This window comes from Halomonas denitrificans, assembly GCF_003056305.1.
Taxonomy (GTDB): Bacteria; Pseudomonadota; Gammaproteobacteria; order Pseudomonadales; family Halomonadaceae; genus Halomonas; species Halomonas denitrificans.
In genome coordinates this window covers 395,095-450,753 of record NZ_PYVX01000001.1, presented here as the reverse complement: position 1 = coordinate 450,753, position 55,659 = coordinate 395,095, and the positions used below count along the sequence as shown (strand labels likewise).

Genomic DNA, 55,659 nt, shown 5'->3' with positions numbered 1-55,659 from the left:
CGCCTCGAGCTGCGGATCCGGGTGCGGGGCGAGGGTCACCACGGCGAGCTCCAGTTCGCCGTCGAGCACCCCCTGGTAGGCCTGCTCGGAGTCCAGGAAGTGCAGGTCGAGGCGCACGTCCGGGTGCTGGCCGGTGTAGGCCTTGAGCAGCGGCGGCAGCCGATGCAGGCCGATATGGTGGCTGGTGGCCAGGGTGAGTCTTCCGGCCACGCTGTCTTCGAGGTTGCCCAGCGCCCGGCGGCTGTCGTCCACCATCACGAGTATCTGGCGGGCCCGGGGCAGCAGTACCCGGCCCGCTTCGGTTAGGCTCACGCGCCGGCCGATGCGATCGAAGAGCCGGGCATCGATCTGCCCCTCCAGCACCGCGATCCGCTTGCTGACCGCCGGCTGGGTGAGGTGCAGCTGTTCGGCGGCCCGCGAGAAGCTGCCGCTGTCCGCCACGGCGAGGAAGGCCTGCAGGCTCTGGGTATCCATGAGGGCTCCGTGAGGATCAATGGGATTCCTTTGTGGAATCCAATCCATAAATAACATGAATTGCTTTTATGGGCGATGGGCGGGAGACTGCTGGCATAGCACCGAACGCCAGCCGCCACGATCCATCGTCGAGGCATGAGCAAGTGGCGCCGGAAAAGCCACGTCGAGGTGCAATTCCGAGACCGGACAAGACATGAAGGGCCCACGCGCCCGGGAGAATGAGATGGCAGGCCAGACACTCTACGACAAGCTGTGGTCGCAGCACCTCGTCAAGGAGCGCGACGACGGCACCGCGCTGATCTACATCGACCGCCAGCTGCTCCACGAGGTGACCTCGCCCCAGGCCTTCGAGGGGCTGCGCCTGGCGGGTCGCCGGCCGTGGCGCATCGACGCCAACCTGGCCACCCCGGATCACAACGTGCCCACCACCGTGAAGGAGCGGGCCGAGGGGAACGCCGGCATCAAGGACCCGGTGTCGCTGATCCAGGTGCAGACCCTCGACGACAACTGCGTCGAGTTCGGCATCGAGGAGTTCAAGATCAACGACCCGCGCCAGGGCATCGTCCACGTGGTGGGCCCGGAGCAGGGCGCAACCCTGCCGGGCATGACCGTGGTCTGCGGCGACTCCCACACCGCCACCCACGGCGCCTTCGCGGCGCTGGCCCACGGCATCGGCACCTCCGAGGTGGAGCACGTGCTCGCCACCCAGTGCCTGCTGGCGCAGAAGATGAAGAACATGCAGGTGCGCGTCGAGGGTAGCCTCGGCACCGGCGTCACCGCCAAGGACGTCGTGCTGGCGATCATCGGCCGCATCGGCACCGCAGGCGGCACCGGCTACGCCATCGAGTTCGCCGGCAGCGCCATCCGCGAGCTCTCCATGGAAGGGCGCATGACCGTGTGCAACATGGCCATCGAGGCGGGCGCCCGCGTCGGCCTGATCGCCGTGGACGACACCACCATCGACTACCTGCGCGATCGCCACTACGCCCCGACGGGCGAGCAGTGGGAGGCCGCTGTGGCCGACTGGCGCGCGCTCGTCTCCGACGATGACGCCCGGTTCGACACCGTGGTGACCCTGGACGCCGCCGAGATCGAGCCGCAGGTCTCCTGGGGCACCAGCCCCGAGATGGTCACCGGCATCTCCGGCGAGGTGCCCGATCCCGCGGAGGCCGCCGACGAGACCACGCAGCGCGGCTACACCCGGGCGCTGGAGTACATGGGGCTCGCGCCGAAGCAGAAGATCACCGATATCCGCCTCGACAAGGTGTTCATCGGTTCCTGCACCAACTCGCGCATCGAGGATTTGCGCGAGGCGGCCAAGGTGGCGCGCGGCAAGAAGGTGGCCGACTCCATCAAGCTCGCGATGATCGTGCCGGGCTCTGGCCTCGTGAAGCGCCAGGCCGAGGCCGAGGGGCTCGACCGCGTGTTCATCGAGGCGGGCTTCGAGTGGCGCGAGCCCGGCTGCTCCATGTGCCTGGCCATGAACGCCGACAAGCTCGGCGCCGGCGAGCACTGCGCCTCCACCTCGAATCGGAACTTCGAGGGGCGCCAGGGCTTCGGCGGGCGCACCCACCTCGTCAGCCCGGCCATGGCGGCGGCCGCGGCGATCGCCGGTCACTTCGTCGACGTCCGCCAGGTCGACGTCTCACCCGCAGCCCAGGAGGCCTGAGCCATGAACAAGTTTGAACGCGCCGAGGGCCTCGTCGCCCCGCTCGATCGGGCCAACGTCGACACCGATCTGATCATCCCCAAGCAGTTCCTGAAGTCGATCAAGCGCACCGGCTTCGGCGTCAACCTCTTCGATGAGCTGCGCTACCTCGACGAGGGCCAGCCGGGTCAGGACGTCGCCAACCGCCCGCTCAACCCGGACTTCGTCCTCAACCAGCCGCGCTACCAGGGGGCGAGCGTGCTGCTGGCGCGGCGCAACTTCGGCTGCGGCAGCTCCCGCGAGCACGCGCCCTGGGCCCTCGAGGACTACGGCTTCCGGGTGGTGATCGCCCCGAGCTTCGCCGACATCTTCTACAACAACGCCTTCAAGAACGGCCTGCTGCTGGTGACCCTGCCGGAGGAGACCGTCGACCGCCTGTTCGCCGAGGTCGAGGCCAGCGAGGGCTACCGGCTCGACGTGGATCTAGAGCACCAGCGGGTGATCACCCCCGCCGGCGAGATCCTCGAGTTCGAGGTCGACGCGTTCCGCAAGCAGTGCCTGCTGGAAGGCCTGGACGATATCGGCATCACCCTGAAGGACGAGGACGCCATCCGCGCCTTCGAGGAGAAGCATCGCGCCGCTCGCCCCTGGCTGTTCCGCGATTCTGCGCAGGCCTGATCCTGACGAAAGAGTCACTAAGTATGGCGACGAAAGGGGCGCCGGGGGTAGGCCGTAGAGGAGGTCTTTTTCCATGGATGGAAAAAGTAGCGCCCAGGGATGGGTTCACAGCGCCTCCTCGAAGGCCTGCCACCGGATCAGCCCCCTTGTGCCAACAAGGATGAAGTAATGACACAGAAAATTCTGATTCTTCCCGGCGACGGCATCGGCCCCGAGATCACCGCCCAGGCCAGCCGCCTCCTGGCCGCCTGCCAGGCCCGCGGCCTCGACGTCAAGGTGGAGGAGGGGCTCCTGGGCGGCGCCGCCTATGATGCCCACGGCGAGCCGCTGCCCGCCGAGACCCTGGAGAAGGCCAAGGCGGCCCGGGCCATCCTGCTCGGCGCCGTGGGCGGCCCCAAGTGGGACAAGCTCGAGGACCTCGCCAAGCGCCCCGAGAAGGGCCTGCTCGGCGTGCGCAAGCAGCTCGGCCTGTTCGGCAACCTGCGCCCGGCCATCACCTATCCCCAGCTGGCCGCCGCCTCCAGCCTCAAGCCCGAGCTCGTTGCCGGCCTCGACATCATGATCGTGCGCGAGCTCACCGGCGGCATCTACTTCGGTCAGCCCCGCGGCATCGAGGAGCGCAACGGCGAGCGGGTGGGCTTCAACACCTACGTCTACAGCGAGAGCGAGATCGAGCGCATCGGCCGGGTGGCCTTCGAGATGGCCCAGAAGCGCGGCAAGCGGCTGTGCAGCGTCGACAAGGCCAACGTGCTGGAGGCCACCATCCTGTGGCGCGAGGTGATGGAGCGCCTGGCGCCGGAGTACCCGGACGTCGAGCTCTCCCACATGTACGTCGACAACGCCGCCATGCAGCTGGTGCGCGCGCCCAAGCAGTTCGACGTCGTGGTCACCGGTAACATGTTCGGCGACATCCTCTCCGACGCCGCCGCCATGCTCACCGGCTCCATCGGCATGCTGCCCTCCGCTTCCCTCAACGAGAGCGGCCAGGGCATGTACGAGCCCTGCCACGGCAGCGCGCCGGACATCGCCGGCCAGGGCATCGCCAACCCGCTGGCGACCATCCTCTCGGTCGCCATGATGCTGCGCTACTCCCTCGGCGCGCCGGAACTGGCCGCGCGCATCGAGACCGCCGTGGGCAAGGTGCTGGACGAGGGGCTGCGCACCGCCGACATCGCCGCCGAGGGGACTCGCACCGTCTCCACCGCCGAGATGGGCGACGCCGTGCTGGCCGCCTTCGAGGCCCTCTGACGCGCCGGGCCCCGCCACCGCCGGGCGGTCGCGGTGGCCCCACGACCCGAGCCGGCCCGCCTGCCAGGCGCGGCCGGCTCGTGTATAGTATTTCGCACATTCGATTGCTGGAGGACTTCACATGTTGAAAGTCGGTTTTGTCGGTTGGCGTGGCATGGTCGGTTCCGTGCTGATGCAGCGGATGCTCGATGACGGTGACTTCAAGGGCATCGAGCCGATCTTCTTCACCACCTCCCAGGTCGGCCAGGCCGGCCCCGACGTCGGCGTCGACGTGCCTCCGCTCAAGGACGCCTTCGACCTCGAGGCCCTCAAGGCGCTGGACGTGGTCGTGACCTGCCAGGGCGGCGAGTACACCGAGAAGGTCTACGGCGACCTGCGCCAGGGCGGCTGGAAGGGCTACTGGATCGACGCCGCCAGCACCCTGCGCATGACCGACGAGGCGACCATCGTCCTCGACCCGGTCAACCGCGGCGTGATCGACGCCCAGCTGGCCAAGGGCGCCCGGACCTTCGTCGGCGGCAACTGCACCGTCAGCCTGATGCTGATGGGCCTGGGCGGGCTCTTCGAGGCCGACCTGATCGAGTGGATGACCTCCATGACCTATCAGGCCGCGTCAGGCTCCGGCGCCAAGCACATGCGCGAGCTGCTCAACCAGATGGGCGGCCTGCGCGACAGCGTGGCCGATGAGCTCGCCGACCCGGCCAGCGCCATCCTGGATATCGATCGCAAGGTCACCGCGGCCATGCGCAGCGGCGACTTCCCCACCGACAACTTCGGTGCTCCGCTGGCCGGCAGCCTCTTGCCCTGGATCGACAAGCCCATGGAGAACGGCCAGAGCAAGGAGGAGTGGAAGGGCTCCGTGGAGACCAACAAGATCCTCGGCCTCCAGGACCACCCGATCCCCATCGACGGGCTCTGCGTGCGCATCGGTGCCATGCGCTCCCACAGCCAGGCCTTTACCATCAAGCTCAAGAAGGACGTGCCGATCGATGAGATCGAGGATCGTCTGGCGCGCCACAACGAGTGGGTCAAGGTCATCGCCAACGACAAGGACGCCACCATCGACGGCCTGACGCCGGCCGCCGCTACCGGCACCCTGACCGTGCCCGTCGGTCGCCTGCGCAAGCTGGCCATGGGCGGCGAGTACCTCTCCGCCTTCAGCGTCGGCGACCAGCTCCTGTGGGGCGCCGCCGAACCGCTCAAGCGCATGCTGAAGATCCTGCGCGAGCAGTAAGGCATGGCCTCAGCGGCGGGCGGCCGATCGCCACGCCGTCGATGCGCGGGGCGTCTCCTCAGGGAGGCGCCCCGCCTTTCGTTGGCGGCGAGGATTCGCGGCGCCCATGATCCATGTCGTATGTTGCAAAGTATGGGATTCGCTGAGGTTCCGTGATGGCGCGCCCTTGAGCGGAATGTGTTACATAGACATCGATACGACTAAGAATATATGACCAGTCCGTCGCCCGGCTCGAGGCGTCGGCAGCAATGACGCAAGGGACCCCCATGAAACGCAAGCTGACACTCGCCATGCTGCTTTCGCTCTCCGCCGCCAGTCCCCTGGCGCTGGCCCTCGGCCTGGGGGAGGCCGAGGTCAATTCGACGCTCAGCGCGCCGCTGCGAGCCAGCATCCCCTTGACCGACAGTGCCGGCCTGCAGCCCGGGCTGCTCAACGTCTCGGTGGCGGACGCCGAGGCCTTTGCGGCGGCGGGCCTCGCGCGCACGCCGCTGGCGGCCAGCGTGAAGATGGAGGTGACCCGGCGTCAGGGACGCCTGATGGTCGATTTGACCACCGAGCGTGCCGTGCGCGAACCCTGGGTCGACCTGCTGCTGCGCTTCGACTGGCCCGGCGGCCGTCAGCTGCGCGAGGTGACCCTGCTGCTCGATCCGCCGGACTACGATCGGCTGCCGGCCCTGGTCGCCGCCCCCTCGACGCCGCCGGCGGCGGTGTCGGGCGAGCGCTCGGTGGCGCGCGCGTCGGACGTTGCGCCGCGCCCCGTGGCCCGCACCGCGAGCGCGGCCGGCGCGGGCGATCCCGCCTGGGTGCGGCCCGGCGACACCCTCTGGGCCGTGGCGGGCCGGCTGCGCCCGGACAGCGGCATCAGCATGAACCAGATGATGGTCGCCCTGGTCGAGGCCAACCCGGAGGTCTTCCCCTCCGGCAACATCAACGCCATGCGCGCCGGCTTCACCCTGGTGGTGCCGCCCCGCGAGGCCATCGCGGCGCGCTCCGACGCCCGGGCCGGCGAGCTCGTCCAGGCCATGAACCAGGCCTGGGCCAATCGCGGCAGCGGCGCCCCCGCCCGGGTGCCCCTCGGCGGCGCCGAACCGGCGGCGGCCGTGGCCAGTGCCGGGTCCGAGTCGCCGGCGCCGACGGCGCCCGATGAGGAGGCCTCCGCCGAGCCGGCGACGGCCGATGCCGGCGAGTCCGGCGGGGAGGGCGGCCAGCGGCTGACGCTCTTGAGCGACGCCGAACTCGCCGCCGAAGACGGCCCCTCGGCGACGGAGGCGGCCGAGGGGGCGATGGAGGAAGCGACCGACGCGGGCGCCGGGGTGCGGGGAGCGGGCGACACACCCGCCCTCGCGCTCTCGCCGGCGGAGCGGGGGGAAGGAGAGGCCATCGACCCCGAGGTGCTGGCGATGATCCAGGGCGACGGCGAGCTCACCGAGGACGAGCGCCTGCTGCGCCTCGAGGCGCGCTGGCAGGAGAGTCAGGCGTCCCTGGAGGCGGTGCGCAGCGAGCGGGATGCGCTGCAGGCGGCGCTCGGCGATCTGCGCGAGGAGGTGGAGGTCATGCGCGAGCAGCTGGCGAGCCTCGCCGCGGGCGGCAGCGGCGCCGATGCCGCCGGGGCGGGTGGCGTGGTGGCCCCGGGCAGCGCGTCTGAGGCGCAGCCGGTCCCCTGGTGGGGTGCCCTCTACCAGGGCGCCGTCGATCGCCCCCTGATGCTGGGCGGTGCCGGCCTGGCGGCCCTGCTGGCGCTCTGGGCCCTGGTGCGCCGGCGGCGTCGCGAGGAAGAGGCGCCGGCACCGGTCTTCAACGAGGCCCGTGTGGTGGATCCCGCGGCCAGCGGGGTGGTGATGCCCGGTGCCGGCGACCGGACCGCCGACGAGGCGCCTGCCTCCGAGCGCGACGAGCCGCAGAGAACGCCGGTCAGCGCCTCCATGCCCGAGGCCGAGGCCATCAACGAGGCCGATATCTTCATCGCCTACGGGCGCTACGACCAGGCGCGCGAGCTGCTCGAGGCGAGCCTGGTCCGCGAGCCCGGTCGCGACGACCTGAGGCTCAAGCTTTTGCGGGTGCAGCTGAAGCAGGGCGATCGCAACGCCGCCGCGCGCCAGGCGGAGCGGCTGCGCGCCGACGGCGATCCCGACGTCCAGGCCGAGGTGGCCGAGCTCATGCAGCGCCACGCGCTGCACACCGCCTCCGCCGCACCCGAGCGTGCCGTCTTCCCCGTGCCCGACGAGCATCAGCCGCGTCGCTTCGATGAGCCCGACGCGCCGGACGAGGACGACGCGCCGGACGAGGTTACTGCGGCCGGCGAGGCGGAAGCCGCTCGACCGACGAGCGACGATGCAGCGCAGGAGACACCGCCGACTGCCCCTGCGGCGGCCGGCGATGAGCCATCCCCCGACGACCGGGCCGCCGATCTCCTGGCCGCCTATCGCCCCCCCGAGTCGGACGTCGTTGCCAAGCCCGCGGCTGCCGAGTCCAACGCTGCCGAGCCTGGCGCGGTTCACGGCGCCGACGAGGGTGACGGGGCGCATGAGGCGCAGCACGAGGGTTTGGGGTCCGAGCCCGCGCCGTCGCCTGCCGAGGCGCCGCTCGAGACCGTGCAGGCCGAGGACGGGCGCGACATCATCGACTATCGTCCCCCCACCCTGGAGGCCAACCCCGCGCCGCGGGAGGAGACGCCGATGCAGCCCAGCGTGGACTTCACGCCGTCCGGCCTCGGCGGGGGCGAGTCGCCATCGGCGGCCTCCGGGTCCCGCGAGGGACGCGAGCTGTCCGAGGAGTGGGACGTCGAGGAGGTGGCCTTCCCGCCGCTGTCGCGGGATAATGATGCCCTTTCCGCGGCGGCCTCCCCGACGTCGACGCTCGCCGAGGCACGACGCCTGCTCGAGGCCGGCGAGCGCGGCCAGGGCCGGGTGCTGCTCGAGCGCCTGATCGACGAGACCGACGATCCGGATGCCCGGCAGGAGGCCCGCGACCTGCTGGATCAACACCTGCCATGAGGCCGAATGACCCTTTTCAGATCCCTCGATGAACACCACCCCCTGAGCGGCCGCCTGGCCATGGGGGTGGAGTACGACGGCAGCGGCTACTGCGGCTGGCAGCGCCTCAAGCACTCCCCCTCGGTGCAGGGCGCCGTCGAGGCCGCGCTCTCGAAGGTGGCGGCCGGTCACCCGATCACCGTCCATTGCAGCGGCCGCACCGATTCCGGCGTCCACGCGACCCGCCAGATCGTCCACTTCGATCCCCCGGTCACCCGCTCCGAGAAGGCCTGGGTGTTCGGCGCCAATGCCAACCTGCCGCGCGACGTCGCGGTGCGCTGGGTGAAGCCGGTCCCCGACGACTTCCATGCCCGCTTCAAGGCCCTGGCCCGGCGCTACCGCTACGTGATCCTCAACCAGCCGAGCCGGCCGGTGCTGGAGCGCGCCAACGCCACCTGGTGTCGCGACCCCCTGGACGCCGAGGCCATGCACCGGGCCGCCCAGGCGCTGGTGGGCGAGCACGACTTCTCGAGCTTCCGCGCGGCCGGCTGCCAGTCGAAGACGCCCTGGCGCCACCTCCACTTCATCGAGGTGCATCGCCACGGCCCCCTGGTGGTCGTCGACGTCCAGGGCAACGCCTTCCTGCACCACATGATCCGCAACATCGTGGGGGCCCTGGTGACCGTGGGGCGGGGCGAGCGGGGCGATGATTACCTGAGCGAGCTCATGGCGCTGAAGGATCGCAGCCTGGGGGACGTGACCGCCCCCGCCTGCGGCCTGCACTTCGTCGACTCCCTCTACGACGAGGACTGGGGCCTGCCCCGCGAGCCGCTGGGGCCCAACCTGCTCGCCTTCCTCGGCGAGTGGACCGGCGAGCGAGCCCTGCCCGACTGCCCGATGGTGGCGTTCCGCCGTGGCCGTCCCGTGGCGGAGGGCGCCTAGCCGCCACGGCCCCCGAATCACTCGTGTGCCTTGCCGTGTGATGGCAGGCGTCACATCGCGATAGGCGCGCCCCCTGTGGCGTGCTTGCACATCCTAGCGCCGGAGACCCTTGCCCCCATGCCGATTTCGCTTCGCACCCGTATCAAGTTCTGTGGCCTGACCCGCGAGGAGGACGTCGACGCCGCCATGGCCGCCGGCGCCGACGCCCTGGGCTTCGTGCTCTGGCCGGGCAGCAAGCGCGCCATCGATGAGCGCCGGCTCGCCGAGCTGAGCGCGCGGGTGCCGGCCTTCGTCACCCGCGTGGGGCTCTTCGTCGACCCGGAGCCGTCCCTGGTCGCGCGCTGCGCGCCGCACCTGGACCTGCTGCAGTTCCACGGCGACGAGTCCCCGGAGGCCTGCGAGGCAGCCGGGCGGCCCTGGATCAAGGCCCTGCGCATGCGCGAGGGCCTCGACCTGCCCGCCGCCGCCGAGGCCTACGGCGGTGCCCGGGCGCTGCTGCTCGATGCCTATCGACCCGGCGTGCCGGGCGGCACGGGGGAGACCTTCGACTGGTCGCGAATCCCCGCAAGCCTGGCAAAACCTGTTATCCTCGCCGGAGGCCTGACGCCGGGCAATGTCGACGCGGCGATCGCGGCCGTTGGCCCCTTCGCGGTGGATGTCTCCGGTGGCATCGAGACCGCGCCCGGCGTCAAGGATGCCAGCCGCATGGCGGCCTTCCTGAACGCCGTGCGACGGGCCGACGAGCGGCGCGCGCACTGAGCCCTCGGCGTCTTCCTGTTCCCCCTACACCCCTTCTGGCGACCCTGTGAGGTGTCTTTCGTGAGCAAGTTCAGTGACCTGACCCGACTGCCGGATGCCCGCGGCCATTTTGGCGCCTACGGCGGCCGGTTCGTCTCGGAGACCCTGAGCTTCGCCCTGGATGAGCTGGAGAAGACCTACCTGAGTCTTCGTGATGACCCGGACTTCCAGGCGGAATTCGACTATGACCTGGCCCATTACGTGGGCCGCCCGTCACCGCTCTATCACGCCGAGCGATGGTCGAAGCAGCTGGGTGGGGCACAGATCTGGCTCAAGCGCGAGGACCTGAACCACACCGGCGCCCACAAGGTGAACAACACCATCGGCCAGGCGCTGCTGGCCAAGAAGAGCGGCAAGCCGCGGGTGATCGCCGAGACCGGCGCCGGCCAGCACGGCGTGGCCACCGCCACCGTGGCGGCGCGGCTGGGCCTGAAGTGCGACGTCTACATGGGCGCCGCGGACGTCGAGCGCCAGAAGCTCAACGTCTACCGCATGCGCCTGCTGGGAGCCAACGTCATCCCGGTGGAGTCCGGCACCCGCACCCTCAAGGACGCCATGAACGAGGCGCTGCGCGACTGGGTGACCAACGTCGACGACACCTTCTACATCATCGGCACCGTGGCGGGACCGCACCCCTATCCGATGCTGGTGCGCGACTTCAACGCCGTCGCCGGCCGCGAGGCGCGCCGCCAGTCGTTCGAGGAGTTCGGCAAGCTGCCCGATGCGCTGATCGCCTGCGTTGGCGGCGGCTCCAACGCCATGGGCCTCTTCTACCCGTTCGTCGAGGACGATGACGTCGTCATGTACGGCGTCGAGGCCGGCGGCGACGGCGTCGAGACCGGGCGCCATGCCGCGCCCCTGGCGTCGGGCGCCCCGCGTGGCGTGCTGCACGGCAACCGCACCTACCTGATGTCCGACGAGGGCGGCCAGGTCTCCGACACCCACTCGGTTTCGGCGGGGCTGGACTACCCGGGCGTCGGCCCCGAGCACGCGCTGTGGAAGGACGTCGGCCGGGTCAACTACGTGGCCGCCAACGACACCGAGGTGCTCGAGGCGTTTCGCGAGCTGACCCACGTCGAGGGCATCATGCCGGCGCTGGAGTCCGCCCACGCCCTGGCCTATGCCAAGGTGCTGGCGCCGACCATGCGTCCCGACCAGAACATCGTGATCAACCTCTCCGGCCGTGGTGACAAGGACATCATGACGGTGGCGAAGATCGACGGGATCGAATTCTAGATGACGGCCCAAACCATGAATCGTATCGACCAACGCTTCGCGGCGCTCAAGGCCGAGGGCCGGCGCGCGCTGATTCCCTACATCACCGCCGGCGATCCGGCGCCCCAGCACACCGTCGGCTTCATGCACGCCCTGGTGGCGGCGGGGGCCGATGTCATCGAGCTGGGCGTGCCGTTCTCGGACCCCATGGCCGACGGCCCGGTGATCCAGAAGGCCTGCGAGCGCGCCCTCAAGAAGGGCGTGCGGCTCAGTCATCTCTTCGAGATGGTCCGTGAGTTCCGCAGTACCGACACCGAGACCCCCGTAGTGCTGATGGGCTACCTCAACCCGGTGGAGCGCCTCGGCCTCGAGGCCTTCGCCGACCAGGCCGCCGAGGCCGGCGTCGACGGCGTGCTGATCGTCGACATGCCGCCGGAGGAGGCCGACGAGGTCGGCCCGCTGCTCAAGGCGCGCGGTCTGGCGTCGATCTTCCTGGTCGCCCCTACCACTTCGCGTGCCCGGGCCGCTACAATATGCGCCCACGGCGAGGGCTACCTCTACTATGTTTCGCTGAAGGGCGTGACCGGCTCGGCGACCCTCAATGCCGACGACGTGGCCGAGCATCTGGCGCCGCTGCGCGAGATGACCGACCTGCCGCTGTGCGTCGGCTTCGGGATCCGCGACGGGGCCTCGGCCGCCGAGGTGGGCAAGGTGGCCGACGGCGTGATCGTCGGCTCGGCGCTGGTCAATCGCATCGCCGAGAATGCCGAGCAGCCCGAGGCGATCCCCGCCGCCCTCGAGGCGGTCCTGGGAGAGATGCGCCAGGCGCTGGACGCCTGATCCTCCTCGCCAACGAATCGACCCTGCTCCCGGCGCCGCCGGGAGCATCAGCCTTTACGGAAGTGTTTCTGACATGAGCTGGCTAGACAAGATCGTGCCCTCGGTAGGCCGCATCCAGCGCAAGGATCGCCGCGCAAGCGTCCCCGACGGCCTGTGGCGCAAGTGCCCCAAGTGCGAAGCGGTGCTCTATCTCCCGGAGCTGGAAAAGCACCATAGCGTCTGCCCCAAGTGCGACCATCACCTGCGCCTGACCGCCCGCAAGCGGCTCGACTGGTTCCTGGACAAGGAGGGCCGCGAGGAGATCGCGCCCAAGCTGGAGCCGATCGATCGCCTCAAGTTCCGCGACTCCAAGAAGTACCGGGATCGCCTGGTGGCGGCCCAGAAGGCCACCGGCGAGAACGACGCGCTGATCGCCATGCGCGGCTCCCTCGAGGGGCTGCCGGTGGTCGCGGTGGCCTTCGAGTTCACCTTCATGGGCGGCTCCATGGGCGCCGTGGTGGGGGAGAAGTTCGTGCGTGCCGCCACTATCGCCCTCGAGGAGGGCATCCCGCTGGTCTGCTTCGCCGCCTCGGGCGGGGCGCGGATGCAGGAGGCGCTCTTCTCGCTGATGCAGATGGCCAAGACCTCGGCGGCCCTGGAGAAGCTCAAGCAGGCCGGCGTGCCCTACATCTCGGTGCTCACCGATCCGGTGTTCGGCGGTGTCACGGCGTCCCTGGCGATGCTCGGCGATCTCAACGTGGCCGAGCCCAACGCGCTGATCGGTTTCGCCGGGCCGCGGGTCATCGAGCAGACCGTGCGCGAGAAGCTCCCCGAGGGCTTCCAGCGCAGCGAGTTCCTGCTCGAGCACGGCACCGTGGACATGATCGTCCATCGCGGCGAGATCCGCTCGCGCCTCGGCGGCGTGCTGCGCAAGCTGACCCACCAGCCGGTGACCGGCCAGGAGCCCGTTGCGGAGGCGCCGGACCTGGTGCAGGCGGCCGAACAGGCCGAGCAGGAGGAGGCGCTCACCACGGCGCCCGAGGTCGACGCGGCGCAGGACGCGGAGCGCGACGCCGAGCCGAACGGCGAGCGTCCCGACGCGGCGCGCTGACCCCTCCCCATGAGCGAGCACGCCCTGCCCACGACGCTTTCGGCCTGGCTGGCCCGGCTGGAAGCGGCCCATCCGGTCGGCATCGACCTCGGCCTCGACCGCGTGGCCGAGGTCGCGCGCCGCATGGGCCTGCTCGAGGCGCCGCCGGCGTCTCGCGTCATCACCGTCGCCGGCACCAACGGCAAGGGGTCGACGGTGGCCATGCTCGAGGCCCTGGCCCGGGCCCACGGCCTCTCCACGGCGACCTACACCTCGCCCCACCTGCTGCACTACAACGAGCGCCTGCGCCTGGACGGCCGGCAGGCCGATGACGCCACCCTCATCGCCGGCTTCGAGGCGGTCGAGGCGGCGCGGCTTGCAGGCGAACCGATCAGCCTGACCTACTTCGAGGTGGGCACCCTCGGGGCGCTGTGGGCGATCGCCCGGCAGCGCCCGGCGCTGGCGATCCTCGAGGTGGGGCTGGGCGGCCGCCTGGATGCCGTCAACGTCATCGATCCCGACGTCGCGGTGATCACCACCGTGGCCCAGGATCATGCCGCCTTCCTGGGCACCGATCTCCAGGGCATCGGTCGCGAGAAGGCCGGCATCCTGCGTCCCGGCCGCCCCGCGGTGCTGGGCAGCACGACTCTGCCGGCGAGCGTCAGCGACGTCGCCCGCGAGCGCGGGGCGCGGCGGGTGGCGCTGGGCGAGGCCTTCCGCCGTGAGGGGGAGGGCGCCGGCTGGCGCTGGCTCGGTCAGGACGCCGAGGGGCATCCCCTCGGGGTTGCCGAGCTGCCCGATCCGGGGCTGCCGCTGGACAATGCCGCCAGCGCCCTGCAGGCCCTGGCGCTCGCCGGGGTGTCGCTGGAGGACGCGGCCTGCCGCCAGGCCCTGGCGAGCGTGCGGCTGCCCGGACGCATGCAGTGGCTCGGTTCCTGGTGCCTGGATGTCGGCCATAACCCCCACGCCGCCGACTACGTGGCGCGGCGGCTCGCGGCGCGTCCCTGCCAGGGGCGCACCGTCGTCCTGATCGGCATGCTCGCCGACAAGGATGCCGACGGGGTGATCGCCGCCCTGGCGCCGGTGGTGGATGCCTGGGTGCCGGCGAGCCTCGACGGCGAGCGGGCGCGCACGGCGGACGACCTGGCCGAACGCCTGGCCCGTCGGGGCGCCACGGTCTGGCATCGCGGCGCCTCGCCGGCCGAGGCCGCCGACTGGCTGTCGACGCACCTCGCGCCCGAGGATCGCGTGCTGGTCTGCGGCTCCTTCTTCACCGTCGCCGCCGTGCTGGCCTGGCATCACGCCGATGGCTCGGGCGTGGCGACGACGGCAGAGCATGCCACGCGCAGCGAGGAAGCGAGATGAAGTACGGAATGCGAGAGCGCCTCAGCGGGGCCGTGATCCTGATCGCCCTGGCGGTGATCTTCCTGCCCATGCTCTTCGACGACCCGGCCCCGCGGGGCGAGCGGCCCCAGCCGGTGATGACCATCGAGCAGCCGGTCGAGGTGTCGCGCCGCGAGCTGCCGGAGCCGCAGCCGCCGGAGAGTCTCGATCGGGCGGCCGAGTCCGAGGTCGCTGCGTCCCGCGAGGCCTCCGCCGCGCCGGAGGTGGCGCGACAGGACGTGCCCGAGGGCGAGTCGGCGTCCGAGCCGGCAGCGACGTCGCCCGAGCCCGCCGAGGCGCCGACCGTGGATCCCATCGCCGAGCTGGCCCGCGCCGCCGACGAGCGTTTGGCGAGTCAGCAGCAGGCCTCGGCCACCCCGGTCGAGGCCGTCCCCGAGGGGGAGTGGGCCGTGCAGGTGGGCAGCTTCGGCGAGGTCGCCAACGCCGAGCGCCTCGAGGCCAGGCTCGCCGAGCAGGGCCTGCCCGTCTATCGCCGCGCCCGCGACAACGGCCTGACCACCGTCTACGTCGGCCCCTTCGCCTCCTCCCGGGAGGGCGAGCGGGTGATGGGTGAGCTCAAGGCCCGGGACAACCTCCAGGGCCTGCTGGTGCGTGCGGACAGCGACTCATGACGCTGACCTGGATCGACTGGATCTTCGTCGCGGTGCTGGTGGTGACCGGGCTTGCCGGCTTCATGCGCGGGCTGGTCCGCGAGGCCCTGGGGCTCGCCGCCTGGATCATCGCGCTGCTGGCGGCCCGGCTGCTGGCCCCGCCGGTGGCCCAGCTGTTCACCGGGGTGATCGACAGCGCCGATGGCCGCCTGGTGCTGGCCTTCGTGCTGGTGATCTTCGCGGTGATCCTGCTCTGCGGCCTGGTCATCCGCATGGTGCATGCCGCCGTGGAGTGGGTGGGCATGGGCCTGTTGAACCGGGTGACCGGCACCGCCTTCGGCCTGGCCAAGGGCACGGCGATCCTCGTGCTGGCGACCCTGCTGATGGGCCTGACGCCGCTGGTCCAGCTCCAGGCCTGGCAGGAGGCAGCGCTGCGCCCGACCTTCGAACGGCTCCAGGACTGGGCGGTGAGCCATCTGGCGGCCTGGGAGGGCCGCCTGCCCGAGCCCTCCTCGCTGCGGGAGCTCCCCCTGCCGAAGGCGGCGCCGGCCCCGTCCGCCGAGGCCGAACCGGACGACGCCGATGAGGCGACGCCCCCCTGACACATGACACCGGGACGGCGCCATGCCCCGTCCCGACCCTTCACAGCAAGTACCCGGCAAGAGAGGTAAGGTAGAATGTGCGGTATCGTGGGCCTGATGGCCAAGCAGGCGGTGAATCAGGGCATCTATGACGCCCTGACCGTGCTCCAGCACCGCGGACAGGATGCCGCCGGCATGATGACCTGGGACGATGGCCGGTTCCTGTTGCGCAAGAGCAACGGCCTGGTGCGGGACGTCTTCCATACCCGCCACATGGCCCGACTCAAGGGCAACCTGGGCATCGGCCACGTGCGCTATCCCACCGCCGGCTCCTCCAGCGAGGCGGAATCGCAGCCGTTCTACGTCAATTCCCCCTACGGCATCACCCTGGCGCACAACGGCAACCTGACCAACTCCGATCAGCTCAAGCAGGAGCTGTTCTCCTCCGACCTGCGCCACATCAACACCAGCTCCGACTCCGAGGTGCTGCTCAACGTCTTCGCCCACGAGCTCGGCAAGCAGGGGCTGCACCTGGCGCCCGGCGACATCTTCGACGCGGTGCGCCGCGTGCATCGTCGCTGCCGGGGCGGCTATGCCGCGGTGGCGATTATCAACGGCGTCGGCCTGGTCGCCTTCCGCGACCCCCACGGCATCCGTCCGGTGGTCTTCGGCACCCGCGACGAGGGCGAGGGGCAGGAGGTGATGATCGCCTCGGAGTCCGTGGCACTCGACGTCGGCGGCTTCGAGCTCGATCGCGACCTGGCCCCTGGCGAGGCGATCTTCGTCGACATGACTGGCGCCATCCACACCCAGCAGTGTGCCGATGCCCCGCGGCTCGCCTCCTGCATCTTCGAGCACGTCTACCTGGCGCGCCCGGACTCCATCCTCGACGGCGCCTACGTCTACGGCACCCGCATGCAGATGGGACGCAAGCTTGGCGACCGTATCCGCAACGAGTGGCCCGAGCACGACATCGACGTGGTGATCCCGATCCCCGACACCTCGCGGACCTCGGCGCTGGAACTCGCCCAGCACCTCGGCGTGACCTATCGCGAAGGCTTCATGAAGAACCGCTATATCGGGCGGACCTTCATCATGCCGGGCCAGACCCAGCGCAAGAAGTCGGTGCGCCAGAAGCTCAACGCCATCGGCGTCGAGTTCCAGGGCAAGAACGTGCTGCTGGTGGACGACTCCATCGTGCGCGGCACCACCTGCAAGCAGATCATCCAGATGGCGCGCGAGGCCGGCGCCCGCAAGGTCTACTTCGCCTCCGCCGCGCCGCCGGTGCGCTACCCCAACGTCTACGGCATCGACATGCCGGCGGCCAACGAGCTGATCGCCCACGGGCGCAGCGAGGCCGAGGTGGGCGAACTGATCGGGGCCGACCGGATCTTCTACCAGGACCTCGACGACCTGAAGGCCGCCTGTCGCGAGGTGAACCCGGACCTCGAGAGCTTCGACTGCTCGGTGTTCGACGGCCACTACGTGACCGGTGACATCGACGACCGCTACCTGGCGGCGCTCGAGGCCTCGCGCAGCGACGATGCCAAGCAGCTCAGCGCCGGCGACCATGCGCTGGTGGGGATGCACAACCAGGAAGACGACATCGACGACTGAAGGGGCCCGTCATGCAGCAGGACCAGACACCCGCGCCGGAGTGGGAGCTCGAGACCCTGGCCATTCGCGCCGGCCATCAGCGCACCCACGAGCAGGAGCACGGCGAGCCGATCTTCCCGACCTCGAGCTTCGTCTACGGCAGCGCCGCCGAGGCGGCGGCCAAGTTCGGCGGCGAGGAGCCGGGCAACATCTACTCGCGCTTCACCAACCCCACCGTGCGCACCTTCGAGCAGCGCCTGGCGGCCCTGGAGGGCGGCGAGCGCTGCGTGGCCACCAGTTCCGGCATGGCGGCGATCATGGCCACGGCGCTGGCGCTGCTCTCCGCGGGCGACGAGATCGTCGCCTCGCGCTCGCTGTTCGGCTCCACCGTCAGCCTGTTCGACAAGTACCTGGGCAAGTTCGGCATCACCACCCGCTACGTGGAGCTGTCGAACCTCGAGGCGTGGGAGGCGGCCATCACCCCGGCGACCAAGCTGCTGTTCGCCGAGACGCCCTCGAACCCGCTCTCCGAGGTGGTGGACATCGCGGCCCTGGCCGAGATCGCCCACCGCCACGGAGCTTGGCTTGCCATCGACAACTGCTTTTTGACGCCGGCGCTGCAGCGGCCGCTGTCGCTGGGGGCGGACCTGGTGATCCACTCCGCCACCAAGTACCTGGATGGCCAGGGCAGGGCGATCGGCGGGGCCGTGGTCGGCCGCGACAAGGAGCTCGAGGAGGTGTTCGGGGTGGTACGCACCTGCGGGCCCTGCCTGAGCCCCTTCAATGCCTGGCTCTTCACCAAGGGCCTCGAGACCCTGAACCTGCGCATGCGCGCCCACTGCGAGAACGCCGGGCGGCTCGCCGAGTGGCTGGAGGGCCACCCGGCGGTGGCGCGGGTCCACTACAGCGGCCTGGCCAGCCATCCGCAGCATGAGCTCGCCGGTCGCCAGCAGCTGGGCTTCGGGGCGGTGGTCGGCGTCGAGGTGAAGGGCGGGCGCGAGGCGGCCTGGTCGGTGATCGATGCCACGCGCATGGTCTCGATCACCGGCAATCTCGGCGACGTCAAGACCACCATCACCCACCCCGCGACCACTACCCATGGCCGCCTCTCTGAGGCGCAGAAGGCCGCCGCCGGGATCAGCGAGGGCCTGATCCGCCTGGCGGTGGGGCTGGAGGCGCTGGAGGACATCCGCGACGACCTGGCCCGCGGGCTCGACGCCCTGGTCTGACGGCCCGTCGACGGTCCCTTGGCACCGAGCGCCTGCCCGTCGTGGCAGGCGCTTTCTTGTGGTTTTCTCGCCCCCTCCTTGAACTCCTCGCCCGCATCTCCATCTCATCTAGGCACGCATGCACCAACGCCCGAGGAGGGCCGCGATGAAGATCCTGATGGTACTGACCTCCCATGACCGCATGGGCGATACCGACCACAAGACCGGCTTCTGGCTCGAGGAGTTCGCCGCGCCCTACTACGTCTTCAAGGACGCCGGCGCCGAGGTCACCCTGGCCTCGCCCAAGGGCGGCCTGCCGCCGGTGGACCCCAACTCCCAGGCCGAGGAGGCCCTCACCGAGGAGACCCGGCGCTTCGAGGCGGATGACCAGGCCAAGGCGCAGCTCGCCAGCACCCGCAAGCTCGCCGAGGTCGAGGTCGATGACTTCGACGCGATCTTCTATCCCGGCGGACACGGCCCGCTGTGGGACCTGACCGGCGATGCCGATTCCCGCCGCCTGATCGAGGCCTTCCTGGCCGCCGAGCGGCCGGTGGCCGCCGTCTGCCACGCGCCCACGGTGCTGCTCGACGCACGGACCCCCGATGGCGAGCCGCTGATCCAGGGCCGCCGGGTCACCGGCTTCGCCAACAGCGAGGAGGAGGCGGTGGGGCTCACCGGCGTCGTGCCGCACCTGCTCGAGGATGCCCTCAAGGAGAAGGGGGGGCGGTACGAGCGCAGCGACGATGACTTCGCCCCCTTCCAGGTCCGCGACGGGCTGCTGGTGACCGGGCAGAACCCGGCCTCCAGCGCGCCCACGGCCCGCTTGCTGCTCGAGGTGCTGGCTGAGCGCCACTGATACCGCGCGGCCACAAGGATCGCCGCACCCCCCGCCATGCCGCCCGTCACGCCCGTCGTGTCGGCGGCATGCGGTTTTTTTGAATGGGACGTTCGGGTTTATTCGCGGATGTCGATCGAGCGCTAGGGTATGCTGGGCGCCGATCACCATGTGCAGGGAGGCAGTGAGACCATGTGGAAGAACACCCCTCGCGGCTGGGGGCTGACCAGCATCCTGCTGCACTGGATCAGTGCCCTGGCCGTCATCGGTCTGTTCGCCCTGGGCTGGTGGATGACGGAACTCGACTACTACGACCGCTGGTACAACCTCGGGCCCTGGTGGCACCGCTCGGTCGGCATGCTGCTGCTGCTGGCCACCCTGATCCGCCTGGGATGGCGGGCCGCCCAGCCCACGCCGGAGGAGAGGGGGCAGCGCCTCGAGCGTCTGGCCGTCCATCTCGGCCACGTCGGGCTCTACCTGCTGATGCTGGTGGTGCTGATCAGCGGCTATCTGATCTCCACCGCCGAGGGCGACGGGATCCAGGTGTTCGATCTCTTCGAGGTGCCGGCGCTGATCAGCGGCCTGCCGGACCAGGCCACCCTGGCCGGCCGCGTCCACTGGTACAGCGCCCTGGTGCTGATGCTGCTGTCCGCCGGCCACGCCCTGGCCGCCCTGAAACACCACTGGGTCGATCGCAGCGACGTCCTGACGCGGATGGTCGACCCGCGCCGTTCCGGTCGCCCCTGAGGCGACGATCCCCCCTGAAACGACTGCAAGGAGCCGTCATGATCAAGAAGACCGCCATCGCCGCCGCCCTGGCCGCCACCGCCCTGGTGCCGCTGAGCCAGGCCCAGGCCGCCGACTACGCCATCGACACCGAGGGCCAGCACGCCTTCATCCAGTTCAAGATCAGCCACCTGGGCTTCTCCTACATCCTCGGCAGCTTCGAGGAGTTCTCGGGCAGCTTCCACTACGATCCGGAGAACCTGGAGGCCTCGGCCGCCAATCTCGAAGTCGACGTGACCAGCCTCACCAGCAACCACGCCGAGCGCGACAAGCACATCAAGAGCGATGACTTCCTGGCGACCGGCGAGTACCCGACCGCGACCTTCACCTCCACCGGCTTCGCGCCCAGCGGCGACAACGAGGGCGTGCTGAGCGGCGAGCTGACGCTGCACGGCGAGACCAACGAGATCGAGATGCCGGTGACCCTGCTGGGTGAGGGCGAGGATCCCTGGGGCAACTATCGCGCCGGCTTCGAGGGCTCCACCACGCTGGTCCTGGCGGACTACGGCATCGACATGAGCAAGTTCCCCGAGTCGATGCACGAGCTCGAGCTCTACGTCACCTTCGAGGGCATCCGCCAGTAAGTCGCCTCGGGTTCCTGACCGATCCGGCAACGCAACGCCCCCCTGGGAGCTCCCAGGGGGGCGTTGCGTCGTTGGCCTGTGGCGTCGCAACGAGTCGAGGCCATCAGGTATGAAAATGTATGAGACGCCTCGGCGTCGTGCGACTAGGTTGCTGAAGAAAGAGCGGAGTGAACTACCCAGGCGACGGCGTCATGCAATGTAAGATAATTCTTACACAAGAGGGTAAAATGGGTCGGATCGATGCCGCTCACGGTCATGGGCGTTCAGCCAGCCGGACGGTATCGCCAGGCGATGACGAGGGAAGCAATGAGCGGTCGTGACACCCGTGTTCGGAAATGGCTGGCCGGTCGCTGGCGGCAGGTCAGGGCCGGGTGGTGCGCCCTCTGCGAGCGTGCCTCCCGGGACGACGCCGATCGCCTGCGTCGCCAGTACCTGGAGAGCGAGCAGCGCTTCCGGGCGCTGCTGGAGAGCCTGCCCAGGGTCGCCGTGCAGGGCTACGATCGCCACCGTCGGGTGATCTACTGGAACGATGCCAGCACCCGGCTCTACGGCTATGCCCCCGACGAGGTCCAGGGCCGGCTGCTCGAGGAGCTGATCATCCCGGACGCCATGCGCGAGCCCGTGATTCGGGCCCACCATGCCTGGGTGGAGCAGGGTGTCGAGATTCCCGCCGAGGAACTCGAGCTCCAGCACAAGAGCGGCGAGCGGGTGCCGGTCTTCTCCCATCACGTGATGCTCAACGAGCACACCGACGACCCCCTGATGTTCTGCATCGACGTGGACCTCTCGGACCAGAAGCGCGCCCATCGCGAACTGGACTTCGCCACACGCTTCGATGCCCTGACGCACCTGCCCAATCGCCAGACCTTCGAGGCCCAGCTCGACGAGCTCCTGGCCCACTGTCGCAGCCAGGACACCGTCCTGGCACTGCTCTATCTGGACATCGATCGCTTCGTGGAGATCAACGACGCCCTCGGCTACGAGCAGGGCGATCGCCTGCTGGTCGAGCTGAGCCGCCGCCTGCATCGCATCAAGGGCGGCGCCGATCCGATGGCGCGTCTCTCCGGCGACGAGTTCGTGATCGCCTTCCCGGGCGTGCGCCGCGAGGAGGTCGCGGTGCAGCTGGTGCAGAAGGTGCAGCAGGCCCTGCGCGCCCCCTTCGTGGTGGGCGGCGTGCGTCGCCAGGTCACGGCCTGCCTCGGGATCAGCTGCTATCCGGATAACGGCGCGTCGGCGCGGGAGCTGGTGCGCCATGCCGACGTGGCCAAGAATCGGGCCAAGCTCGACGGCCGCGGCAGCGTCTGGTTCTTCGATCAGCGGCTCCACGACGAGCTGCTGCACCAGCATCGTCTCGTCGAGCGCCTGGAGTGGGCGCTCGAGCGTGACGAGCTCGCCCTGCACTATCAGCCCCTGGTGTCGGTCGAGAGCGGGCGCATAGAGCATCTCGAGGCACTGCTGCGCTGGCAGTCGGCGGAGGGTGCGCCCATCTCGCCCACCGAGTTCATTCCCCTGGCCGAGCAGTCCGACCTGATCCATCGCCTCGGCGACTGGGTCATGGAAACCGCCTGTCGCCAGCGGGCCCGGTGGCGAGACCTCGGCCTGCCGATCGGGCGCATCGACATCAACCTCTCCGGGCGACAGGTGAGCCGCCCCGATCTCGTCGAGCGCTTCGAGGCGTGCCTGGCCCGTCACGGCCTGGGCGCGGGGCATATCGGCATCGAGCTCACCGAGCACGTGCTGATCGAGGCCGACGAACGCATCCTCGAGGGGCTGCGCCGGCTGCATCGCCAGGGCTATCACATCGCCATCGACGATTTCGGTACCGGCTATTCGTCGCTGAGCTACCTCAAGCACTTCCCGGTCAAGGCGCTGAAGATCGATCGCGCCTTCGTGCGGGACGCGCCGGAACTCTCCGACGATCGGGCCATCCTGGAGGCCGCGGTCTTCATCGGCCATCGGCTGGGGCTCGAGGTGGTGGCCGAGGGGGTCGAGACGCACGAGCAGCTGGCGCTGATCCAGGCGTTGCGCTGCGAGTGGGTGCAGGGCTTCCATTTCTTCCACCCCATGTCCGCCGCGGACATCGAGCGCCTGCTGGCCGGACGGGGGGCAGGGGAGGAGGGGAACTCGGGCTGAGCCCGGCGCCGCCATGGCGTAGAATGCGTCACCCCGACAGACCCCGGAGTCCGTGTGAATTCCCTCGACGCATCCCGTTCCTCCCTAGGCCTCACCCTGTGGCGCCAGACCTGGCCCATGGCGATCGGCGTGCTGGCGCTGCTCGGCTTCCAGCTGGTCGACAGCGCCTTCATCGCTCGCCTCGGCACGGCGCCGCTGGCCGCCCAGTCCTTCACCTTCCCGCTCTCCTTCCTGGTCATCGGCATCCAGGTGGGCATGGGCATCGCCATCGCGGCATTGATCTCACGGGCCCTCGGCGCGGGAGAAGCGGCGCGGGCCCGCCGGCTGGGCAGCCTGGTGCTGCTGGTCGGCACCGTCACCATCGCGCTCCTCGCCCTGCTGCTGTGGGCCGTCCAGGCGCCGCTCTTCGGCCTGCTGGGCGCCGACGCGGCGTCCCGGGCGCTGATTCGCGACTACTGGGGCCCCCAGCTGGTGGCCGCCTGGCTCGGGGCGGTGCTCTACTTCGGCTACAGCCTGTTCCGGGCCCACGGCGACACCTGGCTGCCGGGCAAGATGATGGTGATCACGAGCCTGCTGAACCTGCTGCTGGACCCGCTGCTGATCTTCGGGATCGGGCCCTGGGCGGGGCTGGGCCTGCCGGGCGCCGCCTGGGCCACCACCATCGCCTTCGCCATCGGCCTTGCGCTGCTGGCCCAGCGCCTGCGAGACAAGGCGTGGCTCGCCGTCGAGGGGCTGGCCGCGGAGCTTGGGCGCTCGCTCGCGCCCTTCCTCGGTATCGCCGGCCCGGCGATGATCAGCCAGCTGATGCCGCCCCTTGCCGCGATGCTGGCGATCTCGGTGGTGGCCTCCCTGGGCGAGCCCCAGGTGGCGGCCTGGGGACTGGCCAGCCGCCTGGAGACCCTGTCGCTGATGGTGGTGCTGGCCATGACGATGTCGTTGCCCCCCTGGCTCGGGCGCTGCTACGGGGCGGGCGACTGGGCGCAGGTGCATCGGCTGATGCGCCTGGCGCTGAGGGTGGTGGTGGCCTGGCAGCTGTCGCTGGGGGTGATCATGGCGCTGGCCTCCCCCTGGCTCGCCCTCGCGCTCTCCGGCAACCCCGAGGTGCGAGACGACCTGGCGATCCTGATCCGTTTCCTGCTGCCAAGCTATGCGGCGCTGGGGGTCTGCATGATCGTGGTCTCGGCCGGCAACGCCCTGGGCTGGCCACTGCGGGCCATGCTGATGTCGGGGGCGCGGCTCTTCCTCTTCTACCTGCCGTGCCTGTGGCTCGGGGCCTGGCTCGGCGACCTGGTGGGCCTGGCGGTGGGGGCGGCCATCGGCAATCTGCTGGCGGGCCTGGCGGCCTGGCAGGTGCTGAGACGGATCCTGGCGAGCCCGCGCCGCCAGCCCGCCGAAGCCTCCTAGAGGAATCCTCTGAAAAATTGTCTACAAAAATGCTTTCCTATTGTTTGTAAGAGAAAAAACGTTCCTTTCGTGCGTGAATGGTGGATGATTTGGGCAAATTCACTGGAAGTGTATCCCTATACTGCGTGGCTCGATGATCTCACCACCCGGCAGAAGGGGAAGCGCATGAAGGTACTGATTCTCGGCAGCGGCGTCGTCGGCGTCACCAGCGCCTATTACCTGGCTCGGCAGGGCCACGAGGTCACGGTGGTGGATCGCCAGCCGTCGCCGGCGCTGGAAACCAGCTACGGTAACGCTGGCCAGGTCTCCTTCGGCTTCTCCTCGCCCTGGGCGGCGCCGGGCATTCCCCAGAAGGCCGTCAAGTGGATGTTCCAGGAGCATGCGCCGCTCAAGATCCAGCCCAAGATGGACCCGAGCATGGCGCGCTTCATGATGCAGATGCTCGGCAACTGCGATCCCGAGCGCTACATGGTCAACAAGGAGCGCATGGTGCGCGTGGCCGAGCACAGCCGCGCCTGCATCGATGCCCTGCGCGACGAGACCGGCATCCGCTACGAGGATCGCCAGCGCGGCCTGATGCAGCTGTTTCGCCACGAGAGCCAGGTCGAGGCGGTGGCCAAGGACATGCGGGTCCTGGAGCAGTGCGGCGTGCGTCACAAGCTGCTGGGCGCCGACGAGATCGCCGGGGTCGAGCCGGCGCTTGGCCGGGTGCCGGGCAAGTTCGTCGGCGGGCTGCACCTGCCCGACGACCAGACCGGCGACTGCTACCTCTTCACCAATCGCCTGGCCGACTACTGCCGCGAGCGGCTGGGCGTCGAGTTCCGCTTCAACGTCGAGATCCAGCGCCTCAAGCGCAGCGCCGGGCGCATCGAGAGCGTGGTGACCAGCGAGGGCGAGCTGACCGCCGACGCCTACGTGGTCTGCCTGGGCAGCTACTCGCCGTTCCTGGTCAAGGACATGGACATCCGGTTGCCGATCTACCCGGTCAAGGGCTACAGCCTGACCGTCCCGGTCACCGACGACGGCGGCGCCCCCCAGTCCACGGTGATGGACGAGACCTTCAAGGTGGCGATCTCGCGCTTCGATGACCGCATCCGGGTGGGCGGCACCGCCGAGCTCGCCTCCTATGACCTGAGCCTGCTGGAGAAGCGCCGGGCCACCATCGCCATGGTGGTGCGCGACGTCTTCCCCGAGGGGGGGGACGTGGGCCGCGCGGAGTTCTGGACCGGGCTGCGCCCCATGACCCCGGACTCCACGCCGATCATCGGCGCCACCCGGGTCGACAACCTGTGGCTCAACACCGGCCACGGCACCCTGGGCTGGACCATGAGCTGCGGCAGCGCCCAGCTGCTGGCCGACCTGATGAGCGGCAAGTCGCCGGCCATCGATCCCCGCGGCCTGGACGTCTCGCGCTACGCGGCGTGATCGTCCCGCCGTAACGCACGACGCCCGGGCCATTGGCCCGGGCGTCGTCGCTTGGGGGAGGGCCGGGATCAGTTGACCGCGGCGATCGCCTTGGCGAGGTAGGGCAGGTTCTCGTGGGAGAAGCCGGCCACGTTGGCGCGACCGGAGCGCACCATGTAGATGCCGAACTCGTCACGCAGGCGGTCGACCTGGTCCGGCGTCAGGCCGGTGTAGGAGAACATGCCGCGCTGCTCGGCGACGCAGGCGTACTTCTGGTCCAGGCCGTAGGGCTTGAGAGCCTCGACGAAGTCGCGACGCAGGGTGTTGATGCGATCGCGCATCTCGGTGAGCTCCTCGCGCCACACGGCGGCCAGCTCGGCCGAGTGCAGGATCTCGCTGACGATGGCGCCGCCATGGGCCGGCGGGTTGGAGTAGTTCTCGCGGGCGACGATGGCCACCTGGGAGCGCACGTTCTCCATCTGCTCGGCATCCTTCGCCACCAGGATCAGGCAGCCGGTGCGCTCGCAGTAGATGCCGAAGTTCTTGGAGCAGGAGCTGGTGATGATCACCTCGTCGAGGTTCTCGGCCAGCAGGCGCACCCCGTAGGCGTCCTCGTCGAGGCCCTCGCCGAAGCCCTGGTAGGCGAAGTCGATCAGCGGCAGCAGGTTGCGCTCGCGGACCACTTCCAGCACCTGCTGCCACTGGTCCTGGGAGAGGTCGAAACCGGTGGGGTTGTGGCAGCAGGCGTGCAGCAGCACCACGTCGCCCTGCGGAATCTGCTTGAGCGCGCCGAGCATGCCGTCGAAGTCCAGGCGGTTCTCGGCGTCGACGTAGGGGTACTTGTGCAGGGTCAGGCCGGCGGCCGGGAAGATGCCCAAGTGGTTCGGCCAGGTCGGGTCGCTGACCCAGATGTCCTTGCCGGGCAGCTGCTTGGCGATGAAGTCCGCCGCCAGGCGCAGGGCGCCGGTGCCGCCGGGGGACTGGGTGGCGCTGGCGCGACCGGCCTCGAGCACCGGCGAGCCCTCGCCCAGCACCAGAGGCAGCACCGCCTGGCCATACGCCGGCGCACCGTGCGAGCCGATGTAGGTCTTGGTGGTCTCGTTCTTGAGCAGCAGGGCCTCGGCTTCCTTCACGGCGCGCATCACCGGGGTGTTGCCCTGGTCGTCCTTGTAGACGCCCACGCCGAGATCGACCTTCTGGGGATTGGTGTCCTTCTTGAAGGCCTCGATCAGACCGAGGATGGCGTCCCCGGGAACCCGCTCAATTTTCTCGAACATTTACGTCGCTACCTCGTCAGTTCTGGCGGCAAGAATGAAATCGTTCTTGTGCAGGCCCTTCATCTCGTGCGACCACCAGGTCACGGTGACCTTGCCCCATTCGGTCAACAGGGCCGGGTGATGGCCGGCCTGTTCGGCGATCTCGCCGACGCGATTGGTGAACTCGAGGGCCTGCTGGAAGTCGCGAAACGTGAAGCTTCGCTCGAGCTTCATGATGCCATCGCGCTCGACGATCCGCCACTCGGGGATCTCGGCGTGGTAGCGCTCGATCTCGGCCTGGGTCACCTGGGGAGCGTCCGCGCGACAGGCCTCGCACGTCTGTTCGGAAAGCTGGCTCATGGTCTCCTCCTGGTCGTCGACAGGGCTCGGCGCGTCGGCGCGCCGACCTCTGCCGAGAAAGGTCGTGCAGCGGCGCCGCCTCGTCAAGCCGATGCCGGGCCCGGCCTCGCGCCGGGCATCGTCGCTGCGCCGCCCTCCGGCATGCGCGGGTCAGGCCGCAGGTGGCGGCGTGGCCATCCCGGCGGCGACCCGCTCGCGCACCTCGCCGTAGGGCACGCCCTCGAGGGCGGCGAAGCCGGGCAGCTGGCGCGCCTTCAGCGGCGTGAAGAGCGGGGTGGCGATCCCGCAGAGAAAGCGTGTCAGCAGGTCCGGCGTGGCGGGGTGGCCCTCGCCGGCCTGGCCGAGTCGCTCGAGGAAGGGGGCGCACAGCGCGTCGAGGTCCTGTGGCGCCGGCGGCGCGGCCTTGGCGGCGGCGGGCAGCTTCGCCACCTGGCCACGGCAGGCCGAGCAGTGGCCGCAGCGCGCCGGTGCCCGGGCATCGCCGAACCAGTCGGCCAGGCGCCGGCTGAGGCAGCCGTCGCTCTCGAAGAGGGCCAGCATGGCCTCGAGTCGCGCGATCTCGGCGCGCTCCTTGTCGCGGAAATAGCGGGTCAGCTCCTCGGTGAGCGCCGCCGGGTCGGCCTCGCGGTCGAGCACCTCGTAGACCTCGGTCATCTGCTTGCTCTCGAGCGTCATCCAGCCCTTCTCGACGAAGTACTCCAGGGCGGTGATGACGCGTCCGCGCCGGGTATCGAGCCCGCGCTCGGCGCCCAGCGCCTCGAGGGCGGCGAAGTCGAGAGTGTACCAGGTGCGCGCCCGGGAGGCGGCATCGAGAATCGCCTGGACGAAGGCGCGGCGCTCCTCCTGGAAGCGGGCCACCAGCGTCTCCGGCTCCTCCGTCAGCCGGAAGCGGTAGTCGGCGAAGTAGCTGTAGCGCGGGGCGATGATGCCGCGCAGCTCGAGCTGTACCAGCAGGGTCTTGAGCGGCAGGGGGCGAATATTGCTGTGTCGCGACAGGGCGTTGAGCATCAGCTCCCATTCGCCTCCGGCGGCCTGCAGGGTGTCGATCACGCGCCGGATGCCGTGCTGCTCCGGCGTGTCGCCATAGACGAAGTTCTCCAGCACCTCGAGGTGGTCGCGCCCGGCCAGCATCAGGCAGCGCGAGGGCCGCCCATCCCGGCCGGCACGGCCGATCTCCTGGCTGTAGTTCTCGATGGACTTCGGCAAATCGAAGTGCACGACGTTGCGGATGTCGGCCTTGTCGATGCCCATGCCGAAGGCGATGGTGGCGACGATGCAGGGCGTCTGTCCCGCCATGAAGTCCCGCTGGATGGTGTCGCGTCGCTCGGCGTCGAGTCCCGCGTGGTAGGCCGTGGCGGGCAGGCCGACCTTCTGGAGGTAGGCGGCCAGGCGCTCGGCGGTCTGCTGCAGGGTGACGTAGACGATGGTGGGCTCGGGCGGGCCCGGCGTGAATTTCGGTCGCAGCCACTCCACCAGCCGGCGCGGGCGCTCATCGGCGGGCACCGGCGAGACCTCGAGGTCGAGGTTGGCGCGATAGAAGCCGGTGCCGGTGACGTCCTCCGGGGCGATGTCGAAGCGGTCGCGCATGTCGTCGATGACCCGCGGCGTGGCCGTGGCGGTGAGCAGCAGCACCTGCGGGATGTCGAACTCCCGGCGATAGGCGGGCAGCTTGAGGTAGTCCGGCCGGAAGTTGTGGCCCCATTCTGAGATGCAGTGCGCCTCGTCGACCACCATCAGCGAGATCGGCACGCGGCGGATGAAGGCCCGGAAGCGCTCGTTCTTGAGGCGCTCGACGGAGACCATCAGGATGCGGATGTCGCCGCGCTTGACGCCCTCCATCACCGCCGCCGCCTCCTCGCGGCTCTGGCCGGAATCGAGGCTGGCGGCGGCGATGCCGTGGCGCGCCAGGAAGGCCAGCTGGTCCTGCATCAGCGCCAGCAGGGGCGAGATCACCAGCGTCAGGTGCGGGAGGTGCAGGGCGGGCAGCTGGTAGCAGAGCGACTTGCCGGAGCCGGTGGGGAAGATGGCCGCCGCCGAGCGGCCGGCCACGATCGCCTCGATCACCGGCCGCTGGCCGGGGCGGAAGTCGTCGTAGCCGAAGACCTGTGCGAGCGTCTGCTGGATCATGGGGCTCTCCCTGCCGGGTCGTTGGAGGTTCACTGGGGATCCGTCCAGTATACCGGTCCCGGGCGACGCGCGTCCGCCGGTCGATGCAGTCACTATACTTCGGGTGTGCCCGTCGCGATCGGCGGGTCGGGGAGGTGGCATGGCCATGACCGAGCATGATCTCGAGATCCAGACCTCCGGGGTCGCCCTGGAGGCCACCCTGCTGATGCCCGAGGCTGCGGTCGGCATCGTGGTGTTCGCCCACGGCAGCGGCAGCAGCCGCTTCAGCGTTCGCAATCGCCGGGTGGCGCGCCACCTGGCCGAGCAGGGGCTGGCGACCCTGCTGTTCGATCTGCTGACGCCGGAGGAGAGCCTGATCGACGAGCGTACCCGGGCGCTGCGCTTCGATATCGCGCTGATCGGGGCGCGCATGAGCGGGGCGGTGGCCTGGGTCGCCGAGGCGCCGCCGTCGCGCCATCTCGGGATCGGCCTGTTCGGCGCCAGCACCGGGGCCGCGGCGGCGCTGATCGCGGCGGCCGATCAGCCCGGGTGGGTGAGGGCGGTGGTGTCCCGCGGCGGACGCCCCGATCTCGCCGGCGAGGCCCTGGCGCGGGTGAGGGCGCCGACCCTGCTGCTGGTCGGCGGGCATGATCCCGAGGTCATTCGGCTCAACGAGCAGGCCATGGCGCGACTCTGCAGTCCTCGGCAGCTGCTGATCGTGCCCGGCGCCAGCCATCTCTTCGAGGAGCCCGGCACCCTGGCGCGGGTCGAGGCCCACGCCGCCCGGTGGTTTCTCGACCACCTGAGGGAGGTCCCGCCCGAGGCCGGCTAGGCGTCGGCCATCACGCGATTGCGCCCGCCGTGCTTGGCGGCATAGAGGCTGTCGTCGACGCGCTGCATGAGGATCTCGCGGGAGTCGCCGACGCGGTGTTCGGCGATCCCGATGCTGATGGTGATCTGGCCGCGCCCGACGCCGAAGTCGTGCTCGGCGATCCGCCGACGCAGCCGCTCCGCCAGCTGCCGGCAGTGCGACTCGGGCGTCAGGGGCAGCAGGACCGCGAACTCCTCGCCGCCGAGGCGCGCCATCAGGTCCTCCTCGCGCAGGATGCCCTGGCAGAGGCTGGCGAGTTCGCGCAGCACCTGGTCGCCCTGCAGGTGGCCCCAGGTATCGTTGATCGACTTGAAGTGGTCGAGATCGAGCATCATCAGCGACAGCGGCAGGCCGTGGCGGTTGCTCAGCGAGAGCTCCTCGTCGAGGCGCGTCATCAGCTTGCGTCGATTGGCCAGGCCGGTGAGGTCGTCGGTGTCCGAGAGCCGTCGCAGGCGGTCCTCCTCGAGCATCTGCTCGCTGATGTCGATCATCAGACCGACCCAGAGGGTGCCGCTGTCGACCTGGCGGGGCTGGGCACGCACGGCGATCCAGTTCATGCGTTCCCCGTTCAGGCGCAGCCGAAAGGTGGTGGCGATGGGGGTCCCCGCGTGCGCCGAGCGTTCGATGATGGCCATCAGCCGCGGATAGTCCGGCTCGGCCAGTCGCTCCAGGGCGGGCTGGGCATTCCGGGCCAGGTCGTGTCGATCGAGACCGTTGAGTCCGGTGGCGCTGCCGGCCAGATAGGGAAAATGCAGGTGGCCTCGCGGTGAACGGTGCAGCTGGAAGATGACGCCGGGCAGCTGTTCCGTCAGCTCGAAGAGCCACTGTGAGGGTGAGGTTGTCGTACCCAGCAGGACATCGTTGGAGGGCATGCGGGTGTCCTTGTATCCCTGCTGCGCACAGAGAGTCGTTGTCGTCCTGTCCAGCGCAGGGCTGGGATCGATCGCGGGCGCTTGGGGCACGTCGCTTTTTGGTGGTCGGCAGTATGGCGCCTTTATTAGGGTACTGCCTATCCGCCTTGAGGTGTAGGCGATCGCCGACAATAAGGCTTGGTTAATATGCTACGTCGCCGGTTCAGGTCGGGGGCGACCGGGCATCAGCGCGGGGCATCGTAGCGTCGCGCCCGCCCGCGGGAGAACACCACCTGCCAGAGCTGGAGATGGCGGGCGCGGAAGGCGCCGGCACAGACCGACAGGTAGTAGCGGAACATCCGGCGGGTGCGCTCGTTGTAGCGCGGCGCGATCTCGTGCCAGTGGGCGTCGAAATTGGCCAGCCACGCCATCAGCGTCCGGTCATAGTCCGGGCCGAAGTTCTGCCAGTCCTCCATCAGCAGGTGATCCTCGCTCTCGCGCGCGATGTGCATGGCCGAGGGCAGGGTGCCGTTGGGGAAGATATAGCGATTGATCCAGGGATCGGCCGAGATCTCCGAGCGGTTGGCGCCGATGGTGTGCAGCAGGAAGAGCCCGTCCGACGGCATCAGGCGTCGGATGGTCTCGAAATAGGTAGCATAGTTGCGGTGCCCCACGTGCTCGAACATGCCGATGGAGACGATGCGGTCATACTGGCCGTCGAGGTCGCGATAGTCCTGCAGCAGGATCTCCACCGGCAGCTCGGCGCAGCGCTCCCGGGCCAGCGCCGCCTGCTCCCGGGAGATGGTGATGCCGGTGACCGACACGCCGTGATGCCGCGCGGCGTGCTCGGCGAAGCTGCCCCAGCCGCAGCCGATATCGAGGACCCTCATGCCCGGCTTCAGGTCGAGCTTTTGACATGCCAGCTCGAGCTTGGCCCGCTGGGCGGCGGCGAGATCCTCGGCCTCCTTCCAGTAGCCGCAGGAGTAGCACATGGTCTCATCGAGCATGCGCTCGAAGAGGTCGTTGCCCAGGTCGTAGTGCGCCTCGCCGACCATGTAGGCGCGGGTCCGGCTCTGCAGGTTGCGAAAGCCCGACTGCAGCCGGTACATGAGCTTTTCCGACGGCGTGCGCGCGTGCTGCCCCAGGCCGTGCAGCAGCATGAGGTGGGCCATCTGGTCGATGCGCTCGCACTCCCACCAGCCCTCCATGTAGGTCTCGCCGAGGCCCAGGGTGCCCTGGTGCAGGATGCGCGAGAAGACGTCGGGGTGGAGCACGCGAATGTCCTGGGGCGCCTCGCCGTTCAGGGTGACGCCCGATCCCGCCAGCAGGCGTTCGACGATGCGCCTGGATCGGGTGTCGGGCAGGGCGATCGGGCCGATAGGGGTGTCACTGGTCATGATGCCCTCCTGGTCGCGTGCCGGCTGACAGGCTGACGAACGCGGCGAGGCCGCGCCAATGCCACTTAGCCACCAGCATAGACCAGCGAGCCGGCGCCGTGTGCCAGACGCGACGACGACGCGGTGTCGCCGCTTCGCCGCCGCTGGGGGGAAAAGGCAGCATGATCGGCCGTGCATCTGCCCAATCACGCTAAAATCCGTCACAATAGGCGGCTGGTGGCGATGCCTCGCGGTGTCGGAAAGAACCCCGGTGATCCTGGTGTGATATGACAACGAACGCACAACCCCGAACCCAGTGGCTCGGCCGCTGGGGCTTCATCCTGGCGGCGACCGGCTCCGCCGTGGGCCTCGGCAACATCTGGAAGTTTCCCTACATCACCGGCGAGTTCGGCGGTGGTGCCTTCGTGCTGGTCTACCTGGCCTGCATCCTCGCCGTGGGCGTGCCGGTGATGATGACCGAGATCGCCCTGGGGCGTCGCGGCCGCGGCAGCCCCGTGGACGCGCTGCGCCGCGTCATCGCCGAGTCGGGCCGCGGCTCGGCCTGGTCGCTGCTCGGCTGGATGGCCATGCTGTGCGGCTTTCTGATCCTGTCGTTCTACGTGGTGGTGGCCGGCTGGTCCTTCGCCTACCTCTGGAAGATGCTGACCGGCGGTCTCGCGGGCTCGAGCGTCGACGAGATGGCGGCGATCTTCGCGGCCAACAACGCAAGCCCCCTGAACCTCGGCTTCTGGAGCACCCTGGTCACGGTGGCCACCATGGTGATCGTCGGCAAGGGCGTGCAGGCCGGTATCGAGAAGAGCGTCAGCTGGATGATGCCCGGCATGGTGCTGATGCTGCTGCTGCTGATCGGCTACGGGGTGTTCTCCGGCGGCTTTCCCGCGGCGGTCGACTTCCTGTTCTCCTTCGACGCCGGCCGCCTCTCCAGCGAGGGCATGCTGGCCGCCCTCGGCCACGCCTTCTTCACCCTGTCACTGGCCTCCGGGGCGATCCTCACCTACGGCAGCTACCTGCCCGCGACCACCTCGATCGCCCGCACCACGCTCTCCGTGGCGCTGGCCGATACCGTGGTGGCGCTGATGGCGGGACTGGCGATCTTCCCGGTGATCTTCGCCAACGGCATGAGTCCGAGCAGCGGCCCCGGCCTGATCTTCATGAGCCTGCCGCTGGCCTTCCAGGCGATCCCTATGGGTACCCTGTTCGGTGTCCTGTTCTTCGTGATGCTCTCCATGGCCGCGCTGACCTCGTCGATCTCCATGGTCGAGGCCACGGTCTCCTGGCTGACCGACAACAAGGGCATCTCGCGGCGCAGCGCCTCCTGGGGTACCGGCCTCGTGCTGTGGCTGATCAGCACCCTGGCGATGCTCTCCTTCAACGTCGGGGCCGACTGGACCCTGGCCGGCAAGCACTTCTTCGACTGGCTCGACTACCTGACCTCGCGCTGGATGATGCCGCTGGGCGGGCTCGGCATGGTGATGCTGGCCGGGTTCGTGCTGAAGAGCGAGACCTTCCGCGAGGAGCTCGGCCTGTCGCCGGCCTGCCATGCGCTCTGGCTGTTCATGGTGCGCTACGTCAGCCCGCTGGGGATCCTGATGATCTTCGTCGACGCCCTGGGCATCACCCGCGTCGAGTTCGGCCTGCACTGGCCCTGGCTGCTGGCGATCCTCGTGGCTGCGACCCTGGTCGGTGAACTCGCCAGCCCGCGCCTGAGGCGCATGCTCTGCTCCTGAGCCCGCCGCGTCGCGCCTTGCCCCATCGCCTCCGCCCCGTGCGGGGGCGATGTCGTTTCGGGCGGGCCGCCACCCATGAAACCAGCGGTTATAGCCTTGTGCCGAGGGAGTCGTGGTATCCGGGGCGACTGTTAATTACCATAACGAATAAATCGTCATTCATGATCGAGGTTATTGGAATATGAGAACCGGTTCCGTGCACGCGGCGGGGCGCGACGAGGCGGCGATGGGGCTGCCGCCGGGCTCGGCCTTCCCTCAGGGCTGTGTCAGCCTGGTCGGGGCCGGCCCGGGCGATCCGGAACTGCTCACCCTCAAGGCGTGGCGGCGCCTCCAGGCCGCCGAGGTGATCCTCCACGACCGGCTGGTCAGCGACGAGATCCTGGCGCTGGCGAGGCCCGAGGCCCTTCGCCTCTACGTCGGCAAGGAGCGCTCGCGGCACAGCGTGCCCCAGGACGGCATCAACCAGGCCCTGGTCGACTGGGCCCTGGCGGGCAGGCGGGTGGTGCGCCTCAAGGGCGGCGATCCCTTCATCTTCGGGCGCGGCGGGGAGGAGCTCGAGACGCTGGTCGAGGCGGGGATCATGGTGGAGGTGGTGCCCGGCATCACCGCGGCCTCGGGCTGTGCGGCCTACGCCGGCATCCCGCTGACCCACCGCGATCATGCCCAGTCGGTGCGCTTCGTCACCGGCCATCTGCGCAACGGCAGCAGCGACCTGGACTGGCCGACGCTGGCGGGCCCCGGCCAGACCCTGGTGTTCTACATGGGGCTGGGCAGCCTTGCGCTGATCGGCGAGCAGCTGTGCCGCCACGGCCTGGACCCCGAGACCCCGGTGGCGCTGATCGAGCAGGGCACCACGTCACGCCAGCGGGTGCACGTCGGCACCCTCCGGGCATTGCCGCCGACAGGCGAAGTGGTTACTATCCGACCGCCGACGCTGATCGTCGTCGGCGGTGTCGTGACACTCCACGACCGGCTGGCCTGGTTCGACCGGGCCCAGGCCAACAGCGCGGGTTGGCTGCAGGGCAAGCACCCGTCCACGTCGACCCTCGATCAAGGCGCCTGATCGCTCCCAGTGGGCCTTGGCGCGATCTGCTATGTCATAGGTGACTTCATGGATATTCGCTCCCGATCGATTCTGACCGCCTGCGTGGCGGTGTGGCTGATGTTCGGCCACGTTGCGATGAGTCAAGCCCACCAGACAGAGGCCAGGACCCAGGAGGGCATCGCCTCCTTCTACAGCGACCGCTTCCAGGGCCGTACCACGGCCAGCGGCGAGCCCTTCGACCAGCAGGCCCTCACGGCCGCCCATCCTACCCTGCCGTTCGGTACCCGGGTCACGGTGACCCGGGAGGACAACGGCCGCGAGGTCGAGGTGCTGATCAACGATCGCGGCCCCTATGCCAAGGGCCGCATCATCGATCTCTCCAAGCGCGCCGCCAAGGCGCTCGGCATGCTCAAGCGCGGCACCGTGCCGGTCGAGATCTCCTACGTTCGCTGAGCCGAGGGCCCGGCTCAGCGACGCTCCCGGCGCAGGAATTCGCGTCGCCAGCGCGTCAACAGCGCCTCGCGCTTGAGGTCGTCCAGGGTCGCCAGCAGCCCGGGACCGAGGGCGATGGGGCGCAGCGCCTCGCCGAGTCGCCGTCGTAGGGCGGCCGCCGTGCCCGGCCCCTCGAGCGCGGGATGAAGGGCGCCCAGCGGCGTCTCTCGCGCCAGTACCGACTGCCCCCTCTCGCCGAGCAGGAAGTCGACGAACCGCCGGGCCGCCGCCGGATGGGGGGCCTGGCGGGGTATCAGCGCCAGGCGCTGGGTGACCAGGGTGTAGTCCTCGGGCACCACGATCCTGAGCTGCGGCTGGTCGGCCAGGCGCTCCCGGGCGTAGCTGCCCAGCAGGTTGTAGCCCACCAGGTAGCGCCCCTCGATCAATCCCTCCAGCATCTCCCCGGTGGTCCCCGCCAGGGCGGCCTCGGCCTCGCCCAGCGCCGCCACCAGCTCCCAGTAGCGCGGCGAGAGCCGCGACTCCTCGATGGCATAGGTGTAGCCCGCCCCGCTGATCGCCGGGTCGTAGGTCACCACCCGGCCGCGCAGCGTCTCGTCCCGGCGTTCCAGCAGCGCCAGCAGGTCGGCGTGGCTGCGTACCTCCCCGAAGCGCGCGATGATCGCCTCGTTCACCACCATCACGATGGGCTCGAAGGTCACGGCGAAGAGCTCGCTGCGCCAGCGGGCCCAGGCCGGCCAGCGCCTAGCCGCGGGCGTCTCGAGCGGCTGGGCCCAGCCGTCGTTGGCCAGGCGGTACTGCCAGGGCATGGCCGAGGAGATCAGCACGTCGGCCTCGGCGGGCGCGCCGAGGAAGCGCTCGTGCAGGGCCAGGGTGGAGAGGTTGCGGTAGTGGATCGCGAACTGGGGATGGTCGCGATGGAAGGCGTCCAGCAGCGGTCGCACCTGGGGCAGGTCCAGGGCGCCGTGGATCACCAGCGGCGAGGCGGCGTCGCCACCGGCCGTGGCGGGGTAGTGCAGGCTCGGGGCGGCGTGCACGGCGCGGCTGGCGAGCGCCAGCGGTACCGCGAGCAGCAGCGCGAGCAGCCAGCATCCGGCGCAGCGGATCGGCGACGTCCTCGTGGGGCCTCGGCGGGTCATGGGGTCTCTCCGGGAAAGCGCAGCGTCACGCGCAGCCCGACGCCACCGGCGCCCTCGGACATCGCCAGGTGTGCGCCGTGGGTGCGGGCGATGCCGTCGACGATGGCGAGTCCCAGCCCGGAGCCCTCCAGGTCGTCGCGATCGCGATGGAAGGGGCGCAGCATCAAGGTGCGCCGCGCCACGGGAATGCCCGGGCCGTCGTCCTCGACGGCCAGGCTCGGCGGCGCCTCGCCGACCCGGATCGTGACGTGGCGCGCCCCGTAGCGACAGGCGTTGTCGATCAGGTTGCCGAGCGCCTCGGCGAGCTGCCAGTCGATGCCCCGGATCTCGACGTCGGCCGCGGCGCTCGCCACGCCGAGGTCGACCCCCGACCGGTGGCAGCTCGACCAGTGCTCGCGCACCGCTTCCCGGGCGAGGACGTTGAGCGACAGCGGGGCGAGCTCGGGGCGATATTCGGGGTTGGCCAGCCGGGTCAGCGACAGCAGCTGCATCGCCAGTCGCGCGGTGCGGGTGCTGGTGGCCTGCATGGCGACCAGGGCCTCCCGCCAGCGGGCCGGATCTTCCTGGCGCAGGGCGAGCTCGGCCCGGGCCGAGAGCCCCGCCAGCGGCGTGCGCAGCTGGTGGGAGGCGTCGCCGATGAAGCGCTCCTGGTTGGCGCGCACCCGGCGCATCCGGGCCAGCAGGTCGTTGACGGTATCGCGCAGCTCGGCGAGCTCGCGGGGCAGGCGCAGCTCTAGCGGGGCGAGGGTGCGCGGATCGCGACTTCGGATTGCGCGGCGCAGGCGGGTCAGCGGGGCCAGGGCGGTGCGGATCGACAGCAGCAGCGCGACGATCGCCAGCGCCGCCATGGCGAGGATCATCGCCAGGTTGGCCCGCCACAGCTCGGCGGCCAGGGCGTCGCGCCCCTCGCGGCTGTGGGCGACGCGTACCTCGAAGGGCTCGCGCAGCTGCCACTCCTCGAGACGCGTGCGCCGCACCCCCTGGCGCAGCGACAGACCCTGCCAGGCGATGTCGCGATAGAGCAGGGTGTCGTCGTCCGACGGCGCCTCGCGGGCATCTCCCGGCAGCTCGGCGTTGCCGGTGATCAGCCGGCCGCGATGGTCGACCAGGCTGTAGAACACCCGCTCCTCGGCGTCGGTGGCCAGCATCTCCAGCGCCGCCGGCGGCAGGTCGAGCCACAGGCGGTCGTCCTGCCACTGCACCTGCTCGGCGATGGCCAGGGAGGCGGCCTCGAGCAGGCGGTCGAAGGCGCGGTCGGCGGTGCGTCGCGCCTCGAACCAGGCCTGCAGCAGCATCAGGCTGCCCAGCACCAGCAGCGGCACCAGCAGCCAGGCCAGCAGGCGGCGCGAGAGGCTGTCGCCGCGCGTCACTCGGCCTCCAGCAGGTAGCCCAGGCCGCGCACCGTGCGCAGGGCCACGGCGCTGTCGGCCAGGCGCTTGCGCAGCCGGTGGACGTAGACCTCGATGGCGTTGTCGCCCATGGCGTCGCCCTGGAAGGCGTCCTCGGCGAGTTGGACCTTGTCCACCGGGGTGCCGGCATGGCGCATCAGGCACGCCAGCAGGCGCTGCTCCCGGGGCGGCAGGGTGAGCGGCGCGCCCTGGAGGGTGAAGCGCTGCTGTTGAGTGTCGAGGGTGAGGGGGCCCACGGTCAGCGTTGCCGCGGGGCTGCGACGCCGGAGCAGGGCGCGCACGCGCGCCTCCAGCTCGTCCAGGGCGAAGGGCTTGGCCAGGTAGTCGTCGGCGCCCAGGTCGAGGCCGCGTACCCGGTCCTCCACGGCGCCGCGGGCGGTGAGGATCAGGACCGGGGTGGCGCGGTCATGGGCGCGCAGGGCCTCGAGCACCTCGAGGCCGCTGCAGCCCGGCAGGTTGAGGTCGAGCAGCACCAGCGCGACGCCGTGGTCGGGCGTGGCCAGCCGCTCACGCGCCGCGCGGCCGTCATCGAGGTGGCAGACCTCGTGGCCCTCCAGGCGCAGGGTCTCGGCCAGGGTCTCGGCGAGCAGGGCGTCGTCCTCCACCAGCAGCAGCGTCATGATCCCGTCTCCTGTGCGTCCTGTCCCGGCCCGGCCGACAGCGTCGCCGCGGCGGCCTCCAGCGCGGCCCTGGCGCGCGTCGTGTCGAGGCGCCCGGCCGGGCCCGAGAGGGCCAGCCAGCGCGGCGGCTCGAGGGCGTCGCCGGGCAGCGGCTGGCAGACCATGGCGCCGCCGGGCAGCGCCGGGCGCGGGTCCCGGTCATCGCTGACCGCCCAGCGGTCGCCCGGGTGCAGGTCGTGGCGCAGGGCGCTCTCGGGCAGCGTGACCAGGCGACACTCCGCTACGCCGTCCTCCACCTCGAGCAGGGTCGCGGTCTCGCCGGACTCGGCCGCCAGGCGGGCGAGCAGCGGCTGGATGCGTCTCGCCAGCTGCCGGCCGGGCAGGTGGCGGCGTGCCAGGCGCACCGGGGCGTGGCCGAGGTGCCAGCGGCCGTGGGCGTCGCGCTGCACATAGTCGAAGCGGGAGAGCGAGCCCAGCAGGCGCAGCAGGGTGCTCTTGTAGAAGCCGGTGGCCTGGGCGAGCTCCGCCAGGCTGAAGTGCTCCTGCGGGGAGTCGAAGGCCTCGAGCACCGTCAGTGCGCGCTCCACCGCCTCGACGCGGTCCTGTGCCATGGGGGTTCGAGCCTCTCTGCAGTGAATGAGCCCGCGGGCTCCCTGTCTCGAGCGTCGCTCAGGCCTCTCGAGGGCGTGCCGCACCGCCCCTTGAACTTTGGTCGCAATCCGGCATCGCGGCGTTGACGCCCTCGGCGGGCGCGCCTAACTTTCCATCCTGAGGAACGATGTTCTGCCTTACAGAATTGTAAGGAAAGCCGACAGGTTCCGCAAGCCGACCATCACACAACGACTTCACAAGCCCGATGTCAGGAGGCACGCCCGCCATGAACCTCAAGCGCCCCGTCCAGCTGGTCGCGATCAGCATGCTCGCCACCACCGCCGTCACCGCCTTCGCCTTCGAGCCCGAGGGCAAGGTGGAGTGCCTGGCCCCCGCCGACCCGGGCGGCGGCTGGGACTTCACCTGCCGCAGCGTCGGCCAGGTCCTGCAGGACCTCGAGCTGGTGCCCGGCAACGTCCAGACCATCAACATGGCCGGCGCCGGCGGCGGGGTCGCCTATGCGCACACCGTCAGCAAGCGCGCCGGCGACGAGCAGCTGCTGGTGGCGGCCTCCACGGCGACCACCACCCGCCTGGCCCAGGGCCAGTTTCCGGGCATGACCGCCGACATGGTCAACTGGATCGGCGCGCTGGGCGCGGACTACGGCGTGATCGCCGTGGCCGACGACTCCGAGTACGACGACCTGCCCGAGCTCATGGAGGCCCTCGCTGAGGACCCGCGCAGCGTCAAGTTCGCCGGCGGCAGCGCCAAGGGCGGCTGGGATCACCTCAAGGTGCTGATCGCCGCCCAGGCGGCGGGCGTCGAGAACCTGCCGCGCATCGCCTACCTATCCTACAACAACGGCGGCGAGGCCATGACCCAGGTGGTCGGCGGCCATGTCGACGCCTTCACCGGCGACATCTCCGAGGCCCAGGGCTTCATGGAGTCCGGCGACCTGCGCGTGCTGGCCGTGCTCGCCGAGGAGCGCCTGCCCGGCGAGTTCGGTGACATCCCCACCGCCCGCGAGCAGGGCATCGACGCCCTCGGCCCCAACTGGCGCGGCTTCTACATGCCCGCCGACATCTCCGAGGACGCCAAGCAGTACTGGGTGGACGCCATGGACACCATCTACGCCAGCCAGGAGTGGCAGGACGTGATGACCAACAACGGCCTGATGCCCTTCCACATGAGCGCCGGCGAGTTCGAGACCTTCGTCACCGACCAGATCGATGACATCGAGCAGCTCTCCAAGGACATCGGACTGATTCAGTAATGACCTTCAACGACCGCATCTTCGGAGTGCTGATGATCGTCCTGGCCGTCGCGTACGGCTGGGGCGCCACGCAACTCCCCGAACCCTTCGGCGGCAGCGAGGCCGTGGGTCCCGAGACCTTCCCGCTGCTGCTCTCCGTGGTGCTGGCGCTCTCCAGCCTCTACCTGATCGTCAGGCCCGACCCCGATAACGCCTGGCCCTGGAGCCGCACCGGCATCGAGCTGATCATCGCGGTGGTGGTGCTGGTGCTCTACGCCATGCTGCTGCAGCCGCTCGGCTTCATCCTCAGCACGGCCCTGGCCGTCGGCACCCTGTGCTGGCGCATGGGGTCGCGGCCGCCGCGCGCCTACCTCGTCGGGGCGATCTCCGGCCTGGTGGTCTACCTGGTGTTCAACTTCGCCCTGGACCTCGCGCTGCCGCTGGGCCTGCTCTCGTTTCTGGAGGTGAGCTGATGGAGACCCTCGGCTATCTGATCGACGGCTTCGGCGTCGCCCTGGCGCCCCATAACCTGATGTTCGCCCTGATGGGCGCTTTCCTGGGCACCTTGATCGGCGCGCTGCCGGGGCTGGGGCCGGCCAACGGGGTGGCGATCCTGATCCCGCTGGCCTTCACCCTGGGGCTCGCCCCCGAGACCGCGCTGATCATGCTCACCGCGGTCTACGCCGGCGCCATGTACGGCGGGCGCATCTCGTCGATCCTGCTCAACATCCCCGGCGACGAGCCGGCCATGATGACCTGCCTCGACGGCTACCCCATGGCCCAGCAGGGCAAGGCGGCCGAGGCGCTGGCGATCTCGGCGGTGGCCTCGTTCATCGGCAGCCTGGTCGCCACCATCGGGCTGATCCTGCTGGCGCCGATCCTCGCCGACTTCGCCCTGACCTTCGGGCCGGCGGAGTACTTCGCGCTCTTCCTGCTGGCCTTCGCCACCCTGGGCGGCATCACCGGCAAGAACCCGATGAAGACCGTGGTGGCCGCGGCCATCGGCCTGATGATCGCCACCGTGGGCATCGACAACACCGGCGTGCAGCGCTTCACCTTCGGCACGCTGGAGCTCTACGAGGGGGTGGACTTCATCATCGCCATCGTCGGGCTGTTCGCCATCTCGGAGCTGCTGTTCTTCATCGAGGAGCGCGCCGGCGGCGGCAAGGAGAAGATGGTCGTCAACAAGCTCAAGCTCTCCTGGGCCGACATCCGCGCCATCCTGCCCTCGAGCCTGCGCGGCGGCGTGCTGGGCTTCATCGCCGGGGTCCTGCCGGGGGCCGGGGCGTCGCTCGGCAGCTTCATCGGCTACACCCTCGAGAAGAAGGTCGTGGGCAAGAAGGGCTACTTCGGCGAGGGCGACCCGCGCGGCGTGGCCGGCCCCGAGGCGGGCAACAACGGCGCCTCCTCCGGCGCGCTGGTGCCGATGCTGACCCTGGGCGTGCCGGGCAGCGGCACCACGGCGGTGCTGCTGGCGCTGTTGATCTCGCTCAACATCACGCCGGGCCCGCTGATGTTCACCCAGAACGCCGACATCGTCTGGGGAGTGATCGCGGCGCTGCTGATCGGCAACTTCCTGCTGCTGGTGCTCAACATCCCGCTGGTCGGCATCTTCGTCAGGCTGCTCTCGGTGCCGCCGATGTACCTGCTGCCGGTCGTCACCATGATCGCCTTCGTGGGCATCTACTCGATCAGCAACACCACCTTCGACCTCTACTTCATGGTCGCCTTCGGGGTGGGGGGCTACGTGCTGCGCAAGCTCGAGATCCCGCTGGTGCCGGTCATCCTCGGCCTGCTGCTGGGGCCGGAGATGGAGAAGAACCTGCGTCACGCCATGGACATCTCCGACGGCGACTGGACCATCCTGTGGGACAGCGGCCTGGCCATCGGCCTGTGGGTGTTCGCCGGCCTCGGGCTGATCCTGCCCTACATCGTCGGCCCGCTCCTGCGCCGGCGCATGAAGGTGACCGCCGGGACGGGGAACCCGGAGGGCGACTGAGCCCACCGCCACCTCCTGCACGTCCCACGGGGGCGCCGGCCTGGCCGGCGCCCCCGTGTCGTCTGTGGCCGCCGCGCGCCGCGATGGTGCGTTGCACCACGGGGGCGGGCGATGGTGGGGCGCCGCGGCTGGCGTCCGGGCTTCGACGGCCCGCGACGGCGCCCGCTGCGCCTCGTTGAGCATCTGCCAATTGACTGATTCGCGGAGCGAATCTCGCCACTCCGTCGAACTGGCACACCCCTTGCGATGACAGGCCAGAGGCATCGTGTGCGATGTCCTCCTGCGCTGGACAGACCGACAACAACATCGCCCGCAAGGAGTTCCCATGATCCCGTCATCCGCTTCCCGTTCCCCCCGCTGGCTGGCCGCGTCCCTCCTGAGCCTGGGGGTGGCCGCCCCCGCCCTGGCCCAGGAGGACCCGATCAAGGTCGGCATCCTGCACTCGCTCTCCGGCACCATGGCCATCAGCGAGACGGTGCTCAAGGAGACCGTCGAGATGCTCATCGCGCAGCAGAACGCCGAGGGCGGCCTGCTGGGGCGCCAGCTGGAGGCCGTGGTGGTGGACCCGGCCTCCGACTGGCCGCTGTTCGCCGAGAAGGCCCGCGAGCTGCTCGCCCAGCAGGAGGTCGACGTGATCTTCGGCAACTGGACCTCAGTGTCGCGCAAGTCGGTGCTGCCGGTGGTCGAGGAGCTCAACGGCCTACTCTTCTATCCGGTGCAGTACGAGGGTGAGGAGTCCTCCGAGAACGTCTTCTACACCGGGGCGGCGCCCAACCAGCAGGCGATCCCCGCGGTGGACTACCTGATGAACGAGGTGGGCGTCGAGCGCTGGGTGCTGGCCGGCACCGACTACGTCTATCCGCGCACCACCAACAAGATCCTCGAGGCCTATCTCAAGGGTCACGGCGTGGGGGAGGCGGACATCATGATCAACTACACCCCCTTCGGCCATTCCGACTGGCAGAACATCGTCTCCGAGATCAAGGCGTTCGGCAGCGAGGGCAAGAAGACCGCAGTGGTCTCGACCATCAACGGCGACGCCAACGTGCCCTTCTACCGGGAGCTGGGCAACCAGGGCCTCGACGCCGCCGACATCCCGGTGGTGGCCTTCTCGGTGGGCGAGCAGGAGCTCACCGGCATCGACACCGCGCCGCTGGTCGGCCATCTCGCCGCCTGGAACTACTTCATGAGCGTCGACACCGATGCCAACTACGACTTCATCGACGCCTGGATCGAGTACACCGGCGACGACATGGCGGTGACCAACGATCCCATGGAAGCCCACTACATCGGCTTCCACATGTGGGCCGAGGCGGTGCGCAAGGCCGGTACCACCGAGGTCGATGCGGTCAAGGAGGCCATCATCGGCGTCAGCGTCCCCAACCTCACCGGCGGCTACGCGGCGATGATGCCCAACCACCACATCACCAAGCCGGTGCTGATCGGCGAGATCCAGGACAACGGCCAGTTCTCCATCGTCTGGGAGACCCCCTCCACCGTGGCCGGGGACGCCTGGTCCGACTACCTGGAAGGCTCCAAGGACCTGATCAGCGACTGGCGCGCCCCGATGTCCTGCGGCAACTACAACGTCGTGACGGGGAGCTGCGGTGGCGGCGAGGCCGAGGTGGCCTCGGCTGAGTAAGCCACTCCCCGGGCCGCGTCCGCGGCCCGGGCTTTTCCCCCTTACCGACAGGACATGGTCATGAGGATGATCCGCTCCCTCGTGCGAGCGCTGTTCTGCCTGGTCGTCGTCGCGCTTGCCGCGCCGGCGGCCCTGGCCGCTGCCGACGACGACGGCCAGGCGCGGCTCGAGGCCCTCGACACCCGCGCCTACGCCGACAAGGGCGAGGCCATCGAGGCGCTCGCCGCCAGCGGCGACCCGCGCACCCGGCGCTGGCTCGAGGCGCTGATGGACGGCAAGCTGCAGCGTCACAAGGAGACCGGGCGCTTCGTCGTGGTGCTCGAGAACCGCGGCCGGCACTGGCCGGTGGCCGATGCCCTGACCGGCGAGGCACTCGGCGAGATGTCGCGCCGCGAGCTCGACCGCATCGGCATCAACAATGCGCTGCGCGGCCGGCTGCAGAGCACCCTGGCAGTGCTCGACCTGCGGGTGGAGGACGCGGGGGCCCGCCGCGAGGCGGCCCGCGACCTGCTGGGCCGGGTCGACGCGGCCATGGTGGCGCCGCTGGAGGACGTGCTCGAGGCCGAGGGCGACCCCGAGGTCCGCCGCCTGCTGGCCCAGGGGCTGGCGATTCACCGGCTCGAGCGGGGCGAGGCGGCGGCCGTCGAGGCGCTGGCCGGCAGCCTCAACCCCGAGGCCCGGGCGGCCCTCAGCGCCGCCGCGCGCAGCGAGGATCCCGACCTCGCCGAGGCCGCCAGCGGAGCGCTTGCTGACATCGAGCAGAAGCTCAGGCTCAACCGCGGCCTGGAGACCCTCTACTTCGGCCTGTCGCTCGGCTCGGTGCTGGTGCTGGCGGCCATTGGCCTCGCCATCACCTTCGGCGTGATGGGGGTGATCAACATGGCCCACGGCGAGCTGATGATGCTCGGCGCCTACACCACCTGGGCGATGCAGCAGCTGCTGCCCGGCCAGCCCGGGCTGGCGCTGCTGCTGGCGATTCCCGCCGGCTTCCTGGTCGCGGCGCTGGCCGGCGTCGCCATCGAGCGCGGGGTCATTCAGTTCCTCAAGGGCCGCCCGCTGGAGACCCTGCTCGCCACCTTCGGCGTCAGCCTGATCCTCCAGCAGCTGGTGCGCACCGTCATCTCGCCGCTCAATCGTACCGTGGTCACCCCGGAGTGGATGAGCGGCTCGCTGATGATCAACGAAGGGCTGTCGCTGACCCTGAATCGCCTCTACGTGCTGGGCTTCGCGCTGCTGGTCTTTGCCGGCCTGATGTTGGTGATGCGGCGCACCCGGCTGGGTCTGGAGGTGCGGGCGGTGACCCAGAACCGCGCCATGGCGCGCGCCATGGGCATCCGCGCGACCCGGGTCGACATCCTGACCTTCGCGCTCGGCTCCGGCGTGGCGGGGCTCGCCGGCGTGGCGCTCTCCCAGCTCACCAACGTCGGGCCCAACCTCGGCCAGAACTACATCATCGACTCCTTCATGGTGGTGGTCTTCGGCGGAGTCGGGAACCTCTGGGGCACCCTGGTGGCCGGGCTGTCGCTGGGCGTCATCAACCAGGTGCTCGAGCCCTGGGCAGGCGCCGTGCTGGCCAAGATCCTGGTGCTCGTCTTCATCATCCTGTTCATCCAGAAGCGCCCCCGCGGACTCTTTCCGCAGAAGGGCCGGGCGGCGGAGGGCTGATCCATGCCTGATTCGACCTCGTGGCTCAGCCGGCCATTCCGTGAACGCGCGACGCGGCTCTTTCTGGGCGTCCTGCTCACGGCCCTGGCCGTCGTGACGCTGCTCCACCTGGCGCTGCCGGCGGGGCATCCGCTGCACGTCTCCACCTATACCGTGACGCTGCTCGGCAAGTACCTGAGCTATGCGCTGCTGGCGGTGGCCGTGGACCTGGTGTGGGGGTATCTCGGCATCCTGAGCCTCGGCCACGGCGCCTTCTTCGCCCTGGGCGGCTATGCCATGGGGATGTACCTGATGCGCCAGATCGGTGATCGCGGCGTCTACGGCGACCCGCTGCTGCCGGACTTCATGGTATTTCTCGACTGGGACGAGCTGCCCTGGTACTGGCTGGGCTTCGACATGGCCGGCTTCGCCTTCGTGATGGTGCTGCTGGCGCCGGGGCTGCTGGCGCTGGTGTTCGGCTTCCTGGCGTTTCGCTCGCGGGTCACCGGGGTCTATCTCTCGATCATCACCCAGGCCCTGACCTTCGCCCTGATGCTGGCCTTCTTCCGCAACGAGATGGGCTTCGGCGGCAACAACGGCCTGACCGACTTCAAGGAGCTGCTGGGCTTCGACCTGCGAAGCGACGCCACCCGGCTCGGCCTGTTCCTGGCCACCGGCGTGGCCCTGGCCCTGGGGTACGTGCTGTGCCGGGCGATCGTCTCAAGCAAGCTCGGCCGGGTCTGCGTGGCGACTCGCGACGCCGAGGCCCGCACCCGCTTTCTCGGCTATCGGGTCGAGCGCTTCCAGCTCTTCGTCTTCGTGGTCTCGGCGATGCTGGCCGGGGTGGCAGGTGCCCTCTACGTGCCCCAGGTGGGCATCATCAATCCCGGCGAGTTCTCGCCGATCTTCTCCATCGAGATCGTGCTCTGGGTGGCGCTGGGCGGACGCGGCACCCTCTACGGCGCGGTGATCGGCGCGCTGCTGGTCAACTACGCCAAGACGGTGTTCACCGGCGCCATGCCGGATGCCTGGCTGTTCGCCCTGGGCGGCATGTTCGTGCTGGTCACGGTGCTGCTGCCCAAGGGCATCGCCGGCCTGCTGGCCTATCGCCTTCGTCGTCGCCCCTCGGCACGCCCGTCATCCCCCGACCCCGCTTCGCCCAAGGAGGCCTCGGCATGAATTTCTTCACCTCGCTGGCCGATCGCGACCACGTCTTCGACTTCCTGGTGCCGGCCGCCTCGCCGGTGGACGTGCGCCACGGCCCGATCCTGTATCTCGACGGCGTGACCGTCAGCTTCGACGGCTTCAAGGCGATCGACGCCCTAGACCTGACCATCGACGACGGCGAGCTGCGCTGCATCATCGGCCCCAACGGCGCCGGCAAGACCACCATGATGGACATCATCACCGGCAAGACCCGCCCCGACAGCGGCTCGGTCTGGTTCGGCAGCCGCCACAACCTGCTGGCCAAGAGCGAGCCCGAGATCGCGAGCCTCGGCATCGGGCGCAAGTTCCAGAAGCCCACGGTGTTCGAGGCCCTGACGGTGTTCGAGAACCTGGAGCTCGCCATGGCCGCCGACAAGCGCATCCTGCCCACGCTCACCGCGCGCCTGACCGGCGAGATCCGCGATCGCATCGAGGAGGTACTCGTCACCGTCGGGCTCGTCGAGTGTCGCCAGCGCCCGGCCGGCATCCTCTCCCACGGCCAGAAGCAGTGGCTGGAGATCGGCATGCTGCTGATGCAGCGCCCCCGGCTGCTGCTGGTCGATGAGCCGGTCGCCGGCATGACCGAGCAGGAGATGGAGCGCACCGCCGAGCTGCTCACGGGATTGGCCGGCAAGGGCAAGCAGTCCGTGGTGGTGGTCGAGCACGACATGGGCTTCGTGCGCTCCATCGCCCGCACCGTGACGGTGCTGCACCAGGGCAGCGTGCTGGCCGAGGGCAGCATGGACGAGGTCGCGAGCGACCCCCGGGTGGTCGAGGTCTACCTGGGTGCCGAACCCGACGAGGAGGCCGCCTGATGCTCACGATCACATCGCTCGACCAGTACTACGGCGAGAGCCATACCCTCTGGGACCTGGACCTCGAGGTGCCGACCGGCCAGTGCACCTGCGTGATGGGGCGCAACGGGGTCGGCAAGACCACCCTGATGAAGGCGATCATGGGCGAGGTGGCGGTGGCCTCTGGCCGCATCCGCTTCGCCGACGACGTGGAGCTGACCCGCCGCCGGGTCGAGGATCGCTCGCGGCTGGGCATCGGCTACGTGCCCCAGGGGCGCCAGATCTTCCCGCTGCTCACCGTCGAGGAGAACCTGCGCACCGGTCTCTCGGCGCGCGGCGACGGGCTCAGGCGCATTCCCCGGCGGGTCTACGAGCTCTTCCCCGTGCTCGAGGAGATGAAGCACCGCCGCGGGGGCGATCTCTCCGGCGGCCAGCAGCAGCAGCTCGCCATCGGGCGGGCGCTGGTGCTCGAGCCTCGGCTGCTGATCCTCGACGAGCCGGGGGAGGGCATCCAGCCCAATATCGTCACCCAGATCGGCGAGGTGATCCGCCGGCTGATCCGCGAGGACGGCCTGACGGTGCTGCTGGTGGAGCAGAAGCTGCCCTTCGCCCGCAAGTACGCCGACCGCTTCGCGATCATGGATCGCGGGCGCCCGGTGGCCCGCGGCGCGATCGGCGAGCTCTCCGAGGCGCTGATCCGCGAGCACCTCACGGTCTAGTCCCGGCCCTGCACCAGACCCTGCACCAAAAGGGCACGGCCGCCCTCGAGGCCTGCCGCTTCTGGTGCGCTTCCGTGCCTGGCTGCGCCTTTCTGGTGTGCCGCCGATCGGGGAATGCGCCTTCGTATACAATTCAAGCTATTGAAATAATAAGGATAAATCGGAGATTTGCCGTTCTGGTACAGCCTTTGCGAGTGACAGGGTACTTGCCACGTTACCGACCAGGCGCACCGCCATGACGGCCATACCGACACTCACGCCGGCGTCCACGGCGCCGGCTACGCCCTCCGGGCATCGCTTCGATGCCGGCCGCCACTGGGCGGCCTCGCTGGAGCTCGCCTTCGCGCCCCGGGACGGCGTCACCCGCCTGACGCGCTGTCGCCACCTCGGGCCGCTGCGGGTCCAGCGCCCCTTTCACCCCGAGGGCCGCCGCGGCGCCTGCCACGCCTACCTGCTGCACCCGCCCGGCGGCCTGGTCAGCGGCGACGCCCTGTCCATCACCGCCCGGGTCGAGCCGGGTGCCCACGCGCTGCTGACGACCCCGGCCGCCAACAAGCTCTACCGCTGCGACAGCCACGGTGTCGCCTGGCGGCAGGCCACCCGGCTCGAGGTCGCCGAGCGGGGCGTGCTCGAGTGGCTGCCCCAGGAAACGCTGGCCTTCGATGGCTCCCGAGGCGAGCAGTGCACCACCATCGCGCTGGGGGAGACGTCACGCTGCCTGGGCTGGGAGGTGATGGCCCTGGGACGCCCGGCCAGCCGGCTTCCCTTCCAGAGCGGCGCCATCGAGCAGCGCTTCCACCTCACCCGCAACGGCCGGCCCCTGTGGCTCGAGCGCCAACCGCTGGATCCCCGCCATCCGCGTTTCGCCGGCCGCTGGGGGCAGGGCGGGGCCAGCGTGCAGGCCACGCTCTGGGCGGTGGGGCTCGAGGACGAGGCGGGCGCCGTGGCGGCGCTGCGCGAGGACCTGCCGGCAGGCCCTCACTGGGCGGTGACGGTGCGCCACGGCGTGCTGCTGCTGCGCTACCTGGGCGCGGAGCGCAACGCGGCCTGGCAGCTATGCAGCCGGGCCTGGGCGATCCTGCGGCCGCGCCTGCTCGGCTTGCCGGCCCACACCCCCCGGATCTGGTTGACCTGATGGCCCGACACGACGGAGATGCCCCATGGAACTGACCCCCCGAGACAAGGACAAGCTGCTGCTCTTCACCGCCGGCCTGCTGGCCGAGCGGCGGCGCGAGCGCGGCCTCAAGCTCAACTACCCCGAGGCGATCGCGCTGATCAGCTGCGAGATCCTCGAGGGCGCCCGCGACGGGCGCAGCGTCGCGGAGCTGATGAGCCACGGACGCGAGATCCTGACCCGCGACGATGTGATGGAGGGCGTCGCGGAGATGGTCGACGAGGTGCAGGTCGAGGCCACCTTCCCGGACGGGACCAAGCTGGTCACCGTGCATACGCCCATCGTCTAAGGAGCGCGCCATGATTCCCGGTGAGTACCAGCTGCAGGACGGCGAGATCGAGCTCTGCGCGGGGCGCGAGCGCCTCACCGTCGAGGTTGCCAATACCGGTGACCGGCCGATCCAGGTCGGCTCCCACTATCACTTCGCCGAGGCCAACCCGGCCCTCGCCTTCGATCGCGAGCGCACCCGGGGCCTGCGGCTCGACGTGGCCGCCGGCACGGCGATCCGCTTCGAGCCCGGCCAGGTGCGCGAGGTGACGCTGATCCCCTACCTCGGCGAGCGCCGCATCTATGGCTTCCATGGCGAGGTCATGGGCGAGCTGTCGCCCGCGCCCTCCACGGCGCACCCCCCGCAACCCGGTGACTCGAGTCAGGGAGAGCCCTCATGAAGATCAGCCGTCAGGCCTATGCCGACATGTACGGCCCCACGGTGGGCGACCGGGTGCGCCTGGGCGACACCGAGCTCTGGATCGAGGTGGAGCGCGACGCCACCCGCTACGGCGAAGAGGTGAAGTTCGGCGGCGGCAAGGTGATCCGCGACGGCATGGGGCAGAGCCAGCGCCACGACGGGGCGGTCATGGACACCGTGATCACCAACGCCCTGATCCTCGACTGGTGGGGCATCGTCAAGGCCGACGTGGGCCTCCAGGCGGGGCGCATCGCGGCCATCGGCAAGGCCGGCAACCCGGATACCCAGCCTGACGTCACGATCGTCATCGGTCCCGGCACCGAGGTGGTCGCGGGGGAGGGGAAGATCCTTACCGCCGGCGGCATCGATGCCCATATCCACTTCATCTGCCCGCAGCAGGTGGAGGAGGCGCTCGCCAGCGGGATCACCACCATGCTCGGCGGCGGCACGGGGCCGGCTACCGGCTCCAACGCCACCACCTGCACGCCGGGCGCCTGGCACCTCGGCAAGATGCTCCAGGCGGTGGACGAGCTGCCCATGAACATCGGCCTGCTCGGCAAGGGCAACGCCAGCCTGCCCGGGGCGCTGGAGGCCCAGCTCGAGGCCGGCGCCATGGGCCTCAAGCTGCACGAGGACTGGGGAACCACCCCGGCCTCCATCGATGCCTGCCTCTCCGTGGCCGAGCGCTATGACGTCCAGGTGGCGATCCATACCGACACCCTCAACGAGTCGGGCTTCGTCGAGGACACCCTGGCCGCTTTCAAGGAGCGCGGCATCCACACCTATCACACCGAGGGGGCCGGGGGCGGCCACGCACCGGACATCCTCACCGCCTGCGCCAAGCCCTACGTGCTGCCGTCGTCGACCAACCCGACGCGTCCTTATACCGTTAACACCATCGACGAGCACCTCGACATGCTGATGGTGTGTCACCACCTCGACCCCAACATCCCCGAGGACGTGGCCTTCGCCGACTCGCGCATCCGCCGCGAGACCATCGCCGCCGAGGACATCCTCCAGGACCTGGGCGTGATCTCGATGATCGCCTCGGACTCCCAGGCCATGGGGCGGGTCGGCGAGGTGATCTGCCGGACCTGGCAGACCGCCCACAAGATGAAGGTCCAGCGCGGGCTGCTGCCGGAGGACGAGGCGCGCGGCGCGGATAACGTCCGGGCGAGGCGCTATATCGCCAAGACCACCATCAATCCCGCCATCACCCACGGCATCGCCCATGAGGTGGGCTCCATCGAGGTCGGCAAGCTCGCCGACCTGGTGCTCTGGAAGCCGGCCTTCTTCGCCACCAAGCCCTCGCTGGTCCTCAAGGGCGGCATGATCGCCATGGCGCCCATGGGTGACCCCAACGCCTCGATTCCCACGCCTCAGCCGGTGCACTACCGCCCGATGTTCGGCGCCTTCGGCGGGGCGGTGAGCCAGACGCGGCTGACCTTCGTCAGTCAGGCGGCGCTGGCAGCCGGTATCAAGGACAGACTCGGCCTGAAGAGTCCGCTCACCGCCTGCCGGGACGTGCGGGGCGTTCGCAAGGCCGACATGAAGCTCAACGACGCCTGCCCCGAGCTCAGCGTCGACCCGCAGACCTACGAGGTGCGTTGCGACGGGGAGCTTCTGACCTGCGAGCCCGCCACCGAGCTGCCGCTCGCCCAGCGCTATCACCTGTTCTGAGCCGCAGGTGATGACCAACACTCAAGCGGCGCCGGGGGCAGGTCGGCGCGAGGGTCTTTTGCCAGGGATGGCAAAAGTAGCTTACAGGGAAGTATTCACAGCGCCCTCGTCATGGTCCGACACGTCGGGCCTGCCGCCCGATCAGCCGCGAATACCTTCTAGGGATGATGCCGATGCTGAAACTGATCGAACGCCTGGGGCCCATCGAGGCGAGCCGGGCGAGTGACACCCTGACGCTGCCCTTCGAACAGCGCGTGCTGGGTCGGCTCAAGGCCGAGAGCGATGCCGGGCGCGCCATGGGCCTGTTCCTCGATCGCGGCCCGGTGCTGCGCGACGGCGAGGGGCTGCGCGGCGAGGGAGGCGAGGTGGTGCGCATCCGCGCCGCCGTGGAGCCGGTGGTGACCGCCCGCATCGCGGCCGGCCTGCCGCTGGCGCGGCTCGCCTATCACCTGGGCAACCGCCACGTGCAGCTGGCGCTGGGCGAGGACGGGGAGGGCGGCTACGTGCGCTTCCCGCCGGATCATGTCCTCGAGGCCCTGGCCGAGCGGCTGGGGGCGCGCCTCGAGCATCACCGGGCGCCCTTCGACCCCGAGCCGGGCGCCTATTCTCACACGGCGTCCCACGCCCGCGGCGAAGCGGCGGATGGAGAGGGCCATGAACACCTGCATCACCACGGCCATGCCCATGATCACGCCCACTGAGGGGCCGGCGACGGCGCCCAGGGACGACGACCTGGCGCTGCTGGGGCTCCTGCAGCTGGTCAGCCCGGCGCTGCCCATCGGCGCCTTCGCCTTCTCCCAGGGGCTCGAGAGCGCCTTCGAGCTGGGCTGGGTGTCGGACGAAGCGAGCCTCGGCGAGTGGCTCGAGGGGGTGCTCGAGGACGGCCTGACTCGCTGCGAGCTGCCGGCGCTGGCGCGCCTCACCCGGGCCTGGCAGGCGGCGGACGGCGAGGCCGTCGCCGAGTGGGACGCCTGGCTCGCCGCCTCCCGCGAGACCGCGGAGCTCGCCGCCGAGGATCGCCGCCTGGGCGCCGCCCTGGTACGCCTGCTTTCGAGCCTCGCGCTGCTGCCCGGCGGCCCCGCGAGCGAGGCCCCGGCGCTGCCCGGCGAGCCCGGCTACGTGACGGTCTTTGCCTGGACGGCCCACGTGCGGGGCGTGCCGGTGCGCCAGGCGCTGCTGGGCTTCGCCTGGGCCTGGCTGGAGAACCAGCTCGCCGTGGCCTGCAAGGCCCTGCCGCTCGGCCATACCGCGGCGCAGCGCCTGGTGGAACGGCTGCGCCCGGCGCTGGTGGCCGCGGTGGACGAGGCCCTGGCGCTCGAGGACGACGACCTGGGGCCGGCGCTGCCGGGCCTGGCACTGGCCAGCGCCCTGCACGAGACCCAGTACTCACGACTGTTCAGAAGCTAACGGATCAAGAACCTAGGAGAGGATCCATGACCCATTGCCTGCGAATCGGCGTCGGCGGCCCGGTGGGCTCCGGCAAGACGGCCCTGCTCAAGCAGCTCTGCCGTGCCCTGCGCGACCACTATGACATCGCCGTGGTCACCAATGACATCTACACCCGCGAGGATGCCGACTTCCTGCTCAGGCACGAGGCCCTGGCGGCGGACCGGATCCTCGGCGTCGAGACCGGCGGCTGCCCGCACACGGCGATCCGCGAGGACGCCTCCATGAACCTCGCCGCCATCGATGAGCTCCAGGCGCGCCATCCGGGGCTCGAGCTGGTGATGGTGGAGTCCGGGGGCGACAACCTCTCGGCGACCTTCAGCCCCGAGCTCTCCGACCTGACCCTCTACGTGATCGATGTCTCCGCCGGCGACAAGATTCCGCGCAAGGGGGGGCCGGGCATCACCAAGTCGGATCTCTTGATCATCAACAAGATCGACATCGCCGAGCAGGTCCACGCCTCGCTCGAGGTCATGGAGCGCGACTCGCGCACGATGCGCGGCGAGCGTCCCTTCGTCTTCACCAACCTCTACGATGGCGTGGGGCTGGAGGAGATCATCGCCTTCATCCTCGAGCGCGGCATGCTCCCCGAGCGTCGCCCGGTCGCCTCGCCCGGAGGACGCGACGCAGCCCCCGCCTGATCCTTTGCTCACCCGACCCTCTTTTCCACTGCCTGGAGACCTGCCCATGACCCTTCGCGCATCCCGAACCTTCCCCGTCCTCGCCGCGAGCCTGCTTGCGACACCGCTGGCCCTGGCGCATTCGGGCCACGGCGCCCCCGAGGTCCATGCCCATACCGGCAGCCCGGCGATGCTCGCGGTGCTGGCGATCGGCGCCCTGGGGCTCGCCGCCCTGGTACCGCTGGCGCGCCTGGTGCGACGTCGTAGGCGACCGCGCCAGGGCTGAGCCGGCGCCTCACGCCCTCTGCTGCGCCCGGCCCCGGCCGGGCGTAGTGCGTTGGTGGCGGCCGCTCGCTATGCTGGCAGGCCGTCCTCCCGTTGGCGGCAGGGCGGGTGAGGGCGCCAGGAGGGTCGGCGGCGCCCGGGAAACCGCGAGGGAGAGACGCTGTGACAGACCGAGGGAGAGGGAGGCGCCGCATGTGGCCCTGGATCGTGACGGCGCTGCTGGTGGCCTGGCTGGCGATGGGCGCCTGGCAGCGCTACAAGCCGCTGCCGGAGGGGCTGGGCCGGGCCTTTCCGGCGCGCTCCGCGGAGGGGGTGCGTTTCCTCGCCGACGAGACCTGGTACGCCCCGTCCGGTGAGCGACATGCCCGGCGCCGGATCTTCGACGAGGTCATGGCGCTGATCGGCCAGGCCGAGCGCCTGGTGGTGCTGGACATGTTCCTGTTCAACGATTTCGCCGGCGCCGCCGACGGCCAGGACTTCCGGCCGCTGTCGGCGGAGCTCACCGAGGCGCTGATCGAGCGCAGGGCCGAGCGTCCGAGGCTCGAGGCCGTGGTCATCACCGACCCGCTCAATACCCTCTACGGCGGCCTCGAGCCGGCACACCTCGAGCGGCTGCGCGCGGCCGGTATCCGGGTGGTCGTGACGGACCTGACGCGGCTGCGAGCCTCCAACCCGCTCTGGTCGGGGGCCTGGCACCTGGGGCCGCGCTGGCTCGGGAATCATCACGAGGGTGGCTGGCTGCCCAATCCCCTGGGCCCGGGGCAGGTGCCGCTGCGAAGCTACCTGACCCTGCTCAACTTCAACGCCAACCATCGCAAGACCCTGGTCGTCGATCGGGGCGAAGGCTGGGCCGGGTTGGTCACCTCGGCCAATCCCCACGATGCCAGCAGCCGGCACGGCAACGTGGCGCTGCGCTTCGAGGGGGCGGCGGCGCTGGACCTGCTGGGCTCGGAGCGCGCGGTGGCGGGCTGGTCGGGGGTGCGCCTGCCGGGGCCCGAGGCCTTGGCCGCCTCGCCGGCCCCGACCGAGGGCGCGAGGCTGCAGG

General features: G+C 70.0%; 52 protein-coding genes (2 of these 52 cut by a window edge). 42 read left to right on the top strand and 10 right to left on the bottom strand.

The features are described from left to right. Positions 1-474: the 5' portion of a LysR family transcriptional regulator gene (locus tag C9F13_RS02040; protein WP_108444570.1), read on the bottom strand. 420 nt of this gene lie to the left of the window's left edge; 474 of the gene's 894 nt are visible here — the first part of the coding sequence; its start codon is at positions 472-474; the stop codon falls past the left edge of the window. Positions 475-697: 223 nt separating this feature from the next. On the opposite strand from C9F13_RS02040, the gene leuC reads away from it, so the two are divergent. The 21 genes from leuC to C9F13_RS01935 all read left to right on the top strand — a co-directional run bounded on the left by leuC (position 698) and on the right by C9F13_RS01935 (position 25,664). Beyond that, the gene (leuC, locus tag C9F13_RS02035; RefSeq protein WP_108444569.1) at positions 698-2,143 is read left to right on the top strand and encodes a 3-isopropylmalate dehydratase large subunit; all 1,446 of its coding nucleotides are present in this window, start codon (positions 698-700) and stop codon (positions 2,141-2,143) included. A gap of 3 nt (positions 2,144-2,146) precedes the next feature. Further along, positions 2,147-2,800, top strand: coding sequence for a 3-isopropylmalate dehydratase small subunit (leuD, locus tag C9F13_RS02030; protein ID WP_108444568.1), 654 nt, complete (start codon positions 2,147-2,149; stop codon positions 2,798-2,800). A 168-nt stretch (positions 2,801-2,968) separates the two neighbouring features. Next, positions 2,969-4,048 carry a 3-isopropylmalate dehydrogenase gene (gene leuB, locus C9F13_RS02025; RefSeq protein ID WP_108444567.1) on the top strand — a complete coding sequence of 360 codons (1,080 nt, stop codon included), beginning with the start codon at positions 2,969-2,971 and terminating at the stop codon, positions 4,046-4,048. Positions 4,049-4,169: 121 nt separating this feature from the next. Further along, on the top strand, positions 4,170-5,282 hold the full coding sequence (asd, locus tag C9F13_RS02020) for an aspartate-semialdehyde dehydrogenase (protein ID WP_108444566.1): 1,113 nt from the start codon (positions 4,170-4,172) through the stop codon (positions 5,280-5,282). A 266-nt stretch (positions 5,283-5,548) separates the two neighbouring features. After that, entirely contained in the window at positions 5,549-8,275 is a 2,727-nt protein-coding gene (locus C9F13_RS02015) for a FimV/HubP family polar landmark protein (protein WP_114446913.1), read from the top strand. A gap of 6 nt (positions 8,276-8,281) precedes the next feature. Continuing rightward, positions 8,282-9,196 carry a tRNA pseudouridine(38-40) synthase TruA gene (gene truA, locus C9F13_RS02010; RefSeq protein WP_108444564.1) on the top strand — a complete coding sequence of 305 codons (915 nt, stop codon included), beginning with the start codon at positions 8,282-8,284 and terminating at the stop codon, positions 9,194-9,196. A 117-nt stretch (positions 9,197-9,313) separates the two neighbouring features. Further along, positions 9,314-9,955: a phosphoribosylanthranilate isomerase gene (locus C9F13_RS02005; RefSeq protein ID WP_108444563.1), complete on the top strand. Its 642-nt coding sequence runs from the start codon at positions 9,314-9,316 to the stop codon at positions 9,953-9,955. Between the two features lie 60 nt (positions 9,956-10,015). Continuing rightward, positions 10,016-11,230, top strand: a complete 1,215-nt coding sequence (trpB, locus tag C9F13_RS02000; protein ID WP_108444562.1) for a tryptophan synthase subunit beta — start codon at positions 10,016-10,018, stop codon at positions 11,228-11,230. 15 nt (positions 11,231-11,245) lie between these two features. After that, a complete protein-coding gene (gene trpA, locus C9F13_RS01995; protein WP_108445317.1) occupies positions 11,246-12,049 on the top strand; it encodes a tryptophan synthase subunit alpha in 804 nt (267 codons plus the stop codon). Between the two features lie 73 nt (positions 12,050-12,122). Further along, complete coding sequence (gene accD / locus C9F13_RS01990) at positions 12,123-13,139, top strand: acetyl-CoA carboxylase, carboxyltransferase subunit beta (protein ID WP_108444561.1); 1,017 nt, start codon at positions 12,123-12,125, stop codon at positions 13,137-13,139. A 9-nt stretch (positions 13,140-13,148) separates the two neighbouring features. Further along, on the top strand, positions 13,149-14,483 hold the full coding sequence (gene folC / locus C9F13_RS01985) for a bifunctional tetrahydrofolate synthase/dihydrofolate synthase (RefSeq protein ID WP_108444560.1): 1,335 nt from the start codon (positions 13,149-13,151) through the stop codon (positions 14,481-14,483). Beyond that, positions 14,480-15,133, top strand: coding sequence for an SPOR domain-containing protein (locus C9F13_RS01980; protein ID WP_108444559.1), 654 nt, complete (start codon positions 14,480-14,482; stop codon positions 15,131-15,133). Before folC ends, C9F13_RS01980 begins: the two co-directional genes overlap by 4 nt. Next, on the top strand, positions 15,130-15,714 hold the full coding sequence (locus C9F13_RS01975) for a CvpA family protein (RefSeq protein WP_108444558.1): 585 nt from the start codon (positions 15,130-15,132) through the stop codon (positions 15,712-15,714). The genes C9F13_RS01980 and C9F13_RS01975 overlap by 4 nt, the downstream gene beginning before the upstream one ends. Positions 15,715-15,789: 75 nt before the next feature. Beyond that, the gene (gene purF, locus C9F13_RS01970; protein WP_108444557.1) at positions 15,790-17,310 is read left to right on the top strand and encodes an amidophosphoribosyltransferase; all 1,521 of its coding nucleotides are present in this window, start codon (positions 15,790-15,792) and stop codon (positions 17,308-17,310) included. Positions 17,311-17,321: 11 nt separating this feature from the next. After that, the gene (locus tag C9F13_RS01965) at positions 17,322-18,518 is read left to right on the top strand and encodes an O-succinylhomoserine sulfhydrylase (protein WP_108444556.1); all 1,197 of its coding nucleotides are present in this window, start codon (positions 17,322-17,324) and stop codon (positions 18,516-18,518) included. 145 nt (positions 18,519-18,663) lie between these two features. Next, the gene (locus tag C9F13_RS01960; RefSeq protein WP_108444555.1) at positions 18,664-19,353 is read left to right on the top strand and encodes a type 1 glutamine amidotransferase domain-containing protein; all 690 of its coding nucleotides are present in this window, start codon (positions 18,664-18,666) and stop codon (positions 19,351-19,353) included. Between the two features lie 171 nt (positions 19,354-19,524). After that, a complete protein-coding gene (locus C9F13_RS01955) occupies positions 19,525-20,079 on the top strand; it encodes a cytochrome b (RefSeq protein ID WP_108445316.1) in 555 nt (184 codons plus the stop codon). A gap of 38 nt (positions 20,080-20,117) precedes the next feature. After that, positions 20,118-20,702 carry a YceI family protein gene (locus tag C9F13_RS01950; protein ID WP_108444554.1) on the top strand — a complete coding sequence of 195 codons (585 nt, stop codon included), beginning with the start codon at positions 20,118-20,120 and terminating at the stop codon, positions 20,700-20,702. Between the two features lie 306 nt (positions 20,703-21,008). Then, entirely contained in the window at positions 21,009-22,835 is a 1,827-nt protein-coding gene (locus tag C9F13_RS01945; protein WP_108444553.1) for a putative bifunctional diguanylate cyclase/phosphodiesterase, read from the top strand. 117 nt (positions 22,836-22,952) lie between these two features. Then, positions 22,953-24,239, top strand: a complete 1,287-nt coding sequence (locus tag C9F13_RS01940) for an MATE family efflux transporter (protein ID WP_108444552.1) — start codon at positions 22,953-22,955, stop codon at positions 24,237-24,239. A gap of 165 nt (positions 24,240-24,404) precedes the next feature. Then, on the top strand, positions 24,405-25,664 hold the full coding sequence (locus C9F13_RS01935) for a D-amino acid dehydrogenase (protein WP_108444551.1): 1,260 nt from the start codon (positions 24,405-24,407) through the stop codon (positions 25,662-25,664). Between the two features lie 68 nt (positions 25,665-25,732). Here the strand turns inward: C9F13_RS01935 and C9F13_RS01930 are convergent, their stop codons facing one another. From C9F13_RS01930 to C9F13_RS01920, 3 genes are all read right to left on the bottom strand, one after another. Continuing rightward, positions 25,733-26,920, bottom strand: coding sequence for an amino acid aminotransferase (locus C9F13_RS01930; protein WP_108444550.1), 1,188 nt, complete (start codon positions 26,918-26,920; stop codon positions 25,733-25,735). After that, the gene (locus C9F13_RS01925; protein ID WP_108444549.1) at positions 26,921-27,259 is read right to left on the bottom strand and encodes a 4a-hydroxytetrahydrobiopterin dehydratase; all 339 of its coding nucleotides are present in this window, start codon (positions 27,257-27,259) and stop codon (positions 26,921-26,923) included. It abuts the gene before it with no gap. A 150-nt stretch (positions 27,260-27,409) separates the two neighbouring features. Then, complete coding sequence (locus C9F13_RS01920) at positions 27,410-29,386, bottom strand: RecQ family ATP-dependent DNA helicase (RefSeq protein WP_108444548.1); 1,977 nt, start codon at positions 29,384-29,386, stop codon at positions 27,410-27,412. A gap of 145 nt (positions 29,387-29,531) precedes the next feature. On the opposite strand from C9F13_RS01920, the gene C9F13_RS01915 reads away from it, so the two are divergent. Continuing rightward, entirely contained in the window at positions 29,532-30,197 is a 666-nt protein-coding gene (locus tag C9F13_RS01915) for a dienelactone hydrolase family protein (protein WP_108445315.1), read from the top strand. Here the strand turns inward: C9F13_RS01915 and C9F13_RS01910 are convergent. Next, a complete protein-coding gene (locus tag C9F13_RS01910) occupies positions 30,194-31,108 on the bottom strand; it encodes a GGDEF domain-containing protein (RefSeq protein WP_108444547.1) in 915 nt (304 codons plus the stop codon). The genes C9F13_RS01915 and C9F13_RS01910 overlap by 4 nt on opposite strands. Positions 31,109-31,332: 224 nt before the next feature. Continuing rightward, positions 31,333-32,484: a cyclopropane fatty acyl phospholipid synthase gene (gene cfa, locus C9F13_RS01905; RefSeq protein WP_108444546.1), complete on the bottom strand. Its 1,152-nt coding sequence runs from the start codon at positions 32,482-32,484 to the stop codon at positions 31,333-31,335. A gap of 266 nt (positions 32,485-32,750) precedes the next feature. Between cfa and C9F13_RS01900 the strand changes: the two genes are divergently transcribed. From C9F13_RS01900 to C9F13_RS01890, 3 genes are all read left to right on the top strand, one after another. Next, positions 32,751-34,211 carry a sodium-dependent transporter gene (locus tag C9F13_RS01900; RefSeq protein WP_108444545.1) on the top strand — a complete coding sequence of 487 codons (1,461 nt, stop codon included), beginning with the start codon at positions 32,751-32,753 and terminating at the stop codon, positions 34,209-34,211. A 226-nt stretch (positions 34,212-34,437) separates the two neighbouring features. Next, positions 34,438-35,274 (top strand): uroporphyrinogen-III C-methyltransferase, encoded by an 837-nt coding sequence (cobA, locus tag C9F13_RS01895; protein WP_108444544.1) that lies wholly within the window; start codon positions 34,438-34,440, stop codon positions 35,272-35,274. Between the two features lie 48 nt (positions 35,275-35,322). Further along, positions 35,323-35,709 (top strand): septal ring lytic transglycosylase RlpA family protein, encoded by a 387-nt coding sequence (locus C9F13_RS01890; RefSeq protein WP_108444543.1) that lies wholly within the window; start codon positions 35,323-35,325, stop codon positions 35,707-35,709. A gap of 14 nt (positions 35,710-35,723) precedes the next feature. On the opposite strand, the gene C9F13_RS01885 is transcribed toward C9F13_RS01890, so the two are convergent. The 4 genes from C9F13_RS01885 to C9F13_RS01870 are packed head-to-tail and all read right to left on the bottom strand — an operon-like array spanning position 35,724 to position 39,485. Beyond that, positions 35,724-36,845 (bottom strand): ABC transporter substrate-binding protein, encoded by a 1,122-nt coding sequence (locus tag C9F13_RS01885; RefSeq protein WP_108444542.1) that lies wholly within the window; start codon positions 36,843-36,845, stop codon positions 35,724-35,726. Further along, positions 36,842-38,215 (bottom strand): sensor histidine kinase, encoded by a 1,374-nt coding sequence (locus C9F13_RS01880; protein WP_108444541.1) that lies wholly within the window; start codon positions 38,213-38,215, stop codon positions 36,842-36,844. The genes C9F13_RS01885 and C9F13_RS01880 overlap by 4 nt, the downstream gene beginning before the upstream one ends. Further along, a complete protein-coding gene (locus tag C9F13_RS01875) occupies positions 38,212-38,874 on the bottom strand; it encodes a response regulator transcription factor (protein ID WP_108444540.1) in 663 nt (220 codons plus the stop codon). Before C9F13_RS01875 ends, C9F13_RS01880 begins: the two co-directional genes overlap by 4 nt. After that, complete coding sequence (locus C9F13_RS01870) at positions 38,871-39,485, bottom strand: helix-turn-helix domain-containing protein (protein WP_108444539.1); 615 nt, start codon at positions 39,483-39,485, stop codon at positions 38,871-38,873. The genes C9F13_RS01875 and C9F13_RS01870 overlap by 4 nt, the downstream gene beginning before the upstream one ends. Before the next feature lie 266 nt (positions 39,486-39,751). Between C9F13_RS01870 and C9F13_RS01865 the strand changes: the two genes are divergently transcribed. From C9F13_RS01865 to C9F13_RS01785, 17 genes are all read left to right on the top strand, one after another. Further along, positions 39,752-40,738 carry a Bug family tripartite tricarboxylate transporter substrate binding protein gene (locus C9F13_RS01865; protein WP_108444538.1) on the top strand — a complete coding sequence of 329 codons (987 nt, stop codon included), beginning with the start codon at positions 39,752-39,754 and terminating at the stop codon, positions 40,736-40,738. Then, positions 40,738-41,190 (top strand): tripartite tricarboxylate transporter TctB family protein, encoded by a 453-nt coding sequence (locus tag C9F13_RS01860; protein ID WP_108444537.1) that lies wholly within the window; start codon positions 40,738-40,740, stop codon positions 41,188-41,190. Before C9F13_RS01865 ends, C9F13_RS01860 begins: the two co-directional genes overlap by 1 nt. Beyond that, the gene (locus tag C9F13_RS01855) at positions 41,190-42,716 is read left to right on the top strand and encodes a tripartite tricarboxylate transporter permease (RefSeq protein ID WP_108444536.1); all 1,527 of its coding nucleotides are present in this window, start codon (positions 41,190-41,192) and stop codon (positions 42,714-42,716) included. Before C9F13_RS01860 ends, C9F13_RS01855 begins: the two co-directional genes overlap by 1 nt. 325 nt (positions 42,717-43,041) lie before the next feature. Beyond that, positions 43,042-44,358 carry an urea ABC transporter substrate-binding protein gene (gene urtA / locus C9F13_RS01850; RefSeq protein ID WP_108444535.1) on the top strand — a complete coding sequence of 439 codons (1,317 nt, stop codon included), beginning with the start codon at positions 43,042-43,044 and terminating at the stop codon, positions 44,356-44,358. 60 nt (positions 44,359-44,418) lie between these two features. Beyond that, a complete protein-coding gene (urtB, locus tag C9F13_RS01845; protein WP_108444534.1) occupies positions 44,419-46,023 on the top strand; it encodes an urea ABC transporter permease subunit UrtB in 1,605 nt (534 codons plus the stop codon). 3 nt (positions 46,024-46,026) lie between these two features. Next, positions 46,027-47,181: an urea ABC transporter permease subunit UrtC gene (gene urtC / locus C9F13_RS01840; protein ID WP_108444533.1), complete on the top strand. Its 1,155-nt coding sequence runs from the start codon at positions 46,027-46,029 to the stop codon at positions 47,179-47,181. Continuing rightward, positions 47,178-48,023, top strand: coding sequence for an urea ABC transporter ATP-binding protein UrtD (gene urtD, locus C9F13_RS01835; protein ID WP_108444532.1), 846 nt, complete (start codon positions 47,178-47,180; stop codon positions 48,021-48,023). The genes urtC and urtD overlap by 4 nt, the downstream gene beginning before the upstream one ends. Beyond that, the gene (gene urtE, locus C9F13_RS01830; RefSeq protein WP_108444531.1) at positions 48,023-48,721 is read left to right on the top strand and encodes an urea ABC transporter ATP-binding subunit UrtE; all 699 of its coding nucleotides are present in this window, start codon (positions 48,023-48,025) and stop codon (positions 48,719-48,721) included. The genes urtD and urtE overlap by 1 nt, the downstream gene beginning before the upstream one ends. A gap of 235 nt (positions 48,722-48,956) precedes the next feature. Further along, positions 48,957-49,856 carry an urease accessory protein UreD gene (locus C9F13_RS01825; RefSeq protein ID WP_108444530.1) on the top strand — a complete coding sequence of 300 codons (900 nt, stop codon included), beginning with the start codon at positions 48,957-48,959 and terminating at the stop codon, positions 49,854-49,856. Between the two features lie 25 nt (positions 49,857-49,881). Then, complete coding sequence (gene ureA, locus C9F13_RS01820) at positions 49,882-50,184, top strand: urease subunit gamma (protein ID WP_108444529.1); 303 nt, start codon at positions 49,882-49,884, stop codon at positions 50,182-50,184. A 10-nt stretch (positions 50,185-50,194) separates the two neighbouring features. Then, positions 50,195-50,563, top strand: a complete 369-nt coding sequence (locus C9F13_RS01815; RefSeq protein WP_108444528.1) for an urease subunit beta — start codon at positions 50,195-50,197, stop codon at positions 50,561-50,563. Beyond that, positions 50,560-52,263, top strand: a complete 1,704-nt coding sequence (gene ureC, locus C9F13_RS01810) for an urease subunit alpha (protein ID WP_108444527.1) — start codon at positions 50,560-50,562, stop codon at positions 52,261-52,263. The genes C9F13_RS01815 and ureC overlap by 4 nt, the downstream gene beginning before the upstream one ends. A gap of 173 nt (positions 52,264-52,436) precedes the next feature. Then, entirely contained in the window at positions 52,437-52,964 is a 528-nt protein-coding gene (locus C9F13_RS01805; protein ID WP_108444526.1) for an urease accessory protein UreE, read from the top strand. Further along, on the top strand, positions 52,948-53,670 hold the full coding sequence (locus C9F13_RS01800) for an urease accessory protein UreF (protein WP_108445314.1): 723 nt from the start codon (positions 52,948-52,950) through the stop codon (positions 53,668-53,670). The genes C9F13_RS01805 and C9F13_RS01800 overlap by 17 nt, the downstream gene beginning before the upstream one ends. Positions 53,671-53,696: 26 nt before the next feature. After that, positions 53,697-54,350 carry an urease accessory protein UreG gene (gene ureG / locus C9F13_RS01795; protein ID WP_108444525.1) on the top strand — a complete coding sequence of 218 codons (654 nt, stop codon included), beginning with the start codon at positions 53,697-53,699 and terminating at the stop codon, positions 54,348-54,350. 46 nt (positions 54,351-54,396) lie between these two features. Beyond that, complete coding sequence (locus C9F13_RS01790; RefSeq protein WP_108444524.1) at positions 54,397-54,615, top strand: hypothetical protein; 219 nt, start codon at positions 54,397-54,399, stop codon at positions 54,613-54,615. A 191-nt stretch (positions 54,616-54,806) separates the two neighbouring features. Further along, positions 54,807-55,659, top strand: partial view of a phospholipase D family protein gene (locus tag C9F13_RS01785; RefSeq protein WP_108444523.1) — the 5' portion only. It continues 578 nt past the right edge of the window; 853 of the gene's 1,431 nt are visible here — the first part of the coding sequence; it begins with the start codon at positions 54,807-54,809; its stop codon lies off the right edge, out of view.

Excerpts from the sequence above, each read along its gene's own strand:
- leuC (WP_108444569.1), top strand. The coding sequence starts at position 698 with ATGGCAGGCCAGACACTCTACGACAAGCTGTGGTCGCAGCACCTCGTC.
- leuD (WP_108444568.1), top strand. The coding sequence starts at position 2,147 with ATGAACAAGTTTGAACGCGCCGAGGGCCTCGTCGCCCCGCTCGATCGG.
- leuB (WP_108444567.1), top strand. The coding sequence starts at position 2,969 with ATGACACAGAAAATTCTGATTCTTCCCGGCGACGGCATCGGCCCCGAG.
- asd (WP_108444566.1), top strand. The coding sequence starts at position 4,170 with ATGTTGAAAGTCGGTTTTGTCGGTTGGCGTGGCATGGTCGGTTCCGTG.
- C9F13_RS02015 (WP_114446913.1), top strand. The coding sequence starts at position 5,549 with ATGAAACGCAAGCTGACACTCGCCATGCTGCTTTCGCTCTCCGCCGCC.
- truA (WP_108444564.1), top strand. The coding sequence starts at position 8,282 with ATGACCCTTTTCAGATCCCTCGATGAACACCACCCCCTGAGCGGCCGC.
- C9F13_RS02005 (WP_108444563.1), top strand. The coding sequence starts at position 9,314 with ATGCCGATTTCGCTTCGCACCCGTATCAAGTTCTGTGGCCTGACCCGC.
- trpA (WP_108445317.1), top strand. The coding sequence starts at position 11,246 with ATGAATCGTATCGACCAACGCTTCGCGGCGCTCAAGGCCGAGGGCCGG.
- accD (WP_108444561.1), top strand. The coding sequence starts at position 12,123 with ATGAGCTGGCTAGACAAGATCGTGCCCTCGGTAGGCCGCATCCAGCGC.
- folC (WP_108444560.1), top strand. The coding sequence starts at position 13,149 with ATGAGCGAGCACGCCCTGCCCACGACGCTTTCGGCCTGGCTGGCCCGG.
- C9F13_RS01980 (WP_108444559.1), top strand. The coding sequence starts at position 14,480 with ATGAAGTACGGAATGCGAGAGCGCCTCAGCGGGGCCGTGATCCTGATC.
- C9F13_RS01975 (WP_108444558.1), top strand. The coding sequence starts at position 15,130 with ATGACGCTGACCTGGATCGACTGGATCTTCGTCGCGGTGCTGGTGGTG.
- purF (WP_108444557.1), top strand. The coding sequence starts at position 15,790 with ATGTGCGGTATCGTGGGCCTGATGGCCAAGCAGGCGGTGAATCAGGGC.
- C9F13_RS01965 (WP_108444556.1), top strand. The coding sequence starts at position 17,322 with ATGCAGCAGGACCAGACACCCGCGCCGGAGTGGGAGCTCGAGACCCTG.
- C9F13_RS01960 (WP_108444555.1), top strand. The coding sequence starts at position 18,664 with ATGAAGATCCTGATGGTACTGACCTCCCATGACCGCATGGGCGATACC.
- C9F13_RS01955 (WP_108445316.1), top strand. The coding sequence starts at position 19,525 with ATGTGGAAGAACACCCCTCGCGGCTGGGGGCTGACCAGCATCCTGCTG.
- C9F13_RS01950 (WP_108444554.1), top strand. The coding sequence starts at position 20,118 with ATGATCAAGAAGACCGCCATCGCCGCCGCCCTGGCCGCCACCGCCCTG.
- C9F13_RS01945 (WP_108444553.1), top strand. The coding sequence starts at position 21,009 with ATGAGCGGTCGTGACACCCGTGTTCGGAAATGGCTGGCCGGTCGCTGG.
- C9F13_RS01940 (WP_108444552.1), top strand. The coding sequence starts at position 22,953 with ATGGCGATCGGCGTGCTGGCGCTGCTCGGCTTCCAGCTGGTCGACAGC.
- C9F13_RS01935 (WP_108444551.1), top strand. The coding sequence starts at position 24,405 with ATGAAGGTACTGATTCTCGGCAGCGGCGTCGTCGGCGTCACCAGCGCC.
- C9F13_RS01930 (WP_108444550.1), bottom strand. The coding sequence starts at position 26,920 with ATGTTCGAGAAAATTGAGCGGGTTCCCGGGGACGCCATCCTCGGTCTG.
- C9F13_RS01925 (WP_108444549.1), bottom strand. The coding sequence starts at position 27,259 with ATGAGCCAGCTTTCCGAACAGACGTGCGAGGCCTGTCGCGCGGACGCT.
- C9F13_RS01920 (WP_108444548.1), bottom strand. The coding sequence starts at position 29,386 with ATGATCCAGCAGACGCTCGCACAGGTCTTCGGCTACGACGACTTCCGC.
- C9F13_RS01915 (WP_108445315.1), top strand. The coding sequence starts at position 29,532 with ATGACCGAGCATGATCTCGAGATCCAGACCTCCGGGGTCGCCCTGGAG.
- C9F13_RS01910 (WP_108444547.1), bottom strand. The coding sequence starts at position 31,108 with ATGCCCTCCAACGATGTCCTGCTGGGTACGACAACCTCACCCTCACAG.
- cfa (WP_108444546.1), bottom strand. The coding sequence starts at position 32,484 with ATGACCAGTGACACCCCTATCGGCCCGATCGCCCTGCCCGACACCCGA.
- C9F13_RS01900 (WP_108444545.1), top strand. The coding sequence starts at position 32,751 with ATGACAACGAACGCACAACCCCGAACCCAGTGGCTCGGCCGCTGGGGC.
- cobA (WP_108444544.1), top strand. The coding sequence starts at position 34,438 with ATGGGGCTGCCGCCGGGCTCGGCCTTCCCTCAGGGCTGTGTCAGCCTG.
- C9F13_RS01890 (WP_108444543.1), top strand. The coding sequence starts at position 35,323 with ATGGATATTCGCTCCCGATCGATTCTGACCGCCTGCGTGGCGGTGTGG.
- C9F13_RS01885 (WP_108444542.1), bottom strand. The coding sequence starts at position 36,845 with ATGACCCGCCGAGGCCCCACGAGGACGTCGCCGATCCGCTGCGCCGGA.
- C9F13_RS01875 (WP_108444540.1), bottom strand. The coding sequence starts at position 38,874 with ATGACGCTGCTGCTGGTGGAGGACGACGCCCTGCTCGCCGAGACCCTG.
- C9F13_RS01870 (WP_108444539.1), bottom strand. The coding sequence starts at position 39,485 with ATGGCACAGGACCGCGTCGAGGCGGTGGAGCGCGCACTGACGGTGCTC.
- C9F13_RS01865 (WP_108444538.1), top strand. The coding sequence starts at position 39,752 with ATGAACCTCAAGCGCCCCGTCCAGCTGGTCGCGATCAGCATGCTCGCC.
- C9F13_RS01860 (WP_108444537.1), top strand. The coding sequence starts at position 40,738 with ATGACCTTCAACGACCGCATCTTCGGAGTGCTGATGATCGTCCTGGCC.
- C9F13_RS01855 (WP_108444536.1), top strand. The coding sequence starts at position 41,190 with ATGGAGACCCTCGGCTATCTGATCGACGGCTTCGGCGTCGCCCTGGCG.
- urtA (WP_108444535.1), top strand. The coding sequence starts at position 43,042 with ATGATCCCGTCATCCGCTTCCCGTTCCCCCCGCTGGCTGGCCGCGTCC.
- urtB (WP_108444534.1), top strand. The coding sequence starts at position 44,419 with ATGAGGATGATCCGCTCCCTCGTGCGAGCGCTGTTCTGCCTGGTCGTC.
- urtC (WP_108444533.1), top strand. The coding sequence starts at position 46,027 with ATGCCTGATTCGACCTCGTGGCTCAGCCGGCCATTCCGTGAACGCGCG.
- urtD (WP_108444532.1), top strand. The coding sequence starts at position 47,178 with ATGAATTTCTTCACCTCGCTGGCCGATCGCGACCACGTCTTCGACTTC.
- urtE (WP_108444531.1), top strand. The coding sequence starts at position 48,023 with ATGCTCACGATCACATCGCTCGACCAGTACTACGGCGAGAGCCATACC.
- C9F13_RS01825 (WP_108444530.1), top strand. The coding sequence starts at position 48,957 with ATGACGGCCATACCGACACTCACGCCGGCGTCCACGGCGCCGGCTACG.
- ureA (WP_108444529.1), top strand. The coding sequence starts at position 49,882 with ATGGAACTGACCCCCCGAGACAAGGACAAGCTGCTGCTCTTCACCGCC.
- C9F13_RS01815 (WP_108444528.1), top strand. The coding sequence starts at position 50,195 with ATGATTCCCGGTGAGTACCAGCTGCAGGACGGCGAGATCGAGCTCTGC.
- ureC (WP_108444527.1), top strand. The coding sequence starts at position 50,560 with ATGAAGATCAGCCGTCAGGCCTATGCCGACATGTACGGCCCCACGGTG.
- C9F13_RS01805 (WP_108444526.1), top strand. The coding sequence starts at position 52,437 with ATGCTGAAACTGATCGAACGCCTGGGGCCCATCGAGGCGAGCCGGGCG.
- C9F13_RS01800 (WP_108445314.1), top strand. The coding sequence starts at position 52,948 with ATGATCACGCCCACTGAGGGGCCGGCGACGGCGCCCAGGGACGACGAC.
- ureG (WP_108444525.1), top strand. The coding sequence starts at position 53,697 with ATGACCCATTGCCTGCGAATCGGCGTCGGCGGCCCGGTGGGCTCCGGC.
- C9F13_RS01790 (WP_108444524.1), top strand. The coding sequence starts at position 54,397 with ATGACCCTTCGCGCATCCCGAACCTTCCCCGTCCTCGCCGCGAGCCTG.